At 41.8% G+C, this 47439-nt stretch carries 31 protein-coding genes and 2 pseudogenes; 20 read left to right on the top strand and 13 right to left on the bottom strand.

Annotated features, from left to right (window positions below; genetic code table 11):
* The 3 genes and pseudogenes from FNZ24_RS21500 to FNZ24_RS14990 all read left to right on the top strand — a co-directional run.
* Window positions 1–242 (top strand): annotated as a pseudogene (locus FNZ24_RS21500) (hypothetical protein); the annotation flags it as partial.
* Window positions 243–600: 358 nt separating this feature from the next.
* Complete coding sequence (locus FNZ24_RS14995; protein WP_153915545.1) at window positions 601–2112, top strand: catalase; 1512 nt, start codon at window positions 601–603, stop codon at window positions 2110–2112.
* Window positions 2113–2259: 147 nt separating this feature from the next.
* Entirely contained in the window at window positions 2260–2850 is a 591-nt protein-coding gene (locus FNZ24_RS14990) for an ankyrin repeat domain-containing protein (RefSeq protein ID WP_153915544.1), read from the top strand.
* Between the two features lie 251 nt (window positions 2851–3101).
* Here FNZ24_RS14990 and FNZ24_RS14985 read toward each other — a convergent pair whose 3' ends face one another.
* Window positions 3102–4121 carry a helix-turn-helix transcriptional regulator gene (locus tag FNZ24_RS14985; RefSeq protein WP_153915543.1) on the bottom strand — a complete coding sequence of 340 codons (1020 nt, stop codon included), beginning with the start codon at window positions 4119–4121 and terminating at the stop codon, window positions 3102–3104.
* 123 nt (window positions 4122–4244) lie between these two features.
* On the opposite strand from FNZ24_RS14985, the gene FNZ24_RS14980 reads away from it, so the two are divergent.
* From FNZ24_RS14980 to FNZ24_RS14970, 3 genes are read left to right on the top strand one after another with little or no spacing between them, the layout of a single operon-like run.
* Complete coding sequence (locus FNZ24_RS14980; RefSeq protein WP_153915542.1) at window positions 4245–5351, top strand: hypothetical protein; 1107 nt, start codon at window positions 4245–4247, stop codon at window positions 5349–5351.
* Window positions 5352–5363: 12 nt separating this feature from the next.
* Window positions 5364–6359: an NAD-dependent epimerase/dehydratase family protein gene (locus FNZ24_RS14975; RefSeq protein ID WP_153915541.1), complete on the top strand. Its 996-nt coding sequence runs from the start codon at window positions 5364–5366 to the stop codon at window positions 6357–6359.
* The gene (locus FNZ24_RS14970; RefSeq protein WP_153915540.1) at window positions 6352–7173 is read left to right on the top strand and encodes an SDR family NAD(P)-dependent oxidoreductase; all 822 of its coding nucleotides are present in this window, start codon (window positions 6352–6354) and stop codon (window positions 7171–7173) included. Before FNZ24_RS14975 ends, FNZ24_RS14970 begins: the two co-directional genes overlap by 8 nt.
* Window positions 7174–7308: 135 nt before the next feature.
* On the opposite strand, the pseudogene FNZ24_RS21735 reads toward FNZ24_RS14970, so the two are convergent.
* From FNZ24_RS21735 to FNZ24_RS14950, 4 genes and pseudogenes are all read right to left on the bottom strand, one after another.
* Window positions 7309–7383: pseudogene (locus FNZ24_RS21735) on the bottom strand (transposase); the annotation flags it as partial.
* 1721 nt (window positions 7384–9104) lie between these two features.
* Window positions 9105–9653, bottom strand: coding sequence for a hypothetical protein (locus FNZ24_RS14960; RefSeq protein ID WP_416384846.1), 549 nt, complete (start codon window positions 9651–9653; stop codon window positions 9105–9107).
* A gap of 164 nt (window positions 9654–9817) precedes the next feature.
* Complete coding sequence (locus FNZ24_RS14955) at window positions 9818–12163, bottom strand: YgiQ family radical SAM protein (protein WP_153915538.1); 2346 nt, start codon at window positions 12161–12163, stop codon at window positions 9818–9820.
* 215 nt (window positions 12164–12378) lie between these two features.
* Window positions 12379–12774 (bottom strand): MAPEG family protein, encoded by a 396-nt coding sequence (locus tag FNZ24_RS14950; RefSeq protein WP_153915537.1) that lies wholly within the window; start codon window positions 12772–12774, stop codon window positions 12379–12381.
* Between the two features lie 207 nt (window positions 12775–12981).
* Between FNZ24_RS14950 and FNZ24_RS14945 the strand changes: the two genes are divergently transcribed.
* Window positions 12982–14205, top strand: coding sequence for a threonine/serine ThrE exporter family protein (locus FNZ24_RS14945; RefSeq protein ID WP_153915536.1), 1224 nt, complete (start codon window positions 12982–12984; stop codon window positions 14203–14205).
* Window positions 14206–14906: 701 nt separating this feature from the next.
* Window positions 14907–16523 carry a ShlB/FhaC/HecB family hemolysin secretion/activation protein gene (locus tag FNZ24_RS14940; RefSeq protein ID WP_416384845.1) on the top strand — a complete coding sequence of 539 codons (1617 nt, stop codon included), beginning with the start codon at window positions 14907–14909 and terminating at the stop codon, window positions 16521–16523.
* 153 nt (window positions 16524–16676) lie between these two features.
* Here FNZ24_RS14940 and FNZ24_RS14935 read toward each other — a convergent pair whose 3' ends face one another.
* From FNZ24_RS14935 to FNZ24_RS14920, 4 genes are all read right to left on the bottom strand, one after another.
* A complete protein-coding gene (locus FNZ24_RS14935; RefSeq protein ID WP_194945073.1) occupies window positions 16677–17378 on the bottom strand; it encodes a substrate-binding periplasmic protein in 702 nt (233 codons plus the stop codon).
* A 313-nt stretch (window positions 17379–17691) separates the two neighbouring features.
* On the bottom strand, window positions 17692–18111 hold the full coding sequence (locus tag FNZ24_RS14930) for a DUF6491 family protein (protein WP_153915533.1): 420 nt from the start codon (window positions 18109–18111) through the stop codon (window positions 17692–17694).
* Window positions 18112–18188: 77 nt separating this feature from the next.
* Window positions 18189–18926, bottom strand: a complete 738-nt coding sequence (locus tag FNZ24_RS14925) for a substrate-binding periplasmic protein (RefSeq protein ID WP_153915532.1) — start codon at window positions 18924–18926, stop codon at window positions 18189–18191.
* Between the two features lie 291 nt (window positions 18927–19217).
* The gene (locus FNZ24_RS14920) at window positions 19218–23057 is read right to left on the bottom strand and encodes a S8 family serine peptidase (protein WP_153915531.1); all 3840 of its coding nucleotides are present in this window, start codon (window positions 23055–23057) and stop codon (window positions 19218–19220) included.
* A gap of 532 nt (window positions 23058–23589) precedes the next feature.
* Between FNZ24_RS14920 and FNZ24_RS14915 the strand changes: the two genes are divergently transcribed.
* The 4 genes from FNZ24_RS14915 to FNZ24_RS14900 all read left to right on the top strand — a co-directional run bounded on the left by FNZ24_RS14915 (window position 23590) and on the right by FNZ24_RS14900 (window position 33529).
* The gene (locus FNZ24_RS14915) at window positions 23590–27237 is read left to right on the top strand and encodes a S8 family serine peptidase (protein WP_153915530.1); all 3648 of its coding nucleotides are present in this window, start codon (window positions 23590–23592) and stop codon (window positions 27235–27237) included.
* 352 nt (window positions 27238–27589) lie between these two features.
* A complete protein-coding gene (locus tag FNZ24_RS14910) occupies window positions 27590–29671 on the top strand; it encodes a winged helix-turn-helix domain-containing protein (RefSeq protein ID WP_153915529.1) in 2082 nt (693 codons plus the stop codon).
* Window positions 29672–29968: 297 nt separating this feature from the next.
* Window positions 29969–32470, top strand: coding sequence for an alpha/beta hydrolase family protein (locus FNZ24_RS14905; protein ID WP_153915528.1), 2502 nt, complete (start codon window positions 29969–29971; stop codon window positions 32468–32470).
* A 453-nt stretch (window positions 32471–32923) separates the two neighbouring features.
* Window positions 32924–33529: a hypothetical protein gene (locus tag FNZ24_RS14900; protein ID WP_153915527.1), complete on the top strand. Its 606-nt coding sequence runs from the start codon at window positions 32924–32926 to the stop codon at window positions 33527–33529.
* A gap of 601 nt (window positions 33530–34130) precedes the next feature.
* Here FNZ24_RS14900 and FNZ24_RS14895 read toward each other — a convergent pair.
* Complete coding sequence (locus FNZ24_RS14895) at window positions 34131–35147, bottom strand: IS110 family transposase (protein WP_153915546.1); 1017 nt, start codon at window positions 35145–35147, stop codon at window positions 34131–34133.
* Window positions 35148–35865: 718 nt separating this feature from the next.
* On the opposite strand from FNZ24_RS14895, the gene FNZ24_RS14890 reads away from it, so the two are divergent.
* Window positions 35866–36519 carry a hypothetical protein gene (locus tag FNZ24_RS14890; RefSeq protein ID WP_153915526.1) on the top strand — a complete coding sequence of 218 codons (654 nt, stop codon included), beginning with the start codon at window positions 35866–35868 and terminating at the stop codon, window positions 36517–36519.
* Window positions 36520–36620: 101 nt separating this feature from the next.
* Here the strand turns inward: FNZ24_RS14890 and FNZ24_RS14885 are convergent, their stop codons facing one another.
* Entirely contained in the window at window positions 36621–37601 is a 981-nt protein-coding gene (locus FNZ24_RS14885) for an NAD(P)H-quinone oxidoreductase (protein WP_153915525.1), read from the bottom strand.
* Between the two features lie 503 nt (window positions 37602–38104).
* Between FNZ24_RS14885 and FNZ24_RS14880 the strand changes: the two genes are divergently transcribed.
* The 7 genes from FNZ24_RS14880 to FNZ24_RS14850 all read left to right on the top strand — a co-directional run bounded on the left by FNZ24_RS14880 (window position 38105) and on the right by FNZ24_RS14850 (window position 45011).
* Window positions 38105–38890 (top strand): substrate-binding periplasmic protein, encoded by a 786-nt coding sequence (locus FNZ24_RS14880; RefSeq protein WP_228768504.1) that lies wholly within the window; start codon window positions 38105–38107, stop codon window positions 38888–38890.
* Window positions 38891–39305: 415 nt separating this feature from the next.
* On the top strand, window positions 39306–41762 hold the full coding sequence (locus FNZ24_RS14875; protein WP_153915523.1) for a M1 family metallopeptidase: 2457 nt from the start codon (window positions 39306–39308) through the stop codon (window positions 41760–41762).
* Window positions 41762–42271: a DUF6702 family protein gene (locus FNZ24_RS14870; protein ID WP_153915522.1), complete on the top strand. Its 510-nt coding sequence runs from the start codon at window positions 41762–41764 to the stop codon at window positions 42269–42271. The genes FNZ24_RS14875 and FNZ24_RS14870 overlap by 1 nt, the downstream gene beginning before the upstream one ends.
* 344 nt (window positions 42272–42615) lie before the next feature.
* Window positions 42616–43347 (top strand): DUF1538 domain-containing protein, encoded by a 732-nt coding sequence (locus FNZ24_RS14865; RefSeq protein ID WP_153915521.1) that lies wholly within the window; start codon window positions 42616–42618, stop codon window positions 43345–43347.
* 57 nt (window positions 43348–43404) lie between these two features.
* The gene (locus FNZ24_RS14860) at window positions 43405–44259 is read left to right on the top strand and encodes a DUF1538 domain-containing protein (RefSeq protein WP_153915520.1); all 855 of its coding nucleotides are present in this window, start codon (window positions 43405–43407) and stop codon (window positions 44257–44259) included.
* Between the two features lie 3 nt (window positions 44260–44262).
* A complete protein-coding gene (locus tag FNZ24_RS14855; protein WP_153915519.1) occupies window positions 44263–44613 on the top strand; it encodes a P-II family nitrogen regulator in 351 nt (116 codons plus the stop codon).
* A complete protein-coding gene (locus tag FNZ24_RS14850; RefSeq protein WP_153915518.1) occupies window positions 44610–45011 on the top strand; it encodes a CBS domain-containing protein in 402 nt (133 codons plus the stop codon). Before FNZ24_RS14855 ends, FNZ24_RS14850 begins: the two co-directional genes overlap by 4 nt.
* Before the next feature lie 173 nt (window positions 45012–45184).
* Here FNZ24_RS14850 and rfaD read toward each other — a convergent pair whose 3' ends face one another.
* Both rfaD and FNZ24_RS14840 read right to left on the bottom strand, forming a co-directional pair.
* Window positions 45185–46138 carry an ADP-glyceromanno-heptose 6-epimerase gene (rfaD, locus tag FNZ24_RS14845; RefSeq protein WP_153915517.1) on the bottom strand — a complete coding sequence of 318 codons (954 nt, stop codon included), beginning with the start codon at window positions 46136–46138 and terminating at the stop codon, window positions 45185–45187.
* Window positions 46139–46212: 74 nt separating this feature from the next.
* A complete protein-coding gene (locus FNZ24_RS14840) occupies window positions 46213–47229 on the bottom strand; it encodes a glycosyltransferase family 9 protein (protein WP_153915516.1) in 1017 nt (338 codons plus the stop codon).
* Between the last annotated feature and the right edge of the window lie 210 nt (window positions 47230–47439).

Genomic DNA, 47439 nt, shown 5'->3' with positions numbered 1-47439 from the left:
GGGAAACCTTTACTAGCGGCACCTTTGAATTTAGCGCACAAGCATCAGCAGTAGCGATTACCGTTGGTGCCAATGCACAAGTCGGCTCTACTGGTAACTCGGCAGCAGCAGGTAACGCGGGTAACCGCACAGCGGCAAAAGCAACTTACATGAATGGCATGGCCATTTTCACTGCCGCTAAAGGCGGTTTTATGTATGAAGCAGCCATCGCAGGACAAGCCTTTAGCTTTGATGCTAAGTAAAGGTTTCCCTTAAGCTTAACCTGTAAATAGCAGGTTAAGCTTCCTATCTTGTGAATATATATCCATTATCACTTTCAAGCAGAATTGATACGTTTCCCTACAACATGCAGTATTCAATCAGCCTAGACTAATTGGTTGAAGCTTAAGAAATCACATCACTTTTATCATTTCTGTTGATTCATTTTATTTACCGAAAGCACTACAGCGCTTAAAAGCTGAGGTACTTTCAATGCATTAACTTCAGCTTAACAGTATTTTCAGATTTGATTAATCGATTAATTTAACTATATCTAATTACTTTTTACGTTTAACTTATTCACAGGCAGAAAGAGCGTGACTTGTTAATTGAGAGAATGAAATGGATATAACAAAAAAGAGCTGTTTAATATTATCAATGAGTATGGTTTTTAGTGTTCAAGCTGAAACATTAACCCGTGATAATGGCGCTCCAGTAGGCGACAACCAAAATTCAATCACAGCTGGAAGTAATGGCAGCGTACTTCTACAAGATGTCCACTTAATTCAGAAACTACAACGTTTCGCTCGTGAACGTATTCCTGAACGTGTTGTTCACGCTAGAGGAACCGGTGCCCATGGTGAATTTGTAGCAAGTACCGATTTAAGCAACCTGACCCAAGCAGCTCCTTTTGCAGAAAAAGGCAAAACGACGCCAGTGTTTGTTCGTTTTTCAACAGTCGTTCACTCAAAAGGCTCACCAGAAACCTTAAGGGATCCACGCGGTTTCGCGACGCGTTTCTATTCAGATCAAGGTAATTGGGATCTTGTAGGTAATAATTTACCTGTATTTTTCATCCGTGATGCCATTAAGTTTCCTGATATGGTGCACTCATTAAAACCATCACCAGTGACTAACCTTCAAGATCCGAACCGTTTCTTCGACTTTTTCAGTCATGAAGCGACTGCCACTAACATGCTCACTTGGGTTTACACCAACTTAGGTACGCCCTCAAGTTATCGCAAAATGGATGGCTGGGGTGTACATGCATACAAATTTATTAACGACGAAAACCAAGTTAATTACGTTAAATTCCACTGGGTTAGCCAGCAAGGTGTTGAAGGGCTAAGACCTAATGAAGTGACTGAAATTCAAGGTAAAAGCTTCAACCACTTAACGGAAGATCTTTATAGTGAGATTAACAAAGGCAACTACCCTAAGTGGGATCTTAAAGTAAAAGTACTCAGTCCCAATGATCTAAACAAGTTTGATTACAACCCACTTGACGCAACAAAGATGTGGTTAGATGTGCCAGAAACAACAGTAGGCACAATGACCCTAAACCGCGTGCCAGATAACTTTTTCCAAGAAACAGAACAAGTTGCCATGGCGCCTTCTAACTTAATTCCTGGTATTGAACCTTCAGAGGATAAGTTACTTCAGGGACGTATTTTCTCTTATGCGGACACGCAACTATACCGCCTAGGCGCAAACTTATCCCAGCTGCCAATTAACCAAGCTAAGGTCAAAGTCGCTAATCACAATCAAGAAGGCGCGGCTAATTACGCTAATACAAGCTCAGATATTAACTATCAACCAAGCAGAAACCTGCCCTTGACTGACGATGCTCGCTACAAAGCGGTCAACACGCCTTTATCAGGTACAGTGCAGCAAGCCGTTATTGAAAAACAGGATAACTTTACCCAAGCAGGTGTGCTTTATAGAAGCTTAAGTGAGCAAGATAAAACTGATTTGATTACTAATCTATCCGGAGATTTAGGGAAAGTGGTAAATACAGACGTTAAACACCAAATGCTAAGTTATTTTTACCAAGCAGATAAAGATTTTGGAGAACGTTTAACCAAAGCAGTTAAAGGTAATCTAAAAGAAGTGAAGAAAAGAGCCAATATTTAACACATTGGACTGAAATAACGCAATTGGGCCCGCGTTAGATGACAGAGTAAGTCCTGCAAGACGTAATGTTGCTCTTTTCTGCCCGTTTAGAGTGCGTCTTGTAGGCCATCCCAAACTATCCATATTTTACTTTCATCGGTACTGATTATGTCTATTTCACTAAAATCGATTTCATTTAAGTCCATTCCTAGCGTGTTAAAAACCAGCTTGTCAGTGAGCTTTGTTATTTCATATTTTCTATTGTCTTACTCAACGGCTCAGCCTGTAGAGGTTAATTCATATGAGGCTAACTCAAATAATGATATGAACCAGCTTGCAGCTCAGCAATCAGACGCTAATAACATCGATAAAGAAACGCAGCTTTTAGTGGATTATTTCTTTGCCGCTGCTAGAACGGGCGATGTAGAGGTGTTGACCCAATTTATTGAAGCAGGCTTTCCTATCGATCACCGTAACAGCCAAAGTTACACAGCCCTAATGGTCTCTGCATACAATGGCCAAGCTCCAGCAACATCTGCATTACTCGACCTAGGAGCCAATGCTTGCCTACAAGATAAACGTGGTAATACCGCCATAATGGGCGCTGTAATCAAGGCAGAGTTTACAATCATCAAACAGTTATATCGCCATGAGTGCGACGCTAAGCTGACCAATAAGTCTGGCATGACATTGAATGATTTCGCAGAATATTGGGGACAAAGCGATAAGTTAGCCAGCGCATTGTTATCTAATAATTAAATGCTTCTTTAGTGATGTTGTGCTTATTGGCTTAAAGGTCGCAAACATAAAAACCTTTCCCCAATAATATTGAGAAAAGGTTCTCATAAAATGACAACTGGCTTAGTTTACAAGCTCAATGACTTGTCGCTGCAATCATAAGCAGACATCATTGAAAACCCTAAATCTTGCTATCTGATTACTAGTATTATGGTTATATCGGCAAACGACATTCGTACAAGTTTAAAGTAGTTGACGCGTTAGTCGTTTGTTTAACCAATTCTTTTTACGTTATTGAGCAGTTGCGCTTCACGCCATTTTAATGCTGTATGACCAGTCCATTGTTTAAAGTTACGACTAAATACTGCGGTTTCTGAATAACCCAAGCTTAACGCTATATCGGTGATCGACATTTGACTGTTTCTCAAATACTGCTCTGCCTTTAACTGCCTCACTTTCTGTAATAACTGACGAAATTGCATCCCCTGTTTTTGTAGGCGTCTTTGCAATGCCCGTGGCTGAACATCTAACGCAGAGGCGACCGACTCTATTGAACATTCTCCAGTGCTAAGTAAGTTACTTGCGACAAAGCGCACCTGTGCGGCGAGATCATTTGGATATCTGGCATTTAACACAGCGGCACGCTGCAATGTATATTGCTTGATTGCAGGGTTGCTGTTGGCAACGTCTTTTGACAACCAACTTAGGGGAAAACTAATACCATTAAAATCGCTGTTTGGCCTAAACACATCGCTGTCGTCGCCTAGGGTATAGATGCACTCAGGTGAAATGTTTTGGGTGGTGTGAATGGCAATTTGATTATTGTGTTCAGGTATTAACATTTGTGCATATTTATAAGCGTGACCAGCGCTAAGAAGGATCAATTGTTGTAAGCCAGATTGATTACTGAAATCAAAATGGTAATGAACTTCTAGCTTTTCATTGTTTATCTTACTGCTCAATTGAATACCTAGAGCATGCAGGTGATTGTATTTTTGAAAAAAAGCGATTGTGTCTGCAAAAGTTGCTTGCTGACTTAGTAATGCAACCAGCTCTCCTAACACCAAAAAGCTCTGATTCTGGGTTAACTTGAAGCCAAACAAAGGGTCTTGACTCTTTGCTGCACAATAATCCAAAAAATCTGCCACTTTTATATAAGAAAGTAGCGTTTCAGGCTCCCGCAACAATGACACAGTCCAATTAAACTCCGCTAACAGCTCAATAGGATTCAGGCCGTGTAGCCTGATAAATGAGTCAATATTTTCTATCGCACCAGCTCGGACTAAATACATGGAGTCAAATCGTTAAGTAGTAAGTGTCGTCAATAATCAATTAGTTGGTATAAAATATCAATTAATAATTTTATTTCGAGCGTAGAGTTGAAAAAATCAATCCTAGATCACATGGCTTTTATAATGATTTATCCAGCTGCTTCAGAACAAATATTAGAACAACATAGTATTCGCAAAGTGTCGTACTTTGACAAGTCGCGCATCGATCTGTCACCTAAAGCGCGATTGGAAGCAGTTCGCCAGTCTGCGAATGATTTCCGTCAATACATGTTAGCGCTAGATGAACAAGTTGAGTTTTATAAAAGCGTTGATCTCATTCGTGTTCCCTACCCGACCAAATACGGCTTACTGAATGTAGAGACAGCTAAAAGCCCTTATTTACACATTTTGAATCGCTTATTTGTGATTCAGTACCAGACCAAACAAGGTTTAAAAACTTTATTGTTTTCACCTTCGGATATAGAAGGCAACGGTGAAACGCCGTTCTTCAAAAATTTGCGTCAATCACTGGGCATGTTTGAAAAGCCGATGATGAACTTCCTGTCACCGCAATTAAATGATGTAGAGCAAGCACTAGCAAAGGTCGGCCTCAAACCTGAAAACATTGACTTCATTTCTTATGACCATCTGCATACCCAAGATGTACGCAAATGGTTAGGTGCCCATGGTGCTAAGGGCTACTTCCCTAATGCCAAGCTGTTAGTAATGCGACAGGAATGGATATCAACTCAAGCACTATTACCACCTCAACAAACTTGGTATTGCCCAAACGGTATAGACGGCATTGACCCTGACAAAATCATTTTACTGGATTCAAGTGTCATGCTCGGTGACAGCGTTGCATTAGTGCAAACACCAGGGCATACAGAAGGTAACCATTCTTTGGTCGCCCATACCGCAGATGGTTTATTTGTCACCAGTGAAAATGGTATTTGCGCAGATTGCTACGCACCAGAGAAGTCAGGCATTAAGGGAGTACGAGAGTTTGCCAAGTCGACAGGCATGGAGGTCATATTAAACGGAAATACTTTGGAAGGCGCCTTAGAGCAATATATGTCGATGGTTATGGAAAAAACCATTGCAGGCCCGTCAAAACGTAACTCTGATTTTCCCAATGTCGCTACCTCGTCTGAATTCACCCAATACTGGGGGTTTCCCGGTTTAAAACCAACGTTTACAGTCGGTGAATTAGAATACGGAAGACCTTTCACTAACAGTACAAACAAGTAGAGGGGCTTTGCTATGAAAACAGCATTTGTCACAGGCGCCGGCGGTTTCATTGGTCGGCATTTAGTCCGAGATCTACTCGAAAAAGGCTATAAGGTCACTGCATTAATGTTTGCTGGTGAAGCAGCTCCGATTGAATGGCAAGGACGAGTCAAGCAAGTTGAAGGTGATATTCGAACCTTAGTCAGCATCAGCGAGGACATCGGCGACTTTGATGTTTTGTTTCACCTCGCAGCCGTTGTGAGTGATTGGGGATCACGTCAAGAGCATGTTGATATTACGGTCAATGGTACTAAACAAGCTATAGAACTCGCCGTAGCCCAACAGGCACATTTTATCGTGACCACAAGTGTGTGTGCTTATGCTGACGCGTTAGGAAAAGGCAAGTTAACTGAAGCATCACCAACAGGCAATGCGTCTTCAAACTATGAGTTTTGCAAACAGCAACAAGAGTGCGTCACCTTGGAAGCAGTAAGCAAACAGGGACTAAAAGCGACCATTATTCGCCCAGGTAATGTATTTGGCGTAGGCAGTATTCCTTGGGTAATAATCCCCTTAGCGATGATACGCAATGGTGACCCTATCATGATGGGAACTGGCCATTGGGATGCGGGATTGGTGCATGTTAAAAACTTAGTCCATTTAATGCTATTAGTTGAAGGCTCAAAGCATAACAAAGGTGATATTTTCCTCGGTTCAGACGGATTTGGGGTTACCTGGTCCCAATACTGGAATCAATTGGCATACGCAGCCAATGCACCTACACCCAAACAGATCCCAAACTGGTTAGCGAGGATGCTGGCTCCAATACTGGAATTGATTGGCTATGTCACCAAACAAAAACAACGACCACTTATTACTCGACAGGCTTATCGTCTAACTGGCGGCGCTAACGAGTTTTCAACCGCGAAAGCTCAATCGCTTTTAGGTTATCAACCTCTGGTGTCATTTGACCAAGCAATGGCCGAGTTAGCACAACATCTACAACAGAAGCAGAACTCATATGATTGATATTAAGCCATTTTATAAATCTCTGCCCAATACAGTCTTTATCAGCGGCGGCATGAGCGGCATCGGTGCTGAGCTGGCTAAATCGTTTATGGCAGCTGGCTCAAACCTGGCTATTTTTGACCTGCAAGAAAATGCAGTCGTACTTGCTGAATTAAAAAATTTATCAACAGGTAACCAAGTTCAGGTGTACCAGTTAGATATTTGTCACCCAGATCAGGTTGAACAAGCTGTAAACAAAGCAGTTGCAGATATTGGACGCCCAGCTCTAGCTTTAAACTCAGCAGGTATTTTACGTACCGCCCCCTTTAAAGCGTTGCCATATGACACCTTTAAGCAAGTAGTGGACATCAACTTGATGGGCAGTCGAAACTTTGCAGCAAGTGTGACTGCGCATATGCAACAAGGCGATCACTTAGCCCTGGTAGCATCGCTGGCAGGTATCACTGTTACTTATACCCATGCGGCATATTCAGCTTCAAAGTTTGCAGTGGTTGGCTTAGCGGAAGTACTGCGCCTTGAGCTAAAGCTAGAGGGTATAGATGTATCGGTAATTTGCCCAGGCGAAATTGCGACACCACTACTAGAACATGAGCGTAAACATGGCAGTGCCGTTACAGCCCGAGTCAATTCGGTGGTAGGAGTGTTATCCGTTGAGCAAGCCTGTAGAGGAATTTTAAAAGGCTTGTCCAATCGTACTTTTATGATAACCCCAGGTTTTAACGCGATATTTATGCGAGAGTTTGCCCGCAAAGGCAGTGGTTTATGTCGAAAAGTCACCGACATTCTTTTAGCTAGGGAACTCAAAAGAAGCTAGCAATGTTGAGCAAAGTGAGCAAGTTGCCTAAGCTATTTCAGGACTTTAATGCGTTAGTGCCAAGGGGCTAAAAAATGGGCGTGGTATTAGTAAATGTATGGTGTTCAAATAAAGTTTACATTGACCCCACATATTCCGTACCACACGCGAACAACAGTGGTAGTGAGGTGTATCTTCTAAACTCACGAGGGTTTGTCTTGGTCTAGCCATCTTCAAATACCGTTTTTAAAGGGCAGATAAAGCCTAGTTCAGTGTTTAATAATTAGCCTACTAAAATGGGGGGCCATGTTATTGGTATTGGCATTCTCATTGCGGGTAAAAATAAATAATAATTTGGCAACTTATGATTATACAAATAATTCCAGTAGAAAAAATTAACCATGAACTACACTTGTTATAATTAAGTGAGTCACTTTTATCGATATCATCGTATATTGAATAAAAACGTTCTAACAAAGTATTTGTAAGTACTCCTAACAAAGCTATGAAAATTATTAATAAACTCAAATTTTCAAATATTACTCCAGTCAGAACTGCCAGAGGCGATAAGATAGCTGATAGCATAAGTATGAAGTCTACTTTCACAAACAGCATAGTTCCCCGCCCCCAAGATAGGGATTTTTTCCTATAGCTATTAATTAGGTAACTTTTAATTAAATCAATCACATTAATACTTTCCATTAGAAGTTTTTCGGAAATAAAGTCCACGGATTAACATTGGAAGGAGGGGCTAAGCGCTGCCAATCATTATGTTTGTTATATCTTTGATTAACGCCATCAACGATATCACGTTTCATCTGAATTAACCCTGGAGCATTTTGGTAGCCTTGTTTATTTGATCTATACCAAATATCTGTATAACCATAAATAGAATTAGTTGGGTCAGAGTAAACTTTATATTTAAATTGATTCACACATCATAATGTAATGTTTTCGTAGTTTTTATTGGCAAAGCTGTCTTATATCACTACTTCAATCTAATCCATTGCCTGCCGCAGGGAAGTTCTGGATGAACTAAATGTCGCGATCACATGGTCAATGATGTTCCCTACATCATAATGACATTTCCCATATCCCTATGGGTCAGATGTGAAATAGCGACCTTATGTGCAGATACATCCAAGACACGCCTACTCTTGATTTCAATATAAGCATCCCTGTGGGCTCTGCGAAAACATCCATGTTCTCGAAGGTCTTGAACGCATCTACACTAGGATTATTGTCTCTTCGATTTAAACTTTATTCGCGTCAACTTAAAGATAAAAAAGATACAAATCTAAAAGACACCATTTGAATTGAGGACGTTGAAGAAAAGACCGTGAGCTTGGCATGGATGCAAAGCTAGCTTTCGTTAGGCCACGGATGGCCTATCGGAAGCGTTAGGGCTTTTCGATAATGACCGAAGGCGGCTAAAGGTGAAGCCTAAAGCTGGATCAATCCCCATTGAAAATATGCGCTTTTCAGCATTTTTCGTTAGGGGCGGCAGGGTGATCCAAGAGGGTATTGCTGTTGATACCCTCTTGGTCGGGTGTGGGTGGAAAACCCACGACCTTTATCCAAACGGAGTTTGGAAATACAGAAAGGAAGTTTACGGTCTAAATCAGGTGTAAACTAAGCACCACAACTTTGTTTTTAAACTAACAAACAAGTTTTGGGGCATAAGCTTGTTAAGGGGTTAAAAAAAACCACCACATTTATTATTGTTAAGCGACTCGTTATCCAGCTCTCGACCCTCTGAATAATCAACTCACTCTTGAGCTTTTATTAGAAATGCCAGTAAGTCGGCATCAAATAAAAAACCTCTTCCGACACAAAGTAAGAAGAGGTTTTAGTGACTAGACTGGTATCGAAAATCGGCTCTTAAGTCACGATTTTCGCGTATTTTAACTGCCTATTAAGTCATTTATGCAAGCTTATGCTTTAAACAACAATTACTCATGACCCCAAGGCGTTGGCGGAAGTGCCACTGGCTTAGTTAAGTCAAAGTCCACTCTAAAATCACGGTTTTCACGTGTTAAACGATAAGTGAATACATTTGGTTCAATATACATGTGCCAAACGTTAGTTACTGATGCTGTTAAACCATTTTCGTTAAAGTTATCAATCGACTCTTGGTCAACAGGAAATGATTGCTGTGTTGCTGTGCCCATATCTGCGGTATCACCACCATACATGGTCACTTTGTCTTCTGTTCCATCTTCGTGGCGGTGATCATGCTTTAAACGCAGGCCAGTGTCTGTTTTAGTGATCACCCAAGTACGTGAATGGTCATCACCGACATGAAATGGGATTTTAAGTTCTGTATCACTGCATTCACGTACATGCATAACCAATGCTTTGTTGCTAAATGCTGAATCAGCTTCATTACCTGCGGTCACTTCACCTGCGAACGCTTTACCGCAATGGGCTGCAATGGCATCAAAATATTGATGTTGCGGGTTTTCTTTAGGGGCATGAGCCATAGCCATCGCAGGCACCATGCTGCTGACTACACCAGCGACCAATATTCTTTTCATTATTATTCCTTTTGGTATCCATCAGTTAACGTTGAACTAACGATATGTTAATTAACCACACTAACAGTAATTGTTTAATTTAACCTGAAAAAAAACCGCCATAAAGGCGGTTTTAATTGGCATTAATACTACTTAGCTTTAGCTGGGCGTTTACCTTTGGCATTACTGTGCCCTTGGGTTCTTCCTTGAGCACCGCCGTGCGAACCTTTGGCATTAAATGGCTTTTTCTTTTGCGACCAACCCGTTTTAGATTTGCCCGCAGTGTTATCTTTGCCTTGACTCTCACCCGCAGCCTTGGCTTTATTCGCAGGGGTTGGCTTCTTGCCTGATGCCTTGCGATCATCAAACTGATTACCCGAGAAGCGAGTGAAAGCTTTTTTACTGCCATCATTCTTACCGCCACCTTTACCATTTCGATAACTTTGACGTTCATTGCGCGACTCTGGCGGTACAATATGCTGCACACCATGACCAATTAAATGCTCTTTACCCATAGCTGCCAGCGCTTCACGGATAAGCGGCCAACCCGCTGGATCATGATAGCGAAGTAGCGCTTTATGTAAGCGACGTTGACGGCCTTTCTTCGGCACGGTGACTTCTTCACTACTGTGTTTCACATTCTTGAGCGAGTTTAACTCGGTATGATAAATCGTAGTGGCGTTCGCCATTGGTGATGGATAAAAGTTCTGCACTTGGTCTAGTTTGAATTTTTCTGATTTCAGCCAAAGCGCCAAGTTCAGCATATCTTCATCGGTAGTACCTGGATGAGCTGAAATAAAATATGGGATCAAATACTGCTTTTTACCCGCTTCTTTAGAGTAAAAATCAAATAGCTCTTTAAACTTGTGGTAGCTCCCCATGCCCGGCTTCATCATCTTACTTAATGGGCCATCTTCGGTATGCTCTGGGGCAATTTTTAAATAGCCGCCCACATGGTGTTTAGCTAACTCTTTAACATAGCGCGGATCTTCTGTCGCTAAATCGTAACGCACACCCGATGCAATTAAGACCTTTTTAATCCCCGGAACATCACGGGCAGCACGGTATAAATCAATGGTATGTTTATGATCTGTGCCTAAATGGCCACAAATGCTCGGATAAACACAAGATAATCGGCGACACGTGGTTTCCGCTTTAACACTGGTACAGCCTAAGCGATACATGTTGGCTGTTGGGCCACCTAAATCAGAAATGACTCCGGTAAAACCAGGTACCTTTTCTTGAATATCTTTGATTTCTTTGATGATCGATTCTTGTGAACGGCTTTGAATAATTCGTCCTTCATGTTCTGTGATAGAACAGAATGAACAGCCACCAAAACAACCTCGCATAATGTTAATCGAGGTTTTAATCATGTCATAAGCAGGGATTTTTGCATCGCCATAGCTTGGGTGCGGTACCCGTTGATAAGGCAAATCAAATACCGCATCCATTTCATCGGTATTTAATGGCCATGCTGGCGGGTTCACCCATACAGAACGGTTACCTTGGGCTTGGAATAATGCCCGAGCACAACCTGGGTTTTGCTCTTGATGCAAAATACGCGATGCATGGGCATACAAAAACTTATCGTCAGCCACTTTTTCATATGCTGGCAGCAACACATAGGTTTTTTCCCATGGTTTCGGCCTTGCTGGCTGGACACTGATGGCTTTAGGCGCATCATTGTCAAAAATTTTCTTATCTGTTGGGCCAGAAAGCTTTTCACAACCCACATCATCAGCGCCATAAGGGTTTGGAATAGGGTCAATTTTATGTAGTTGGTCGAGTTTACGTGAGTCCATGCCTTTCCAGCCAGGCAATGGTTCATGACGGATAACCGCGGTGCCACGAATGTCGTGTAAATCAGCCATCTTCTCGCCGTTAGCAATACGATGAGCTACTTCCACCAGCGGACGTTCTGCATTGCCGTAAATCAAGATATCGGCTTTGGCATCAAAGATAACACTACGGCGCACTTTATCAGACCAATAATCATAATGGGCGATACGGCGTAAGCTTGCCTCAATACCACCAATTACCACTGGCACTTCTTTAAAGGCTTCTTTACAGCGCTGGGTGTAAACAGTCACTGCGCGATCTGGACGTTTACCGCCTTCATCATTTGGGGTGTAAGCATCATCACTACGAATACGGCGATCGGCAGTGTATCGGTTAATCATCGAATCCATGTTGCCTGCAGTCACACCAAAAAATAAATTGGGGCGACCTAGCTTCATAAAGTCGTTTTTATTCGACCAGTCAGGCTGACAAATAATACCAACACGAAAACCTTGAGCTTCGAGCATACGGCCAATAACAGCCATACCGAAGCTTGGATGATCAACATAAGCATCACCGCTGACAATGATAATGTCGCAACTATCCCAACCAAGTTGATCCATCTCTTTTCGAGACATAGGAAGAAACGGCGCCGTGCCATAGCATTCGGCCCAGTATCTTGGGTAATTAAATAACGTGGATTCAACTTGCATGAGATTTGCCTACATTAAACATCATCAATCTGGTGAGTTGCACTACATTAAGTTTAGTTCAACTCACCCAACTTTTTTCTGGAGGCGGAGTATAGCAGTTACACCACACTAAGTGTGACTAAAAAAACAGCAAAAATAAGGTTTTTAAGCTTTTTCTTTGTTGCTATAACCTTATTAAAAACAATGACTTTTAAATAATTAGCGCTAAATTCAAGTTAAAGACCGATAAAAAAGCCAATATTTACAATCGCTAAGCCTACTGTTACCACCCAAGTTAACAACACGCCCCATACGCGGCCAGTATGCACTCCACCTTTCCCCGCTGTTAAGCCTATGGCATGTAATAATCGCGCCACAATCCAAATGGTACCAAAGCAATGCAATATTGCTGGCGACAAGCCATTGAACTCTGCCAACATAAATAAAATCAGCGCCATGGGTGCATTTTCAAGTAAATTCTCATGGACTCGTTTTGCAAGGGCTAAATCAGAGTTTCCGCCAGTTCCGATACCCACTTTATTGATTCGACGCTGCTTTATGACTCGAATTGATAAACCTATGGCCAATAACGCCGTTAAGCTGGCGTAAAAGCCTGAAATCATCAATGACATATTCGGTATTTCCTTATTGTTATTTTTACAGCATAAAGCCATTTAGTGACTACAATGAAATATTCATTCTATACAGATTGAGCCAAAATGGAATTATCACATTTTTAACAAAAATTTGATGGTTTGATGGTATTCAGCCACCCCCATTTCGGTTACTATTCGCGCCAACGAACCACTACCCAAATTGACTAGAGTGATACAGGCCTAATGAACGATTCCAGCTTCATTGAAAAACGCAGATTTATCATAAAATTAGGCAAAGCCCTGCATAAGTTTGGTACCCCTGCATATCGACTCGAATCTCATTTACAAACCGTGTCATCTACACTGGGAATTGAGGGGTACTTTCTAATTTCTCCGACTTCGATGACCTTTGTATTGCAACATGACACCGAGCAAGAATATAACCATGTTGCGCGAGTAAAACCTGGCGATTTAGATTTAGGCTCATTGGCACGTACCTTTGATTTGGTGGAAGAGCTCAGCACGGGCCAACGCACCCTAGCAGAATCTTTAGAGCGTCTTGAAGAAATAGCTAACAAACCTAATCCTTATGGGCACGGTTTAACCTTGATGTCATTTGGTATCAGTGCCGGCGCATTTGCCATGCTAATGGATACCAGTTGGAACGATGTTTTTTGGTCTGGCATGCTCGGTTTATTAGTTTATGGTTTAGTTTTTTGGGCTGAAAGATCTAAGCGTGTTGCAGAAATGCTCGAACCGTTAGCCGCGGTTGTTTGTGCAATTTTAACCTGCGGCATTGCTGCTGTGATTGACCCCAGCATCAATATTCCTGTGGTGATTTTATCTGGCATCATTATTTTTGTGCCCGGTTTAGCGTTAACACTCGGCCTTGCTGAGCTTGCTGCACGCGATTTAATCTCAGGAACCGCGCGCATCATGGATGCGATAATGCTGCTATTTAAACTGTACTTTGGCGCTGTGCTTGGCATGACACTGGGTAAAGTGATGTTTGGTGAATCAGTATATATTGAACCAGATGCTTTACCTCGCTATGCCTCTTGGGCTGCTGTGCCGCTATTATCTATGGCATTAGTTATCATCTTTAAAGCCCGTATAAAAGATTCACCATGGGGCATTTGTGCAGGTATCGTTGCTTACTTCTCAGCCATGTTAGGTGGCCTTTATTTAGGCGAATCTATTGGTATTTTTGTAGGTGCGTTAGCAGTGGGTATTTATTCAAACCTTTATGCGCGCTGGATGAAAGCACCAGTTTCTATCGCCCTGCTTCAAGGTATCGTTATCTTAGTACCAGGAAGCAAAACCTATATAGGCTTAAATACGATGATTTCGGGTGAAACCATGCTGGATCAAGCCCATATTGGCACCCAAGTTTTCTTAATTTTCATGTCTCTGATCGCCGGACTGATTTTTGCCAACGTTATCGTGCCACCTAGAAGAAGCTTGTAACATCGCCTGCGCTGTATCGACTGCATAGTGAGTATCGAGTGTATAGTGAGTATCAAGTGTACCGCACACATTAAAAAGGAGCCCACGGCTCCTTTTTAATGCCAAAAGCAAAATTGTTAAGCTTTTTAATAAAATATCCTGTCGAAATTTCAAATACCCGCCATACTTAATTCAACAAACTGACATTGAGTATGACAAGATAAATTACCTTTTACTCAATCACTTAAAAACAGCTCAGACTAATATAGTCAAAGTGAATTCAATGCTTTTATCTGTCTAAATCAGATGTTGAGCAACAGCTTGAACAGTAATGCCTATTACTAGGGCCTGTTGATCTTTTCTAGTTAAGTTTTGTTCGAAATAAAAGCGTTTTAATTGAGGCGGATGGATTGATGCCTAGTCATCTAAGCAACTTTTATTCACAAAGATTCATCCAACAAAGAGTAAAACGCTTTTAGTCGAACCCTTTGGGCAGCGTTTGTTGGCCATTTTTACTGCGTTATCGACTTTTTATGTAGAATAACTACACCACAAAGTCTCTGCCTTGTATAAATGGCCAACAATTCGCTGCAAAAACAACCTTAAAAGATCAACAGGCCCTAATATACCTAATAAAAATAGGAACGATGAACATGACCATTTGCGCTATGGTATTCATTTTCGTCGTCACAGTAATATTTCCTTCGACTGCCGTGGCCGACATGCCCAGCAAAGGACAAACGCCATCAAGTAAGGTGGCTGTCCAACAAGTCGAATCTTCTGAAGTATTGACATCGACGACCAATGATCAAGGTTCTATGACCGTTGATAATATTGTTGTGGTCAGTAATGCCATTTTCGATGAAACCGACCCCGACGCTTTTTTCATCCACCATTGGGCTAATTGGCTCCATATCAATACCACCGAACCCACTATTCTCGACAAACTCACTTTTACTGAAGGTGATGTTGTCACCCAAAAAACCTTTGCCGAGTCGCAACGATTATTACGTGCTGAGCCCTACCTTAGAGATGCAAAAATATACCATTCTCAAAAAGCGCCAGATGCCGACTCAAACGAACAAACGGTTGTGGTCGAAACTTGGGATAACTGGTCTTTACTGCCCACCTTTAGTCTCAGCTCTAGTGGCGGCGAGACTAAATACTCTGTGGGTATTAAAGAAGATAACTTGATGGGACTCGGCATTAAAACACGCCTAAAATATCAATCGAATGCAGATAGAACTGGTTATAAGTTTGGCATTACCGCGCCACTTAAAATCATTCAACATGCTACGGTTTCTGCCAATATTTACGACAACAGTGACGGACAAGCCACTCACTTATATTTCAATAAGCCGTTTTATTCACTGGACACAAAAAATCAATATTTTGCGGAGTATTTAACAGATCAACGTATCGATACCTTGAGACAAAATGGTGTTGATGTGAATGAATTTGAGCACAATGTCGATTACGCAGCATTGTCATATGGATGGCTACTCAATAAAACAGATGCTGATTTATCAAGGCTAACAGTGGGCGTCACTCATGATAAGCATCATTTTGTCGCTAATGATACCTTCCCTGATAGTCCATTACCGCAAGATCGCGACTTTATTTATCCATGGGTTGGTTATGAATATTTACAAGATGATTTTCAGGTTTTTACCAATATTCATCTCATCAATAATAACGAGGATTTCAACTTAGGTTGGCGGCATTATGCCCGTATTGGTTTTGAAACTAATGATGTAGCTCAAGGCAGTGACTTAGGTTATCACCTTAACTTAAGCACCAGTCGCGGTTATCAGCAAGGCAGCAATTTAATGCTATTTAGCCTTAATGGCCAAGCCAGCTTTAATACCACCCAAAAGGATTTTTATAACGTCAGTGCTCAAGCGGAATACTTTTATAAAATTCACCCTAAGTGGGCTGCTTATGTCAAAACAAAATTAGCCACCTCTAAGAATAACTATTTAGATAAGCCCTTTGCTTTGGGCGATGACACTGGCGTTCGCGGTTACCCTAATGACTATCAATATGGTGATAATCAATGGCTGGTCACTGGGGAAGTCAGGTATTACCCTAATATCAATCTATATCAGCTAGCTGAACTAGGCTGGGCAACCTTTGTGGACATTGGGCATGCCTTTGGCGGCACTGATGAGAACAATGAAGTAACTAGCCCCATTGGCAGCGTTGGGATTGGTGCTCGGGTTTATTCGTCAAAATCCAGTTACGGTAGTGTGGGTCATATCGATCTTGCCGTCCCTTTTACAAGTGGCGAGAAAGTCGATGATTGGGAGTGGCGCTTTCAAGTCAAAAATCGCTTTTAAACAATCATAGCTTCAATACCATAACTGAAACACAGCTAAGCAGAACTCTAAGCGAGCAACTAAGATAACTGGTGTTCACAGGGCAAGTCCCTAAAAACAGATCGCCCACAGAGTAACTTATAGAATAACTTATAGAATACTTTATCGAGTAATTTAAAAAGAATGACTTTCAGCTTCTAAAATAATACTGCTCATCTCACCTGATGCCATTAGCTTGTTGATTGTATTATCAATGATTGGCGCTAATTGAGCATGGTCAGGATGAATGTAAATATACAAAGGATGGGTATCAGTTATCGTTGACAGCTCCACCAATTTATCGGCATTCATTGCTGCAATGGTGGCCTTACCATCGACATAACTACTCACTATTGCATCAACACGTTCTCTGGTTAGCAAATTAACAAGTTGCTGCGGCGTTGAAGCTTTAATCACGCTTTTTGCCTCATGACTTACATTTTGGCTATGTTTAACGCCTTCTAACACCCCTATCGTCAGCCCTTTTAAATCTGCGGCAGTTTGAACGTTAATGCCACTTCCTTTGCGAACATAAACAGCTGTTTTAACACTATAATACGATGTTGGAACTCTAATAAAGTTTGGATGTTCTTCACCATAACTCCACACTCGCATTACTTCACCTACAGCCTTTGAAGCAAGCATACTGCGCTCGGCACGGGGAGCGGGTAACATTTCAACATCACAATTTAATTGTTGCTCAGCGCACAACTGTTGAAAGACCAACTTACCGATGTTCTGAATTGAAGAACCTTCAACTCCCACAAAATGATATTCCTCAGCCGCAATTTGTTGGCTCAAGAATATCATTGGCAACGTTAATATGATTTTACTCATTATAGATTTAGCAGCTTGGGCAAGATTCAATGTTGAACTCAAAATGGCAAATGTGGATTTTAATACCTTATGAGTAACTGATGTTTTAGCTAACAATGTGAACTCCAATTCCATTCTTATTAGTATAATTTTATATCGAACTGAATAAATACTAGATACGCATCTATATAGCGTAGTTTATGGAAATTAATTTGCAGCAACTTCCACTAATTAAATCTAACCATAAATTATGGCTGATAATAACAAAAAAGCCACATATGCAATGTGGCTTCATCTGATAATCTTCACAGACAGAGTGAGTGAAATACCTTAATCAGTTAGTTTTTTCAGAAAACGATTCAATTTTCGCTCTAATCTGTTGCTCTTGTTCTTTACTTTCAATGCGATAAATTTTCTTAATCTGGGTTCTAGATCTTGGCTCTGAACCTGTCATAACGCTATCAAAGCCGACTGTCACTTTACCCATTCTTGACGATACCACTAAGGCTTGAGCGAACTTCAAATTGCTATCAACGCCATTTAACACCAACAAATATGTTTCCCGAGGACGACTATCAACAAACACGGTGCGGTTATCCATAGTTCGCCAAGCATCCATACGGAAATTATCTATTGAATTGACTTCTACCAATTCATCAAACTGATAAAGCGCGGCTTTATTTTGTGCTGATTCAGATGCTGTACAGGCAGATACTCCTAATAGCATTAAAACAAGTATGATTTTATTCCACATAACAACACCCTTTAATATGATGAGCCTACTCAATGTTATGGCACACTTTATTCATCATAATCAACTAGTGTATAAAATCATTCACGACTTTCTGAAAACATCGAGCTCTCAGCAATAGCACTCCATTTATCTACTAATCCAGAATTGATACTTTCTTTAATCGCTCTATCTAGTATTGGTAAAAGATGAGCGTACTCTGAGTTGAGGTAAAAATAGAGTGGGTGGGTTTCTAATTCGACAGGTAAAATCATTACATTTTCAATGTTCATTTTACGCAAGGTGCTCGCACCATCTAATCGACTCGTCACCGCAACATCAATTCGACCTTTTACCAATAAGTTCATTAATTGTTCGGTAGAGCCCACTTTTAATAACTTGTTGGAGTTGGTCTCGATATGCTCAGAATGCTTAACTCCACGGATAACTCCGACATTCACATCCTTAATATCTCGTAGAGAGTATATATTTAACAGGTTATCGCTTCGTACTATTAAAGCTGTTTGGAGGTAATAATAGGGCGTGGGTACACGAAGTAAGTCTGGGTTATCAAGCCCATATTCCCAGCTCCGCATAATCTCACCAACACTTTTAGCTTCACATACATTATGCTCCGCACGACTCGCTGGTAACATTTCAATGTCACAATCTAATTGGTATTTTGCACATAGGGTAGCAAACAAACTAGCGCCAACTTCTTGCTCCGCAAGTCCTGCTACACCAACAAAGGAATAAGGTTTGACTTCAGCGACCGAAAAACTGCTTACAAATAGAAGTATGAATAAGGTGGTGAGATTTAATCCGTAATATCTAGACATGGCAATTAATCCTTCTGCCGATTCCAATATTGACGATGTGATGAGCCTAAATTTACAAGTTAAGCATGCCTTCAAAGCTAAGCTTAATTCTGCAAATCTTCGCTATAACGCACCACATAATCACTATGGATAATCCTTAATGAGGTTTAATTATAGTCAGATAATTGAGGATTGATCGTAAATGAATACTTAAGTGGGACAGTGTACTGGGGACTTGGGTTTATGATCGCCCATAAAAAAACCGCCTCGATAACGAAGCGGCTTTAGCTAAGTTTATGAATAACGTTACTATTAACGTCTGCGTCTTAGGCCTAATAAACCGAGTAATATTAACCAACCGCCCATGGCACCACCACTTGAATCTGAACCTGATTCAGGCTCTGGTGTCGGTGCAATGACCTCAGCCGTAATGGCAATATTAGCCACCGCCGCTACTGCGGTTTTATTACCATTACTCACCACTAGCTCAATCACTGCTGTACCGTCAGCATCAACAGCAGGTAGTGATACCTCTGTTTCCATCGCTGTTGCATCGGCAAAGGTGACTGCAGGACCAGAAACTTGAGCCCAAGTGTAAGTCAGCTCATCGTCAGTGTTTGGCGCTGTACTGCCGGCAGCAGTTAATGTCACGTTAGTGGATTCATCTGCGGTTAATGACACAGATGCTGCTCCATTAATCATGGCTACAGGTACCCCTTCAAGCATCACAGGTTCAAGCATATCTGAAATGCTCACATCGCCAACTTGATGGGATACATTAAACGACAGCGCTTGTGACATCATTAAGTCTTTAGTATCAAAGGTAACCATAATGGTGTCGCCAGCCGCATTAGCTGCTTGGAGTATTTCCCAGCTAATACTATCGCCAACAACAGTCCCTTCATGGCTATCACTTTCAATGCTCAGCCCTTGAGGAATCGTCGCAGAAACAGTTATGGTTCGCTCTTCATCGGTATCGTTATCAGCAAGCACTACTGATAAAGTGATAATATCCCCGGTGTCTACTTGATTTGTATCAAGACTGCTTTGAGCAAAACTTGGGCTGCGATAAAGCTCAATAGGCATTAAGCCAATATTATCTTTCACATCTACGCCAGTACCTAACTCCAATACCGTCGTATATAAAGTGTCAGATTTTAGTGGCTTATTCCAATTAAGTACTAAACCAATATCTTCATTACTGTCCACTTCAGCTTGGTAATCTACTGTCACGCTGCCATCATCTTTACCAATAATAGCCAGCTCAAGAACCACTTCATCTTCGACATCTGATGGCGCAGAAAAGTCACCATAGTTGTGCACCGCGAAGTAATACGAACCTGGATCTGGGTCATTGATTTCACAAATCTCATAGGCCGTTTCAGTGGCACTCATACACGTCAGCGGGTCCATTTCTCTGGCATTATCTGGGCGACCGTTATAATCACTGTCACGACCTATATACATATCTAAATCAGGTGATGTTGTATGCTTCACTCTGGCCACAATACGCTTAGTATTTGGGGTCACATTAATTAACTGAGAATAGTATTTACTAGGGTCGTTATAGACATTAGTTGGCCAATTTGAATTGTCACTGTCATCACGTGGAATGGTCGTTTCAATCACTTCCACTTCAGCTAGTTCGAATACACCGACCTGCAAGTCACTTGAGCCAACGGTAGTAATTCCTGATATTTCTGCACTACCATTATCTTTTGCTGTTGATAATTGCACATCGCTTGGGAAGCTACCGGCAACAAAGCTACCGATAATCGGCATTTTTGAAGGTGTTAAACCATTATCGCTTGGGGTTAATACTAAATGTCCCATGCCATATTCAGAGGCAAAACCATTACCGATTGATGCTGTAACATCTAAACTGATGCTTTCACCTGCCGCTAAGGTAAAGCTTGCTGGAGTCGCGGTAACCGACATACCCACAGTGTCAGATGAACCTGAAACCGTCCATGTTGAAGCCTTTGTGGCGGTAAAAGTACGAGTCCAATTACATTCCATCATACATTCATTGCGTAATGCTGAGGCTATGTTCATGTCTTCAGGGACACCGTCTAAGCCAGGGTTTGCATTCAGGTAATCGTCATGACTCATGTCCATCAATAAACCAGCATTCAGCGCAGCATTAATACGTGCACTACCTGCACCAGCAACGAAGAAGTCAGATGGTGTCACTCCATCTTCGAGTAAAGTGTCGGTTTCAGCACTGAGCATTAGCGCTGATTGAGCCTGCGCTGGTGTCCATTCTGGTCGTAATGCAGCAATCAAGGCATAAGCACCAGTAATATGTGGCGTCGCCATTGATGTACCATCCATGAATGTAAACGGAGCCTCGTTCCTGTCAGCAGGTTCAAACCATGGTTGATACTCTGTATTAGCCGCATAAATTGCTACACCAGGCGCAGCAATATGTGGCGTCAGCCAACGGTTCATAATGGATTCAGGACCCCGGGATGTAAACGAAGCAGCGATATCAGCTTTAGAAGGATCTTTTTCCATCACTGACGCGCCAATGCTGGCGGTGTGATCGCTGCCTACAGCTAACCAATCCATAAGAGATTGGCCTTGGTCAATATCCAGATGAATCGCAGGTAATACATGTAAATCTGCATCAACAGTTTCATCAGTACTGGTGACATTCACTAGCACCAGACCACTTGCGCCACCAGCAAGCACATTAGTTCCCTTACTCACTCGAGCAATTTCGCCACGTTCACATACCACAATTTGATCAGAGAATGTGCCAGCCTCAAATGGCTCAAGACAACCCGCATTACCAAAGTCGCCAGCAAACACAATATCCCCTGATATTCCGCTTGTCGCGCCTTTACCTGTTAATGCTTCTAAGTCGTAATCTCCGCCTGTAAAGGTGACGTCCTTGTCTGTGAAGTTACGATCATGAGTATAAGCTGCTACGGTGGTTAACCACGGAGCATTACCCGGAGAGCCAACAGTTTCAGCGCCAGGGCCGTCATTGCCCGCAGCCACAGCTACATGAATACCTGCTTCACGTGCCGCAAGAAATGCCATTGCATCACTATCATTCCATGGATCGCTTGCGCCGCCACCGATTGAATAGTTAATTGCTTTTACACCATGCTCAATTGCGTGCTCTACCGCATCAGCAGTAATGTCTGTCCAACAACTACCATCAGCCACACACACCTGATATGAAATAATATTTGCATGAGGAGCAACACCACTGATTTCGCCTAGGCTAAATTCTGCTTCCTCGCCGACAGCATTAAACACTGGGACATCTTTAACCACGTTTCCTGCCGTGGTTGATGCTACATGAGAGCCATGGCCGTTATGATCTATGGCAATTAAATCGTCACCTTCAGGGGTGTAATCAGCAAGAAGATCAGGATGCCCCCAAATACCGATAAGCTTGTCATTACAATAATGTGCTAACTCTGACTTGGCACAATCACCAGTGTAAACCCCTTCACCTAATGGATTAGTGTGGTCATAACCATCTGCACCAACATCGGCAAATGAAGGATGAAAAGCATTAATACCAGTATCAAAAATCGCTACAGTGATGCCTTCACCCATGCTGCTAACGCCAGTTGCTGTGCCATCCCATGCACTTGGCGCTTCAATATGTGATGGGCCACTATCTGTATTGATATGACGTAATTCGACTTTTTTAACGCTTTTAATCCCAGCGACTGAAGCAAGTGTTTGTGCTTCTTTATCTGAGAGTTCAGTACTAAACCCATTTAAGGCAATTTGGTATTCACTTTTTATTTCGAGCTGACGATTGAGTCGTGACTTGGCTTGAGCAAGCGTTTGTTGTCTTTGGCTTTTCAAATATTGGATATAGTTCTGGCTGGCGGCACTGTTAACATTTAATACGCCATTACCTTTGCGGCTATTACTTGGATTACTTAGCAAGCTCGTCGCCGCTAAGTTATCAACATCACCACGATATGTTGCCAAAGGCTGGTCATCTAAAAGCACAATATAAAGATTTTCAATATTACGCTTACTCGTTGTGGCTAAGCGCAGATTAGGTACATTTCCATCCGTATCTAACCCTCGAGTATCAATAACATTGGCATTGATACTAGGGGCGAAAGCTAAAGATAATGCAGCGGCTATTAAGCTCTTTTTATAAATCGACGTCACAATGTCTTCCTCGTTATCATTATTATTTATCTCACAAACCGACCGCGGATAATCTTGAGTGTTAGCCTGCAAATTGGAATGTTGTTGTTTGCTATAACCTTGATACTCGATTGATTTATTGCGAGGCAAATATACGACGACTATTCGATTTCATTTAAGCTTCAATTTTCTTTCAATTCCTTTTTTTTCATACAGTTACAAATTCAACCTGTATCCATATGTATCAAGCTATCACTAATAAAAATCAATATGGCTCCTAACACAAAAATATGACAATTATCTGGTAACCCTTCAAAGAAACCTCATAAAAAGAATTCTGTATCTTATTGTTTTTTAAGTAATTGAAAGTTTTATGAAACATAAAAGAAACAAAATCAACAGCGTTTAACTTGTGGTTTAGCTGCAATTGAATGAAAACCTTATGTACGAGTGTTGAGCAGGATAGTTCTGACTTAACTCGCCGAGGAAGCAAGAGGCTACTCAAGCAAAAAAATAATAAAACGATTAAACGTTAACTTTGAAGGGAAACCCTATGTCATTTAAGAAGTCAAAACTCGCAAGCTGTATCGCGCTAGCAGCATTAGCACCTACTGCAGTCTATGCCGCCACACAAACAGATACCTTATCTGCATTTTCAAGTTCTGTAGCACAAACACAAGATGCCACACTATTTGTCTACTTATCAGAACAAGGCTCTCTGACCAAAGCGACCCTGAACAACAAGCAAAAGTTTGCTGCATCTTTACAGCAAATCGAAACCAGTCAACAAGCAATCATTAATGATATTAAAGCGCTTGATGGCAACATTAAAACACTACCTGGCTCAAAGCTTGTCAGTAACTTTATTCGAGTTCAGGCAGACACCAGCTACATCGAAACAATTAAGAAAATGCCAGGTGTTCAAGCGGTTGTCGTCGCAGCCTCTCCTATTCAAGTTCCTCGAAATGCCCTTAAAACAGCCAATACTGCAAAACCAGCAACTGATTCAATTAAAGCACCTGCATTATCAGATGACATAACAGCTGGCGAAGGCATTAAAGTCGCTATTATTGGTAGTGGTGTTGATTACACACACACAGGGCTAGGTGGTGATGGCAGCGTTGAAGCTTACGCTGAAGCCATGGAAAACTCGATCAATGCTTTTGATGGTTTTCCAACAGAAGTCGTCGTTGAAGGAATGGATTTAGCCAGTGATGCAGGCTGGGGAGTTGATCCAAACCCAATTGATCAAAATGTTTATTTTACACGTGATTATGATGGTGCAACTCACAATACCGGCCACGGCACACGTCTAGCGAGTGTGGTACATGCCTTAGCACCAGCTGCAAAGATAGCAGCTTATAAAACCTCTAACGTGTCAGACCCATACGGCTATGGATATAGCCTTGCGGCAGAAAGCTCAAGCAGCTTTATGATGGCGTTAGAGTACGCCTTAGATCCAAATCAAGATGGCAGTTTTGATGATAGAGCAGACATCATTGTTGTTGATGCATTAGGTGGTAATGCCTTTTACGCCGAACATGACGACGGTGTTTCTAGTCCAATTATCGAAGCCTATGCCATCCAAATGGCTTCGGCATTAGGCAGTTTAGTTGTCGTCAATGCGGGTAATGGATCTGAATGGTACAACAATACCTTCAACATGACCTGGCGTGGCGCTGCGCCTAGTGCATTAACCGTGGGTGGCATCAAAGCTGATACTGAAGACAGCATGATGGTGACAGATAAAACACCATACGGCCCGGTTCGTGGTGCAACAAATTATACCAAACCTGACATGGTCAGTTACGCTGAAAATATTGATGTTGCTGTTGTCGGTGGCGGCGATGAAATGGATACTGAATCAGATACCCTAATGGCCGTAGCACGCGTAGCAGCCGCCGCTGCAGTGCTGAAATCTAAGCGTCCAGAGTTATCAATGGTCGAAATTAAAGCACTATTGATGAACACTGCTAACAACGAAGTGATGGATCTCAATAGCAAACAGGGTGAAATCACTCTGATTGGTAGTGGCGTTGAAGATATGGATGCAGCCTTAATGTCTAGCGCTGTCGCATGGGAAAAAGGCAGTTATCAACCAAACTTAAACTTCGGATTCCAAGAAGGTACTGGTACACAGCGCTTCATGAAAGAAGTGCAGCTGAAAAACCTGTCTGAAGAAACAGTCACCTATGATGTGGCATTAAATAGCATCGAAAAAAGTGGCACTTCAGCACTCACTTGGGAATACCCATCAACCATTAGTGTGCCTGCAGGACAGACGGTCGTTTTCCCTGTCACTATGGTGGTGAATTTTGACCAACTTGAAAACTGGCCAATGAAAACAGGGTCGGACTTAACCATTGAAAACTGGCAAGCGGTTGAGCTTTCGGGTCAATTACAATTAACAGCTGAAGAGATGCCAACCATTGCAATGAGCTGGTTAGCAAAGCCTCGTAATGGCAGCAAAATCACTCGAAACTTTAATACCTTTGAAGAGCAATACGGCAGTGAGTTGTCACTGATGTTTGCGCCTGATGCAGGGGCTCACGTTCAGCAATTTACTAATGACAGTACCACTGATACAACCTACGCGGTGTTTCCAGCTATGTTCAACCGCGCAAACTTGCCTGTTGGCAAAGAAAATACCCAAGGCAATATGCTAAAAACCATTGCTGGTGGTATTTATGATGAAGCCATGTGTTCAACAGGTAAAAAGCTAGTTGTTGCGGGACAATTTTTCAAGCCAAACGATGTCGGTATCGCTAATCACTTTGACAAAGCTGGCGCTGCGATGGTGTTTTGGAGTGCTTACCAAGAGCAATTTGTACTAGACCAAGGCTTAGATCAAGCAGTAAGTGGCGATCCATATATGTGGGATGAAGCGACCCAAGCAGCCATGAGCGGATTTATTGAAGTCGATGAAAATGGTCAGCCACAATCTTGGTATATTGATTACAAGAAAGAGTATGACTGGACAGATCATTATGGTCGTTACACTAAATCGACTCTTCCGACTTATTTTACAGGCCATGGACAAAACTTTGTAGCGCAATACTGTATGGAAGAGCTTTATCACGGCGAAAACATGGCTAGCATTGAAGACTTTGATCAAAACCAAGGTTGGATATTTGGTACTGACCGTGACGCTGCTGATGGCTTAGGTGAACCTATCATCATGTTCAACCCTGTGAAATACGGTAAAACCGTAACATCTGAAGTATTTGATTGGATGACAGGTGAGATGATTGAAATCGAATCTAATGGAGGAGCCCTGCCTCTATTATCTCGCCCAGTGGAGGAAGGCGACACCAAACAATACAGCCCAATGGAAACATTAGCCCCGGGTGAAAGTATTGAACTTGGTGTGGCAAGCACCTGTAGCTTTACCTTTGGTTTTGGCAGTGTAGGTTGCGATAACCCAGGCATGCTATTAATGAGCCTTGAAGATAACTGGGCAATGGCGACACCGGTTGGCCAAGGCAGCTACGCCTTTATTCCGCATCCTAAAGACGGCCAAATGCACACTATTGATGAAGATGCAGAAATGGGCAGTGTTGTTGCAACCATCGAATTAGATGCTGAAACCTTCTTTGCATATGGCGTATACGAGGCTGAATGGTCTCCATATAGCCTATCGTTAGCAAAAGCGATTCCTGGGGATCCATTCACTGTGACTAACACAGGCGATATCGTGATCAATAACCCTGCGGCCATTGATTATGACGCTGGTAACATGAGCTATGAGCTGGAAGTGATTGGTAATCAAGGCCAAGTCTATACTGCGGTTTCTAAAGTAACCATCAATATCAATAACGTTAATGATATTGCCCCTGTGCTGAATGAAGCGATGCCTGAGGTGACATTAGATGACCAACAAGCTGCTGAAATTGATGCATCAATGTACTTTACTGATGCTGAAGGTGATGCCTTAACATTCAGTGCAACAGGCTTACCAGAAGGTATCAGCATTGATAGCAAGACAGGTATGATTTCAGGTACCGCTGCCGCGGGTACTTATGAGGTTGTTGTCACCGCTGACGATACCGTTAATAAGACTGAAGCAAGCTTTACCATGACGATTAATGCCCCTGTTGTGGAAGCTGCGCCAGAGCCAGAATCAGATGACGATGGTGGTAGCTTAGGTTTCTTAAGTTTGAGCTTATTAGCGTTACTTGGTTTGCGTCGCAGACAAAAGTAACCTTAAGCAATTATTCAATATGAATAAAAAGCGCCTCAGGGCGCTTTTTTATTCCCTTTGATACAAAATGAAACAATAATTCAACATCTACGCAATAACATTTAAGTCCATGTAATTATTAAATAATGCTCATCTTCAAAATTAAACCTTAACATTTCAAAACGCACTGTTTGTTTCAAAAATTAATAGATCGGTTATGTTGTTCAAGGTTATTAAGCAATGCGTAAAACGCATCGTTCAAATATGACGACTAAATGAAAATCAAATAAAACTTCATTTTCAGACGCTATGACAAAATAATCCTCTGAACATAATAATAATTAGAAAACACTCAGGAGTTTATGCTGCATTCATGATTTCTCTTCCTTATCAGCGATATCAAATTGGTCAATGCACTATCAACTGTTATGACATGACCATCACTTCAAATGACAATACGGTTGCGCTACCTGCAAAAGTATTCGAATTTTTGAAGTTATTGATCTTACATCCAGAACAAACTGTCACTAAAGAACAAGCGATTGAACAGGTATGGCAGGGGAATATTGAAGTCGGAAAACGAGGCACTGGTAATGCAATTTGGCAGCTGAGGAAGTCCTTTTCAGAGCTTGGGCAACAGCCTGAAAATTATTTTAAAACCGTCACAAAAGTCGGTTATCAGTTATTAATACAGCCCACCCCTATCGTTAAAACGAATAACAATATTATTCGCGAAACCGTCGAACACAAAAAAAATGTTTTTATCGCTGCTACGGTATTACTGCTGGCCACATTAGGCTTATTGGCGCTGCAATCGGCCGAACAACTGACCCAGCCGAATACAGTCAACACGCCTATTACGCCGCATCGCATCACCAACTTTGAAGGAGTAGAAGAGCGCGCAGCAATTTCGCCAGATGGACGTTTTATGGCGTTTCAATGGCGTAAAGCCAATGCAAAGGGCCACTTGTATATTAAAGATCTTGATGATGAAAAAGCGCCATTACGGCAAATTTCCATGAGTAAAGATAACGAAGCAGTGCCAACATGGTCACCTGATGGACATTCGTTAGCATATTTGCGTCTAACCGAGGACAACCAATGCTTCTTGCATGTGAGAGACTTAATCACCAATCAAGATAAACAGCTTGATTCAGGTTGTCACAGTAAAGGTTATTTACACAGCTTAGAATGGTCGCCAGATGGACAATCTCTTGCCTATGTCAAAGCCCAAGAAGATCGCTCCAGCATTTACCAATATCATTTTAATGATGAAACCAGTACGCCAATAACGTCACCACTTGCGGGTGAACACGACTTGATGATGACATGGTCTGCAGACTCCAGCCAATTAGCTATTATGCGCTCGCAAGAAAATATGATTGCCAAAGTCATGATCCATACTCTTAAAACCGATACAACTGAGGTCATTGCCGATAATGAAACCTTAGTCATTGGCTTAGATTGGGATCACAACAGCAATTTATTGTATTTTACCGCACTAAGAGAAGCAGCATTTATCATTCAGCGATACGACTTCGACAGTCAAACGTTATCGAGTTTTCATCAAGACGAAACTATTAGTAGCATTGCTATCAGTGAAGCCACCAATGACTTGTATTATTCGCGGCATATTTCCCAAGAATTCATTACCCAGCGCTCATTGACTGACGGCAGTATCGTCAAGCAGCTCATTTCATCATCACGGGACTTATACGGCCAATACTTTGCTAAAACAGGTGGACTCATTTTTCTGTCAAATCGCTCCGGAGACTGGGAGTTATGGCTCAAAGAAAACAATCATAACACCATGCTGACCGACAACATCGGCATGGTGAGTATCCCAGCGACCTCTCCCACCAGCAGCTTGTATGTCGCCCCGATAAGAACCAAAGGCTTGGATTACAATGAATTGTATTTAGGCGATACCGCCAGCCAAAGCTTAGTGAAAATTCCACAAGTGACAGGTAACGTTCGTTACGCTTCTTTCTCGGTTGATGGCAGTCGCGTTTATTACTCTGCGCTCATTGATGAGCAATGGGGGTTTTATCAGTATGATTTAGCCAGTGAACAAGTAAAACTCATCCTCAATGACAACATTAAGTATGCCGTTGAAGATAATAATCAAGGCATGTATTACACCTTAGACAATGTCGCTGGCATTTATTATTTAGCAGCAGGCTCAAGCCAGCCAATCAAGGTTAATAACACATTAAGAGCCAAAGATTGGGGCAGCTTTTTCTTCCAAAATAATGGGCTGTATTATCTTGAGCGTAGCGACGAAAATGATTTTATTAAACGTTTAACAACCAATGGTGAAAGCGAGATAGCGTTTAAATTGCCCGCCATGAGCATTCGTAATGAACGCAGTATTGCAGCAGCAAGCGACGATACCATCATCGTGAGCATGCAAGGGATTAATGACGCTGATATTTATCGCATACCGCTGCACTAATCCACTCCCCCAATTTAAACAGATAGTTGAAACAGATAGTTGAAACAGATAGTTGAGACTGATAGTTGAGACTGATAGTTAACCCATTTCGATCAGGTTGATGGCTTGCATAATTTCAATTCATTACTGACATATTCTTTTGCAATTCAATAACCTTTTTCGCCTCAAACCCAGTGCATTTTCACAACAGATTTGACACACTGTGAGGTTAAATATTGGGTTTAGAACTAAATAAAAATCAAAGTAAAAAACAAAGTAAAAAATCAAGCACAGAATCAATAACAACAAGGATGCCCCATGAAAGCACTTTCTCTGGTTTGTGCCAGTATCGCTTTGGCGTTTTCAGGCTTTAGCCATAGCGCAGACATTGACAGAAATAACATTCAACAAATTGGCCCAGTCGCCTCTATCACTTCACAAACCTTATCAGCAGGCAGTCATAGTGATGCGTTAACCGCAAACCTTGCCGCAGCGCTTTCACAAGATAATGACGACATCCGCATATTTGGCCAAAACTACCAATGGCAATCAGCAACCGCGGCAGCTGACAAAGGCTGGTTAGGTTATAAAGTGCAGCTAAGTATGGATCGCTTTACCCAAGGAACGTTAACGGTCAATGGCCTAAATGCACCGAAAATTTACCTTAACGGCGTTTTATTTAACGCCGCGAATGAAGCAAAACTTAAACTGCCAAGTGGCGATCATCAAGTCCTTATTATTGCCGATGGCAACGATACTGAAACCGATTTCAGTCTAGACTGGCAAGGTAAAACCGATATTGATGCGCCAAGCTTTAGCCAAACCAAAACCCAACGGGTATCAGCTGAGCAGTTATTTGACTCTGAAGTCATTACTAGCCTTAACTTATCGCCAAATGGTAAATATTTACTGCAAACCAAAAGTCATTATCCAGCCAACAATGACAACAAACCCGTTGCGGTAACAGAGTTAATTAACACTTCAGATAAAGAAGTGATTTATCGCTGGCAAGACAGCGCACCAGCAAGTGCAGCCTGGTCAAACAACAGCAAGCAATTAGCATATGTTGCTGATAATCAGATTCAATTGCTGACAGTGTCAGACATCAGTATTGATATCGCAGCAACTGATATGGAAAACGTCTCTAACCTGCATTGGTATGGCGACAATGTATTATTCAGCTGGCAAAAGCCGTTCAAAGCAGACGAAAAAGCCACTAACAAACGCTTTAAAGCTCTAGAGGATAGATGGAGTTACTGGCGCAATAACAGCCAGATTTACTTATTAGACAAAGATTCAGGCTTTATCCGCCAACTGACTGATGGCGAGCTCAGTAGTAACCTAGTCGATAGCCACATCGACAACAACACCTTACTACTTACCCGCCACCCAGTGGATTACAAGCAACCCGCCCACGGCCTGACTCAGCTAGTTGAGCTTAATCTTGCTGACTTAACTGAAACCCAGATTGGCGAGTACCGCACCTTTAATTCTGCCACTTATACCGATGACGGAATGTACATCATGGCAGGGCCAGACTTTATGAATGGCTTAGGCGTTCAAGACCCAAAAGTGGTAGTTAATAACTATGACGGTCAGCTTTACTGGCGTGACGCTAACGGTAAGGTCATTGCACTGAGTAAAGACTTTGACCCAGCCATTGGCGGCGCAGCAAAACTCAGTAATGACGACTTAGTATTGCGCGTTGGTGAAGGCGATCGTGGTCAGTTATATTTGTTTGATTTAAGCAAAAAACGCTTCAGTAAAATTAGCGCTGGCATGGACATGGTTAATCGCTACAGTGTGGCCAGTGACTTATCAAAACCTGTCATCGCTTATGCAGGCACCTCAGCTACAGTGCCGCAAAAAGCCTACTTTATGAAGTCAGGTAAAAAGTCATTACTGTTCGATAGTAAAGCAGCCAGTTATGCCGATACCCGCTTAGGTAAAATTGAAGATTTTGATTTCACCAACAAGCATGGACACAACATCGACGGCCGCGTGTATTTGCCTGTCGATTTTGATGCCAACAAACAATATCCAGCCTTAGTGTATTACTACGGTGGCACCTCACCTGTAACCCGTAACTTCACCGGTCGCTGGCCATTTAACCTTTGGGCAGCAAAAGGTTATGTGGTGTATGTACTGCAACCAAACGGCGCAACGGGATATGGTCAAGCATTTAGTGGGCGTCACGTTAACGCTTGGGGAGATTACAGCGCTGACGATATTATCGAAGGTACGCAAGCTTTCTTGAAAGCACATACCTTTGTTGACCCTAAACGTGTCGGTAACATGGGCGCCTCATATGGCGGCTTTATGACCATGTACTTAGCCACTAAAACTGACATTTTTGCTGCTTCTATGGCTCACGCAGGGATCAGTAACTTATCAGCTTATTGGGGCCACGGTTGGTGGGGTTACGGCTACTCAGGCGTAGCCAGTAAAGGCAGCTTCCCATGGAATAATCGCGACTTATACGTCGATCACAGCCCGCTGTATCATGCAGATAAAATCAATACACCGATGTTACTACTTCACGGTAATGCCGATACTAACGTACCAGTTGGTGAAAGCCACTACATGTACACGGCCCTTAAGATGCTGGATAAGCCAGTTGAACTGATTGAGTTCAATGGGCAAGACCATCACATTAATGGCCGCCAAGCACGCTTTGACTGGTGGGATGCCACATTGGCATGGTTCGATTTACATCTAAAAGATGAACCACAATGGTGGAACACACTTTATCCTGATACTGCTTCTGCAAACAAAGACGTTGCTAAAAAAGAGACTGCTGACACGAGTTCGGTAAAATAAGCCGCAGGCTACATCAGTCATAACCGCATTTCATGTTAACTAGCCCTGCAATAGCAGGGCTTTTTTATTTCATTTAATTGCCATGGATACAGTCATCCAGTGTAAGCGCAACTGCGAGCTTCCAGACATGGCTCAGTTTCACTGACTCTTGAATAAGGGGCTGAATGAGAGGCTGACAGTGGATTAGATTAAAGTGATTTTTCAAGGCCGCCAAGCCAATAAAAAGCTAAGTAAACACATTGAATTACGGCCATAATTCATATAAAAGTGTAACCACTTAAGGACAGAGTTGGCTAGCCTCGAATACATTCATCGAGTACGCCATTTAGGGAAGATAAAGCCAATCAATATTATGCGCCAATAAACTTCCTCATAAAGTTTACACTGACCTAACGCCCCAACTCATTCAAGTGTTGAACAAGCTAAAAATTAGCAGCTTTTATAAGGAAGTTTATGAAATCTAAATTAATTCTTTTGATAACTTTACTCGTTACTTTTCCAGTAAATGCTCAGGTACTGATTAACACAGTCAACAAAAGCGCTAATGAGGTTAAAATTAAATCTGACTTAGAATCGTTACATGAGCAATTCAATTTAACGCAATGGCTCTTCACTAAACATATCCAAGTAGATGAAAACGCCAAAACTCCACATAGCCACCCAGTCCTTACAATGAGCACTCAACCAGAGTATTTAGCAAGTAAAACTAAGCTATTGTCGACTTACCTTCACGAACAATTCCACTGGCATATAATAATCAACGGTAAACCGACCAAAGAAGCATTTCGCGCCAGAATCAAAGATTTTTTTCCCAATGTAAAAACAGGCTATCCATTCGGTAGTAGAGATGAAGGAAGCACATTAAGCCATCTAATGGTTTGCTACCTGGAATACATCGCACTGACGGAACTCATTGGGCAAGATAAAGCGTTAGAAAATATTTCTACAAACAATTATTACACTTGGGTCTATGAAACAGTAACTAATCCAGAAAACGAAGCCGTATTGGATATGTTATTAGTAGAGTTTGGCCTTGAGTTCCGTGAACAACACAACTAACCAAGGCGCAGTATGCTCCCTTCGGTCATTTGAGTAGTCTCTATTTCTTTTAGGGGTTATCTCTAACTCACTTTTGCCCCTCAAATTTGTTTAACTATTTTGAAAGTATCATTTGAAAAAATTCAAAGTCGTGGCGCTTCGCCCACACCAGACGAAAGGGAAACAACAGCATTTCCCTTCTCGACATCCCTTGCCGCTCCGGCGAAATTTAAACAGCAAAATTTCCAACGGAGATTCATCCAGCTTTAGACTTCATATTTAGCCGCCTTCGGTCATTATCGAAAGCACTAACGCTTCCGATAGGCCATCCGTGGCCTAACGAAAGCTAGCTTGGCATATATGGACCCATCCGGTTTGCAAGATATTTAATATCGACTTTGAGAATAGTTCATTGCACCCATATATTCGGCCTGTTATTGAGGTACACCTCTGGCCCTGATGGATATTTGCTTCTACTTTCCTTATCATCCTTACGGCTTCTTTAGAGCCAATGCCAGGCGAAGGTTTTAAGTAGAACAGTCTGACTGTCTCATCATCAATTCAATTATCTTGGCAACTTGGTGGTTGGTAAAACTAATTGTTAGCGCGTTAATGATTACTTTTATGCAGCGATACGATATTCATCTTCTCTTGCTGCTATAACCCACGCTATCCGTGCAAGCTTGTTCGCGACGGCAACACAAGCTCTGTTAAAGCCACGTCTTTCTGCAAGTGCGGTTGCCCARCGACTAAATTTATCCCCTTTAGCCTCACTATGGTAAAGAACCGCTCTTGCCCCGTGGATAAATAGCGTTCTCAAATAAGCATTTCCTCGCTTACTAATACCAAGCAAATTATTTTTTCCACCACTGCTATGTTGCTTGGGGACTAGACCGCACCATGCTGAAAAATGTCTGCCGTTGGTAAAATCTTTACCTTCYCCAACAGCGGCATAAAATGCCGTTGCGGTGACAGGACCAATGCCWGGCACACTCTCCAAACGTTKGCATACTTGATTGTTCTTCATCTCTTGTTGAACTTGAACGTCACAACTTTTAAGCCTTCGCTCAATATCATTAAACTCTTCGTACAGTTGATAGAAAATATTTCGGCCTCTGGCTGTTAATTCGTTATCAGCATTTTCTAGAATATCAGGTAGCTTTGACCTAAAAGACGCTTTTCCTTTTGTGATAATAATGCCGTACTCAGCAAGCATCCCTCTAACCTGATTAATCAGTGCTGTCGATTGYTTGTTTAGCCTTTCTCTCATTCGATGCAACATCTGAATATCTTGTTGTTCTATAGGTTTTGGTTCTACAAAGCGCATGTTAGGCCGTTGCGCTGCTTCAGCTATCGCAAGTGCATCGTTATAGTCATTCTTATTTCCCTGTCTGTAGGGCACGACATACTGAGGCGCTATCAATTTGACTTGATGACCCACTTTCTCAAACTCTCTAGCCCAGTAATTTGCGCCACCACAGGCTTCCATCACAACAAGACAAGGTTCTATTTGAGCAAGAAAAAGTACTAACTCTTTTCGCTTAATTATCTTCTTTTTGACRAGCTTTCCGGCTTTATTAACGCCAACAAAATGAAAAACAGACTTTGCGATATCAAGACCAATTGTAGTAATGTTCATAGTGGACCAGTCCTCTTTCTGATGAGTTTTAGCAACTACATCGTGGCCCATTGCGAGGCCGATTAAAAGTGGATGGGTCCATTCCATTATCCATGTCTGGACTCACGGGATTTTCTTGCTTACCTCAATTCAAATTGAACATTCAAAGAAGATCAAAAGCATAATAAATACAAATAACTTCCTAAAGATTAAGAACAACAAGCGAACTTGCAGGCTCAATGATCCCCATTGAAATTGCTGAAATGTGTTGAAGAAAATGGCGTAAGCCTGACAGGACGTCAGGCTAGCTTTCGTTTGGCCATGGATGGCCTATCGGAAGCGTTAGCTATTTTCGAATAAGCATGAAGCTTACTCGCTTTGAAAGAGTAATTTCGTTGGGGCGGCAAGGGATGTCGAGAAGGGAAATGCTGTTGTTTCCCTTTCGTCGGGTGTGGGCGAAGCGCCACGACTTTGAGCTACTCCAAACATCGCTAGACAATGAAAACAAGGTAGCTAACTCTAACATCATAATAATTATCAATTTAAAAAATAATCATTATTTTTCAGCCACCTTTATCAGGAAAGCCCGTTTAATTTTAAGCAGTCAAAAATAAATTATTATTTATATCAATCAGATAAAAAATGTAGGATGATATTAATCAATAACTTAAGCCGCCGACTTTATTGTGCGAGCCGTTCAATAAGCTGTTAGCTGTTCACTTAGCCGTAGGTATATATTATGGAATGGTTTGATTTAGATACCGTTAAAAGCATTTCTATTATCATCACTATTTGGGTTGCTGTATATGGCATTGATGCGTGGCGACGCGAACATGTTGGTAAGAGACAGATTGAACTTGCTGAAGATACATTGGCATTGTTCTACGAGGCTGTTGATGTAATTAAACATATTCGACACCCTATGTCTTACGCGAATGAAACTGATGAAATTACACAATTAACCAATGAGTCTAACGAACAGTATGAAGCTAGGAAAAGTGCCTCAGTTGTTTTTGTGCGTTATCAAAAGAACCAAGAGCTATTTAATAGGTTACATGCTTCAAGATATCGATTTATGGCACAATTAGGCAAAGAAAAAGCAAAGCCATTTGATGATATTAGAGCTGTTACCGGTAAGATTATTGGCTCTGCTAGAATGCTATCTAAACTTTGGGCTAGAAACCATTTTCGAACTGATGAACGTTGGGAAAGCCATCAAAAAGATGTTGATAAATTTGAGGCAATTTTCTGGGAAGGTATATCAGACGAAGATCCAATAAATGAACAACTGGATCAGATAATTATTGAGATAGAAAAAACGTGTAAGGTAGTAATTGAAGGCCAAGGTACTCTTCATAGTTTTCTAAATATGAAAATGGGAAAAAACAGCTAACAAGTGCTTTAAACTGAACAAAAAACAGTTTGCTAGATTTCGCTTCGCTACAAATATTAGCAAACTGTTTTCAGCCCCTTAAATGGGCGTTCTTACTGATGCTAAATCAGTTTCAAAATAATTTTCCCTTGATGCTGGCCAGATTCCATATATTGATGAGCTGCAATCACGTCATCAAAAGCAAAAACTTTATCAAGGTTTATATGCATTTTCCCGCTTTCAAGCATTGGCCAAACATGCTGTTTTAGACCTTGGGCAATCTCGGCTTTAGCTTCAATACTTTGTGGCCTTAACGTAGAGCCTGTCCAGCGAATACGTTTCGCCATTAGCCTAAAAATATCCACTTCAGCTTTCATGCCTCTTTGCATTGCGACTGACACCATTCTTCCATCCATTGCCACCACTTTAAGATTACGGTTAACAAAATCGCCACCAGCAATATCAAATACGACATTAACGCCTTCGCCTGCTGTTGCTTCTAAGATGGGTTCAACAAAGTCTTGCTGATGATAATTCACCGCAACTGACGCGCCTTGCTCAAGGCAGTATTGGCACTTTTCATCAGAACCTGATGTCACAAACACCTTAGCGCCTAATGCACTCGCCATTTGAATCGCAGTAGTACCAATACCACCTGAGCCGCCATGAATAAGCACAGTTTCACCTGCTGTAAGTTCAGCCCTTACCACCATATTGCCCCAAACGGTAAAACAAGTTTCAGGTAATGCTGCGGCTTGTTCAAAACTATAGTTTTTGGGTATAGGCAAACAATGGCTAGCGTCAGTAATAACTTGCTCAGCATAACCTCCGCCAGGCACTAGGGCGCAAACTTTATCGCCTATTTTCCATTGGCTAACATCACCTGCCACTTCAAGGATTTCCCCAGCGACCTCTAAGCCTAAAATAGCACTGGCACCTTTCGGTGGAGGATAAGCTCCTTCACGTTGTTTGATATCAGGGCCATTTACGCCTGCAGCATGCACTTTTATTAACACTTGACCTTGAGCTAACGGCGCAAGTTCGCTGTGACTAAAATGCATTACTTCAGCGCTACCCGTTTTGTCGAACGAAACATGTTTCATACAGCAATTCCTTGTGAAAGATCAGCTATTAAACCTTTAATGACTAGAAGCATTAGTTTAAGGGACTATTTTGAAGAACTTTTTGAAGAACTATTTTAAAGTACTTTTTTGAAGAGCCACTTTGAAGAACCAATTTGAAGCGCTATTTTGAAGCACTGTTTTGAAACACAAATTAGACAACCTTTCTCCACTCAGTATCTCGAGGTGCTATCTCGAGGTGCTATCTCGAGGTGTTATGTCGAGGTGTTATGTCTATTGGCGACGTCCAAACCCTATAAAGTCATTTAGGTTTAGGTCTTTTAGGGCTAAGACATGTGTATCAGGTTGGCGTAATAAGGTAATAGCTATTAAATATTCTCTTATATTCTGTCGATATAAGATACTATAATTATCATGGTGCTTAGCGTTAATGACTTTACAGTTATCAACCTCTCTATATTTTGCGCAAAGTGAGATCTCTAAGAAATTTACCACGACTAACTGGAATTAATATCATTGTGAAAATGACACTAAAAACAGCCTTAGCCAACGTTGTAAAGTACTACACAGCTTTATTGCTGTGCTTTGCTGCATTCAGCTCCTCTGTTTCTGCCAAACCTCTGTTAATCGCCTCTGATATCTGGTGCCCTTATGTCTGCGAAAACCAGACAGGCTATGTTACAGAACTGACCCAGCGCGCTTTTGCTGAAATGGATCAACCTGTACATTTTCTAGCAGTGCCATTTAATCGTGCTTTAAAAGAAGTCCAACAAGGCAATATAGATGCAATTCTTGCTGTAACTCCTACTCATGTTGCCCAATATGGTTTATTAACTGATGAAATCATTATTGGTTATGCCAGCAAAGACTTTTTTACGGCTAAAGGTCTTCCATGGAAATTTAACCAATTAGAAGACTTAGATAGTGTGCAGGTAGGCATTATTCGTAGCTATGATTATGGTGAGCAATTAAACAATAAAATAGCCTATTCAAACCGTTTTTACTTTGCCTCTGGGAATCAACCTTTATCTATGAATATCCAGCGCCTTATCAAAGGCCGCTTCCAAGTCATATTAGGTAATAAGGTCGTCATTCAAAACACTGCAGAAAAGTTAAACCTAGCTGACCAAATCCGTTATGCCGGCTCTTTTGGTAAACCATTACCTTTATATGTCGGCTTTAACTCAAATAACACCCAAGTGGCGAAAATGTTTGCTAGTGGCTTACAAAAACTAAAGCACACTGGCGAATTCCAGCAGATTTTGGATAAGTACAACATCGAGGAAACTGAAGCGACTCCTTTTCTATAACCGAGAGCTTTCTATAATCGAAAGTTTTCTCACTAAGACCCAAGATTCAACTACATTTCATTAAAAAACCACCATAAAAACAGTTTACCCATATAACTATATGTTTATTATCTATTATTAATAAATAACCTTCCTCTCTACCATTCATTTTATTTAGCTATTACTGATATTAACAGAGCCTTTAACCGTGTTAATCAAATTAAGTTACAAAATGTGTACTTTTAACACATTTGTTATCTCTAGGTGTACAATCCCTTTCGGTTTTACAAACCCTCAACATCACCCAGCATTAATAGTCTTAAGAAGATAAACGTCACGAACACATAAGTCGTACACTGCTATTCCTGCCTGATAAGTCATTAAAAATTATAAAAATGTGGCATTTATCTAAAAAAGTGACCACTTCGGAGCAAGCATGAAACTGTATCCTCAGGCTATCGCGCTGGTATTTGGCCTAATGTATCTTCCTTTGGTTAATGCATCGCCCATTGAACAAACTAAAGGTGACTTTGAAGACAAGTTTCGCCAATTAGAAGAAAGTCACCCCACTCCAAACGATTATCGTAATGCCGCTGGTGAGCCTGGTAAGGATTATTGGCAACAGCAAGTTGATTACAACATCAAGGTAAAGCTGGATGAATCAAAGCGCCGCATTTCAGCTAGTCAAGTCATTACCTACCACAATAACTCTCCATATACCCTCAAGTATTTATGGATCCAGCTCGAGCAAAATCGCTTCAGTTCTGACTCAGTTGCCGAACGCAGTAGTAGCTTTTCGGGCCTAGGCAATAACGCCAGTGCTTCTGCTAAAGCTCAAGATAAAGCGCCTGCAAAAATCAACTTAAAAACCTTGCGTCGCCAACAGTTTATGGACGATGTTGAATTAGGTTACGAGCTCGCCAATATCACAGATACTAAAGGCAAAGCCCTTAAATATGTGATTAATGGCGCGCAAATGCGCATTGATTTACCAAAGCCACTTAAGCCAAATCAAACTACCGTAGTGAATATGGACTTTGAATTTAATATCCTCGAAGAAGATGCTGTTGGTGCACGCTCAGGTTATGAACATTTCCCTGATGATAAACGCGAGGGCGGCAATGATATATTCCTACTGGCTCAGTGGTTCCCACGCGTATCGTCATATTCAGATTACGAAGCTTGGCACAACAAAGAGTTTTTAGGACGCGGTGAATTTACGTTAGAGTTTGGTAATTACGACGTTCAAATGACCGTACCTAGCGATCATATCGTCACCGCAACAGGCATATTACAAAACCCTAAAAAGGTACTGACGAAAACTCAGCGTGATCGTTTAGAAGATGCGAAAGATGCCAAGCGTCCAGTGTTTATTGTGTCTGCAGATGAAGCCTTAAAGAATGAATCAAGCACTCAGTCAGGCCAAAAAACTTGGCACTTTAAAGCTGAGAATGTCCGTGATTTTGCTTGGGCATCATCGCGCAAATTTATCTGGGATGCCAAAGGTTATCAGCAAGGTGGCGACACCATGCCTGAAGTCATGGCCATGTCTTTTTACCCTAAAGAAGGTGGCGAGCTATGGGAGAAGTACTCCACAGAATCTGTCATCCATACAATGGAAGTCTACTCACGCTTTACCTTTGACTACCCTTACCCGACGGCTATCAGTGTCAATGGCCCTGTTGGCGGTATGGAATACCCGATGATCAGCTTTAATGGCCCGCGCACTATTTGGCATGAAGACGGTCCTCGTAGTTACACATTATCTGAAAAACAATTCTTAATTGGCGTGGTTATTCACGAAGTAGGTCATAACTATTTCCCAATGATTGTGAACTCAGATGAGCGTCAATGGGCTTGGATGGATGAAGGTTTAAACAGCTTTTTAGACGGTGTAGCCAGTAAAGAGTGGGATCCTGATTTAGCTTGGGGTCGTGAGCCAAGTGACATCATCGAGTACATGAAATCTAACGTTCAAGTTCCTATCATGACGCAATCTGATAGCATCTTAAAATACGGACCTAACGCATATACCAAACCTGCTGCTGCACTTAATATTTTGCGTGAAGTGGTGTTAGGTCGTGAGCTTTTCGACTTCGCTTTTCAAGAATACTCTCGTCGCTGGGAAAACAAACGTCCGACACCATATGACTTTTTCCGCACTATGGAAGAAGCTTCAGGAGTGGATTTAGATTGGTTCTTCCGTGGGTGGTTCTACACCACAGATCATGTTGATATCAGTATTGATAAGGTATACCAATTACGTTTAGATACTAAAAACCCTGATATTGATTTTGATCGCCTACGTCAAGAAGAGGCCGATAAGCCAACGTCGTTATTTATCCAAAATAACCAACAAGCTGGCATTAAGCCTTGGGTGGATTTAAACGGTGACTTAGCCGATTTTCATGACGAAAATGATCGCTTTACTGTGACCAATAAAGAACGCAATAAATACCAGTCGACCCTGGCTAAACTTAAGCCATGGGAACGCAAAGCGTTAGCCAGAGCATTAGAAGAAGACAAGAACTACTATGTGATGAACTTCTCTAATATTGGTGGGCTAGTGATGCCAATATTACTGGAAATGACCTTTGCCGATGGCAGCACTGAAAAACTCACTTTACCTGCTGAAATCTGGCGCCGTTCGCCTAAAGCTGTGAGTAAATTGATTGTCACTGAAAAGTCGCAGCAACTGGTCTCTGTTGAAGTAGATCCAAGCTGGGAAACTGCGGATGTTGATATTGAAAACAACCATTATCCACGTAGAATAATCCCGTCACGTATTGAAGCTTACAAGAGCGAAAAGCGTAAAGGAAAACATCGCCGCGATGTAATGCATGACATCAACACCGAAGTGAAAGCACCTGAAGCTAAGGAATATAAGAAGTAATGTCACGACAATTTATCGCTGCCGCCTTTTTGATACTGATTGCCACAATGAGCATTAGCGCTAAAAGCTGGGCGCATCAACAGAAAGAAAGCTACAGCAATGTGCTATTTAATGAGCGCACTGGCAATTTAGAAGTCCAGCACAGGTTCTATCTGCACGATGCAGAACATGCTGCCAATAACCTTTTTGACAGCCATGCTGATTTACTAAAAGATCCTGTCAGCCGTGAAGCTTTTGCTTATTACGTGCAAGATAAGTTTCATATTGCCGATGATAACCAACAAGTGATTAAGCTCAATTTTGTTGGTACTGAAGTCGAAGGGAAGTATTTGTGGGTTTACCAAGAAACCCAAATTAATCATCAAACCATGAATAGTTTTTATATTAAAATGGAAAGCTTGCAAGAGCTTTGGCCAAGCCAGCTTAACTACATTAATGTTGAACGTGAAAAACAGGTGAAATCATTAAGACTTGGCGCTGGCGACGCATGGCAACATTTAACTCTTTAGCAGTTAGCCAAACTGAATTATCCTAGAAAATAATTCAGTTTGAGTCATATCATTAGCACTTGAAGAGACCTTAGGGTCTCTTTTTTTTGTGCTTTAGTTGCCCTTATTCAACCGCTATTTAGCTAACCTCCCCCTACCTAGCGCACATTTGTTTTCACAATTTGATCTAGCTCAAAAACAACGCAACTTTTGTTAATTTTCTGTTGTTTTACGTTATCAAGTTGGCACACTGAAGATAGTGATATAGAAAATTAAACTTTGGAAACACCCCAGTTTGAGTCAGTTAATTACTGCCTAAGCTGTTGTAATATAAGTTGTTGACATTGGTTTTCACAGGAGGTGGAATGAGCGGATTAGTTAAACTACTACAATCTATGCTCGGCAGTTTTCGAGATTTAGTCCCCATCATATTGGTGGTGAGTTTCTTCGAGATTTTTATCCTTCAACAAGCCCCTGCGAACTTGTTCTCAATTCTCGTTGGGGTCGTCTTTATTGTTCTAGGATTAACTTTTTTCGTGTTTGGTTTAGAGATGGGACTTTTCCCCATTGGTGAATCATTAGCCCATGCCCTTGCCCGAAAAGGCAGCACCTTTTGGTTAGTTATTTTCTCTTTTGCTTTGGGTTTTGGAACCACCTTAGCCGAGCCAGCACTCACAGCTGTTGCAGCCGAAGCCGCTGAAGTTGCCGCCGAAGGTGGCGCAATTGCTAGCTCAGAAGATGCGATGGACAGCTATGCATTAGGGCTCAGACTCACAGTGGCTGTGTCGGTCGGTTTAGCTATTTTGCTTGGGGTGATCCGCATTGTAAAAGGCTGGCCAATCCATTACTTGATTATCGGCGGATATGTCATTGTGATGATCCTCACCAGCTTCGCCCCAGATAATATTATCGGCATCGCCTACGATTCAGGTGGCGTCACAACCTCAACGATTACCGTCCCTTTAGTCACCGCACTTGGTGTGGGTTTAGCCACCGTGATTAAAGGTCGTAATCCCATGCTTGATGGTTTTGGCTTAATTGCCTTTGCCAGCCTAACCCCTGTGATATTCGTTTTGCTATATGGCATGGTGCTTTAGCCATGAATAATAATCCGTTTGTCACCGATTTTAGATTAATCTCAATGGGAGTCATTCATGGCGTGGCTTAACCAATTATTAGAGACCTTATTACTGACAATGCGTGATGTGATCCCAATTGCGGTCATATTATTTGGCTTTCAATTAGGTGTACTAAAACGTCCCATCGCTAATTGGAAAACCGTAGTATTGGGTTTTGTTTACGTCACCTTTGGTTTGAGCTTTTTCTTAGTGGGATTAGAGTTGGCGTTATTTCCCATTGGTGAGAATCTCGCAAACCAACTGACCTCTCCCAGTATTTTACATCCTGACGGCTCAGCAGGCCCTTACTTGTGGCAAGACTATTTGTGGGTCTATGTATTTGCAGCGGCGATTGGTTTTAGTACCACAATTGCAGAACCCTCTTTGATTGCGGTTGCGATCAAAGCCAATGAGGTTTCAGGCGGGACTATTAGTACTCAAGGTTTGCGCATTTCTGTCGCCATTGGGGTGGCATTTGGTATTTCGCTAGGCTGCTTTCGTATTGTCGTTGGCGATCCCATCCACTATTACATCATGGCAGGTTATGTCGTGGTGGTGATTCAAACCTTCTTTGCGCCTAAATCGATTATTCCCCTCGCCTATGATTCTGGTGGCGTCACCACATCCACTGTGACAGTGCCTTTAGTGGCCGCATTAGGCCTAGGCTTGGCATCCAATGTTGAAGGGCGTAACCCGTTAATTGACGGCTTTGGACTGATTGCTTTTGCAAGCTTATTTCCCATTATCGCCGTGATGACATATGCCCAAATCGTGGCTTGGTTAGATAAGCGCAGAGATCAATCAAGTGACGAAAAAACCGAAACACAATCAGCTAGTAGTAAACCATCATCTATATCAAACATAGAATCGAATCGATCCGTTAAGGAGTAAACCATGCGATTTAAGTTAATTATCGCGTTTGTCGACGACATCACCACTGACACAGTGCTTGATGCTGCAAGAGAAGCCGGTGCAACAGGTGCAACGGTTATCAACCATGCCAGAGGTGAAGGACTAAAGAAAAAGAAAACCTTCATGGGCTTGGGGCTAGATGTACAAAGAGATGTCATTTTATGGCTAGTCGAAGAACATATGAGCCGCCATATTTTAGAAACGATTTGTGATGTTGGCGGCTTTAATACCAATCCAGGTCAAGGTATCGCTATTCAAATTGATGTTGAAGATGCCGTTGGTGTTGCACACCAAGTCGAAAAACTCACCAATGAGATTAAGGATCAAATATGAAGCTATCGACGCCTATTAAAAACCGCGACGTATTAATGAATCAATATGCCATGATTGACGGCATGCTGACGATTAGTGAGGCCATTGCCATTGCAGTTGAACATGACGTATCTATTCTGGTGGTAAATAAACGCCATGAGCACGATGAATACGGGATGCTACTGCTGAGTGATATCGCCAGAAAAGTGCTGGCAACCAATAAGTCGCCCGAGCGAGTGAATGTTTACGAGATCATGATTAAGCCAGTCATGTCGGTCAGTGCCGATATGGATATTCGTTATACCGCCAGATTATTTGATCAATTCCAAATCAATAAAGCCCCGGTAGTTGAAGACCATAACATTGTTGGTTTCGTGACCTATGATGATATTGTCCTTAAAGGCATGGTTGGTAAATAATGCTGCCTCTGAGCAGCTCTCCAAGTGGAACGAACAGAAAAAAGCCTTGATGCTAATGCTATCAAGGCTTTTAAATGAACTTTGGGCTTGTGATTCAGATTGCTAACTTACTTTGACTCACAACTCTTTACAGGCTAAAAATCTTACTGACCAATAACCTACTGAACAGTAACCTACTGACCAATAAAGTGTTGGTCTTTAAGCCAGTCTAAATATTCAGGCACGGCTTGTTCAACAGTTTTGAACACATGGTCACAGCCCACTGAGCGCAGTAAAGTTAAATCTGCTTGTGTGTAGCTTTGATAAGCGCCTTTTAGCTTGTCAGGGAAAGGAATGTATTCAATCTCACCTTTGCCATGATACTTAACCACTGCATTAGCCACATCATTAAAGCTTTGCGCTTCACCTGTACCACAGTTAAATACGCCTGATACAGACTTATTTTGCCATAGCCAAATATTCACTTTTACTACATCTTCAACAAACACGAAGTCACGTAACTGTTGACCATCTTCATAGCCATCAATACCCGCGAACAAACGACATACGCCATTGGCTTTAATCTGATTATTAAAATGGAAAGCCACACTCGCCATGCCACCTTTATGTTGCTCTCTTGGGCCGTAAACATTGAAGTAACGTAAACCAGCCACCTGCGCAGAGGTGTCTTGCTGTCTGACATATTGATCAAACAAGAATTTTGAGTAGGCATAAACGTTAAGCGGCTTTTCAACTTCGCGCTTCTCAACAAATGTGTCACTGCCACCATACACTGACGCTGAAGACGCATAGATAAACTGCACATCGTTAGCTTGGCAAAAGTGTAGTAACACTTTTGAGTACTCGTAGTTATTCTGCATCATGAACTTGCCATCCCACTCAGTGGTAGATGAACAAGCACCTTGATGGAAAATAACTTCTAATTTACCGTCAAACTCACCTGCTTTAACGCTGGCTAAGAAGGCATCTTTATCTAAGTAGTCAGCGATTTCACAATCAGCTAAGTTGAACATCTGTGTGCCGTCAGTTAAATCATCCACTGCGATGATATCTGTACGACCTAATTCATTTAGCGATTTAACTAAATTACTACCGATAAAACCTGCAGCACCTGTAACAACGATCATAAGTTATATTCCTGTGTAATGGCGCGATATAACATCACGTACAAATCTAATTCTATTGATTCAGCCAGTATTAATTACTGGCTGTCTTGTGCATAAAATGCATCTAAAAACTGGGCTGTTTCTGTCGCCGCTTTTTCAAAATCAATTAACGCCATATTGCGGCCTGTTCTTTTTCCCACTGGCGGCGTATAGCTTAAACGGCGATCATCTGCCGACAGAGACTGCCAGCGTATGTGCGGAGCTGAGCGTCTACCAGCATAAAAACCTAATGTTGGCACATTATGTAATCCCGCTAAATGCAAAGGCCCAGTCGAGCCAGCAATGAACATATCAGCCGCCACTAATGATTCCGCGAACTCACTTAAACTCGATAGCGGTTTGGCTTTCTCAACCTTCATGCCTTTTTGCGACAAAATGCCCACCATTTCATCTGCAAGGACTTCTTCTTGGCCGCTATAAGTGATCACAAATCGGCAGTCTAACTGAGTCTGTTGATTGATATCAACAAGCATATTAGAAAATGACTCAACCGGCACTCCACCCGAGGAGCCACCAGTTCCAGGATGAGCAAAAATCAATTTTTCACCGTCCTGCTTGTTGTAATAATCTTGCCACTGCTGCTTTTTACTGGTTATATCCCAAAAAGGTCGCTTCACTTCTGGAATAGGGTAATTGTGCTCTTTAAGAAAGTGCTCCACCACATTACATGCGCGGCGCCACACCGAAATACCTTCTTGATACTGAGCATTGGTTCTGTGTTTATAAAGATATTGATACCAATTGAGCGTTGGCACTAGCATATAAGGAATTTTAGCGGGCCTTAATAACTTATAAACACGGAATTGAGATAAGGAAACAATCGCGGCATCGTAGCCTTGCTCTTTAATCTGTTGTGCAATGGCTGCATCATCGCCTGTATCAATTAATACGTTATCCACATGGGGACACGCCTCGGCAAAACTTTTCACTACTGGAGCAACAAAAACATCAATTGTCGCTTCCGGCATTGCCTGTTTTAACATGCTAAGTGCAGGCCACTTCGTGGTGAAGTCACCAATTTTATCATGTCTCACATACAGGATTTTTTTCATTAACTTGGGCCTTAGATACTCTTTGCTGTAACTCAATGACAGCACAACTTGGGTTGCATCTAGTTATTTTATACCAAGTGGGAATAGTAAACACGCAAGAGCTGTAAAACTTGTTAGCTAGAAATAAAAAATCCCTGCTTATCCAGGGATTTTTTATTTCTAGCTAACAAGTTTTACAGCTCTTGCGTGTTTACTATTCCCACTTGGTAT

Source organism: Shewanella sp. TC10, assembly GCF_009663145.1.
GTDB lineage: Bacteria > Pseudomonadota > Gammaproteobacteria > Enterobacterales > Shewanellaceae > Shewanella.
The sequence above is the reverse complement of the archived record's forward strand: the minus strand, read 5'-3'. Positions and strand labels throughout refer to the sequence as shown.

Bases quoted from the DNA above. Each gene is read 5' to 3' on its own strand.
- FNZ24_RS14995 (WP_153915545.1), top strand. From the start codon at position 601: ATGGATATAACAAAAAAGAGCTGTTTAATATTATCAATGAGTATGGTT.
- FNZ24_RS14990 (WP_153915544.1), top strand. From the start codon at position 2,260: ATGTCTATTTCACTAAAATCGATTTCATTTAAGTCCATTCCTAGCGTG.
- FNZ24_RS14985 (WP_153915543.1), bottom strand. From the start codon at position 4,121: ATGTATTTAGTCCGAGCTGGTGCGATAGAAAATATTGACTCATTTATC.
- FNZ24_RS14980 (WP_153915542.1), top strand. From the start codon at position 4,245: ATGATTTATCCAGCTGCTTCAGAACAAATATTAGAACAACATAGTATT.
- FNZ24_RS14975 (WP_153915541.1), top strand. From the start codon at position 5,364: ATGAAAACAGCATTTGTCACAGGCGCCGGCGGTTTCATTGGTCGGCAT.
- FNZ24_RS14970 (WP_153915540.1), top strand. From the start codon at position 6,352: ATGATTGATATTAAGCCATTTTATAAATCTCTGCCCAATACAGTCTTT.
- FNZ24_RS14960 (WP_416384846.1), bottom strand. From the start codon at position 9,653: ATGGTGCCTGCGATGGCTATGGCTCATGCCCCTAAAGAAAACCCGCAA.
- FNZ24_RS14955 (WP_153915538.1), bottom strand. From the start codon at position 12,163: ATGCAAGTTGAATCCACGTTATTTAATTACCCAAGATACTGGGCCGAA.
- FNZ24_RS14950 (WP_153915537.1), bottom strand. From the start codon at position 12,774: ATGTCATTGATGATTTCAGGCTTTTACGCCAGCTTAACGGCGTTATTG.
- FNZ24_RS14945 (WP_153915536.1), top strand. From the start codon at position 12,982: ATGAACGATTCCAGCTTCATTGAAAAACGCAGATTTATCATAAAATTA.
- FNZ24_RS14940 (WP_416384845.1), top strand. From the start codon at position 14,907: ATGCCCAGCAAAGGACAAACGCCATCAAGTAAGGTGGCTGTCCAACAA.
- FNZ24_RS14935 (WP_194945073.1), bottom strand. From the start codon at position 17,378: ATGAGTAAAATCATATTAACGTTGCCAATGATATTCTTGAGCCAACAA.
- FNZ24_RS14930 (WP_153915533.1), bottom strand. From the start codon at position 18,111: ATGTGGAATAAAATCATACTTGTTTTAATGCTATTAGGAGTATCTGCC.
- FNZ24_RS14925 (WP_153915532.1), bottom strand. From the start codon at position 18,926: ATGTCTAGATATTACGGATTAAATCTCACCACCTTATTCATACTTCTA.
- FNZ24_RS14915 (WP_153915530.1), top strand. From the start codon at position 23,590: ATGTCATTTAAGAAGTCAAAACTCGCAAGCTGTATCGCGCTAGCAGCA.
- FNZ24_RS14910 (WP_153915529.1), top strand. From the start codon at position 27,590: ATGATTTCTCTTCCTTATCAGCGATATCAAATTGGTCAATGCACTATC.
- FNZ24_RS14905 (WP_153915528.1), top strand. From the start codon at position 29,969: ATGAAAGCACTTTCTCTGGTTTGTGCCAGTATCGCTTTGGCGTTTTCA.
- FNZ24_RS14900 (WP_153915527.1), top strand. From the start codon at position 32,924: ATGAAATCTAAATTAATTCTTTTGATAACTTTACTCGTTACTTTTCCA.
- FNZ24_RS14890 (WP_153915526.1), top strand. From the start codon at position 35,866: ATGGAATGGTTTGATTTAGATACCGTTAAAAGCATTTCTATTATCATC.
- FNZ24_RS14885 (WP_153915525.1), bottom strand. From the start codon at position 37,601: ATGAAACATGTTTCGTTCGACAAAACGGGTAGCGCTGAAGTAATGCAT.
- FNZ24_RS14880 (WP_228768504.1), top strand. From the start codon at position 38,105: ATGACACTAAAAACAGCCTTAGCCAACGTTGTAAAGTACTACACAGCT.
- FNZ24_RS14875 (WP_153915523.1), top strand. From the start codon at position 39,306: ATGAAACTGTATCCTCAGGCTATCGCGCTGGTATTTGGCCTAATGTAT.
- FNZ24_RS14870 (WP_153915522.1), top strand. From the start codon at position 41,762: ATGTCACGACAATTTATCGCTGCCGCCTTTTTGATACTGATTGCCACA.
- FNZ24_RS14865 (WP_153915521.1), top strand. From the start codon at position 42,616: ATGAGCGGATTAGTTAAACTACTACAATCTATGCTCGGCAGTTTTCGA.
- FNZ24_RS14860 (WP_153915520.1), top strand. From the start codon at position 43,405: ATGGCGTGGCTTAACCAATTATTAGAGACCTTATTACTGACAATGCGT.
- FNZ24_RS14855 (WP_153915519.1), top strand. From the start codon at position 44,263: ATGCGATTTAAGTTAATTATCGCGTTTGTCGACGACATCACCACTGAC.
- FNZ24_RS14850 (WP_153915518.1), top strand. From the start codon at position 44,610: ATGAAGCTATCGACGCCTATTAAAAACCGCGACGTATTAATGAATCAA.
- rfaD (WP_153915517.1), bottom strand. From the start codon at position 46,138: ATGATCGTTGTTACAGGTGCTGCAGGTTTTATCGGTAGTAATTTAGTT.
- FNZ24_RS14840 (WP_153915516.1), bottom strand. From the start codon at position 47,229: ATGAAAAAAATCCTGTATGTGAGACATGATAAAATTGGTGACTTCACC.